Genomic DNA, 57492 nt, shown 5'->3' with positions numbered 1-57492 from the left:
AGTATTGCGGTTGGATGCGGTAACCAATCGAAGATCGTGGCCGGATGGACCGCTGGCGGTGGTGTGGAGTATGCCTTCGCAGGCAGCTGGTCGGCCAAGCTCGAATATCTTCACAATGATTTCGGTTCGCAACACTTCGAACGAACGCCGGTCGGAGCGGTCTCGTTCTTTGCGAAGGACGTCACCCTTACCAATGACATTGTCAGGGTCGGTGTGAACTACAAATTCGGTTGGAGCGGCCCAGTCGTCGCGAAGTACTGAGCGTTCCCAACGGTCTCTCGCAATCCCGAGCCCGGAAGTCAGCGGTTGACAAAGAGGCCGCCAATTGAGGCGGCGTTTTTGTCATATCGATTACGCTGTCTTGTCGACCGCGCCCTTTGCGGGGGCAGCAACTGCGGGCGCGGCAGCCGGTTTGGCCTTTGGCGGGTGAGTATGGGCGTGGTGAGCGGGAGGCGAATGTGCGGTGCCGGCGGCAGGTGAAACGCTCATTCAAATGATCCCTTTTTGTTTACCCAGGATCGAATGTTACTCCCCGGAAAAGAATCGTCCGTTAAGTGAAGCCCGCACTTTTGCCAGATCTGGCTACCCCCCCCGGCGGGTCCCACGGCCTAACTCACGAGAGCCTTCGCGATTGCCGGCTCGTTCCATTCAATGCCGAGCCCGGGACCACGGGCGGTGACCGCGCCGTCGACGATCTCGGCGGGCTTTGCCAGGATCACGCCGGCGAAGTCGAGAAATTCGAGCCAGTGCGCGGTCGGCGTCACCGCCAGCAGATGCGCGCTGACCTCGGCGAACAGATGGCTCGACATCGGGATCGATGCTGCGTCGGCCTGGCCCGCGACCTGCATCCAGCCCGTGACGCCGCCGACCTTCATCACGTCGGGCATGATGAAGTCGCTGGCTCCAGCCGCGATCGCCTCGGCAAAGCCGCGCGGAAACCACCAGTTCTCGCCGGCCTGGATCGGCGTCGGCGATAGATCGCGGACCTCTGCGTGGCCGGAGAGGTTTTCCTGCGGCACCGGCTCCTCGATCCAGTGCAAATCATAGGGTTCAAGTCGAGCGATGCGGCGCGTCGCTTCCGCCGGATCGAGCGACTGGTTGAAGTCGATCATCAGCGCGATCTCGGGACCGAGCAGGGCGCGCACGCCTTTCACGACGCGTTCGTCATTGGCGGCATCACCGTCACCGCCCTTGATCTTGATGCCCTTAAAGCCCTGGTCGAGCGAACGGCGCAGCGCGCGCTCGTCCGCGGTGGGATCGACCACACCGTAGCTGTCATAGGCCTTGATCGGTTTTTGCGATCCGCCGAGCAGCTCGGCCAATGGCCGACCGGCCAATTGCCCGAGCACGTCCCAATAGGCCATGTCGAGGCCCGACACCGCCATGCCGACCAGGCCCTGCCAGCCGAGCAGCCGGAATTTGGCGTCCATCGCCTTCATGAGATCGAACGGCGCGACCGGCTTACCGACGAGGTCGCGGCCGATCTCCTCGATCAGATGCACAAGAGGTTTAAGCGTCAGCCTGCTGTAGGCGAAGATGTAGGCGCGGCCGGTAACGCCCTGATCGGTCTCGACATCGATCAGCACCAGCGGGCCGGAATCGATCAGGGCAAAGGCGGTCTTCACAGGGCGCTTGAGCGGCACCACGACGCTTCGCGCGCGGACGTCGCGGATCGCTGCAACTGTCTGGCTCATGAGCGTTTCCTCTTGTTCTTATGCGACACTGTACCATCGCACGAGCCGCGGCGCCGCCCAGTCAGTCGCGACCGACTCGATCAAATAGCGGCCGGGATATTCGGCGAGGAAGGCGATGCGCTGGGTCAGGCCCGGCTCGATCGCAAGCGTATCGAGCCAGTAAGGCTTCCAGCCGTCGTCGAGCCGGTCGAGCAGGCGGAAGTGATGGCCATGCAGGTGGAAGACGGTCGGGAGTGCACCAGGATTGGTCAGGGCCAGTACGACGGTACGACCCGCGCGAAATGCGAGCGGGTCTTTTGTTGCGAATTCTGTTGGCGCGACCCAGTCGCTCCGTAGGCCGTTGAGCGGGAGATCGAATCTGGCCGCCGCCTTGAGATCGAGTTGGGCAGGCAGGTCGTTGCCGGCAAGCGGCGGAGCGGGCGGAAACGGCGCGGAGCGGATCGGCGACTCAGCCGAGATCGTCAGCTTGCCGATCGGACGGGCCTGCGTGCCGTCGTGCAGCAGGATCGGGAAGCTGGTTCCTGCGAGACCGACCGCATCAATAAAGACGTCGGTACGCCCCCCCGGCGCGAGCACCAGGGCGCCGTTGCGAGCCGGGAACGGCTCGGCCGGTTGGCCGTCGATCGCCATCACCCGGACGTCGATGTTTTCCAGTTTGACCGCAAGCACATTGCGCGGGCTGCTATTGATGAAGCGGAGTCTGAGGCGGGCATTGGCCGGGGCCGAGATATCAAATGAGGTTTTGCCATTAAGAGTATGAATCGGCGTGGTATCTTTCGGATCGATTCCGGGCGCGATCGCGCTCCCATCTGCGCGCAGGCGCCACTCCTCGATCAGCAGGACCTCGTCCCGGTCAACGGCGATCGGCGAGGTGCCCGTCACCACAATGGCGCGCGGCCGCGCCGGCCGGTCGCGGCCATCGCCGAGCAGGCTCGCCTCGCAAAGCAAGGTTCCGGCATGCCGAAGCGGGAGCTGGAAGCTATCCCTGGTCCCCGCGGCGATCGGGGTCCGCGAGATCAGCGGCTCCGCCGCTGGCACACCGTCGAGGCCCCGGAAACTGAGCGCGGCCGGCACTGGGAGTTCGCTGCCGAAGGTCACATCGAGGGTTTCGCCGCGCTTGAAGCGGAGGTCGGCGCTGCCAAGCGACCAAACCGGCGTCTCAGAACCGCCGGCACGCAGCGAAACACGGTCCGCCTTGGCCTGAAACGTGACGGCTGTGCGGCCCTGCGCAGCCCCAATGGACGGGAGTGCCGGGCAAAGCGCGGCGGCGCCCAAGCTGGCACCTAAGCCGGCCATCAGCTCGCGTCGATTGAGGGGACATTTCTGGCTTGCCATCAGGCCGATGCGGACCATTTTCAGCTCAGTCTGTCCAGCCGCGATGGGTCGCAGGCCGGTATGCAAAACCGGCCATTTTTTTGCTGCGAACCGGTGGGCCCATGTTATAAGCCCGCCGCCCGCGGCACCGCGGCCGGATTGGATGCTTTTCTCGCGGGCGTGGCGGAACTGGTAGACGCGCTGGATTTAGGTTCCAGTGACGAAAGTTGTGGGGGTTCGAGTCCCTCCGCCCGCACCAAGCGCATACCGCGTTTGCATGACGATTCCTTAGGTAAACCTTGAAGCCCGGATGGGCCGCGGGTTCGCCGAACCACCGGCGTCAGGCCCTTGGCCGCGCGTCGACTTGATTGAACACTGCCACGGCCGTGGGGCCGCCGGCGTAAGCGGAAGAGATTGATATGCAGGTCACCGAGACCCTCAACGAGGGATTGAAGCACGAGTTCAAGATCAACGTTCCCGCATCCGATCTCGATGCCAAGGCGGGCGCCAAGCTGGTCGACATGAAGGACAAGGTCCGTCTCAACGGCTTCCGTCCCGGCAAGGTCCCGGTGGCGCATCTGAAGAAGATCTATGGCCGTTCGGTGATGGCCGAGACCATCGACCAGACCATCCGCGATACCAACTCGCAGATCTTCACCGATCGCGGCTTCCGCCTCGCCGGCGAGCCGAAGATCACGATGCCGACCGAAGAGAAGGAGGTCGAGGAGCTGCTGTCAGGCAAGACCGACCTGACCTACACCGTCGCTATCGAGATCGTGCCGCAGATCCAGCTCGCCGACTTCAAGAGTTTCTCGGTCGAGAAGCCGGTGGTCGACGTCTCCGACACCGACGTTGACGAGGCCATCAAGCGCATCGCCGAGGGCAGCCGTCCGTACAGTGCCAAGGCGGAGGGCGCCAAGGCGGAGAAGGGCGACCGCGTCACCATCAGCTTCAAGGGCAGCATCAATGGTGAGCCCTTCGAGGGCGGCGCCGGCGAGAACATCCAGGTCGTGATCGGCACCGGCCAGTTCATCCCGGGCTTCGAGGACGAGCTGATCGGTATTGGCACAGGTGAGACGAAGACCCTGAAGGTCGGCTTCCCGAAGAACTATCTCAACGAGAAGCTCGCCGGCCAGCCGGCCGAGTTCGAGACCACTGCGACCCTGATCGAGGTGCCCGGTGAGGCCACGATTGACGACGACTTCGCCAAGTCGCTTGGCCTGGAATCGCTCGACAAGCTGAAGGAGGCCGCGCGCGAGCGCCTGTCGGCCGAATTCACCGGAGCCAGCCGCCAGCGCGTCAAGCGCGCGTTGCTCGACAAGCTCGACGAGAGCCACAAGTTCGAGGCCCCGCCGTCGCTGGTCGCCGAAGAGTTCACCCTGATGTGGAACTCGATCAAGGCCGAGATGGACTCCTCCAACAAGACCTTCGCCGACGAGAACACCACCGAAGAGGCGGCCAAGGAAGAGTACCAGAAGATTGCCGACCGCAGGGTCCGCCTCGGCCTCGTGCTGTCGGAGATCGGCGAGAAGAACAAGATCACCGTGACCGAGGACGAGGTCGGCCGCGCCGTGATCGAGCGCGCCCGCCAGATGCCGGGCCGCGAGAAGGAAGTCTGGGATTATTACCGCAGCAACGCCCAGGCCCTGGCCCAGCTTCGCGCCCCGATCTACGAGGACAAGGTGGTCGACTTCATCCTGGAGCTCGCCACTGTGACCGAGAAGAAGGTCACCAAGGACGAGCTTTTCAAGGATGAAGACGCAGAGAAAACTGCCGCTTAATTGCGGCACCTCGCGTTAATGATGAACCGTGAAAGCGCGTCTGGCGACGGCCCCCGTCGCTAGGCGCGCAGTTGCGAATCAGCTTGAACTTCGACCTGAGTTTCGACCTGCCCAGATGGCTAGTGCCGGCCTTGTCGCCGGAAAATTGACCTATATCTGGGTTGAGCCTAAGCCAGTTCTGCATCACCCCCTAACCCCAGGGCTTTTCCATGCGCGATCCCGTTGAAACCTACATGAATCTCGTGCCGATGGTCGTCGAACAGACCAATCGCGGCGAACGCGCCTACGACATTTTCTCGCGCCTGCTGAAAGAGCGCATCATCTTCGTCACCGGTCCGGTGGAAGACGGCATGTCGACGCTGACCGTGGCGCAGCTGCTGTTCCTCGAGGCCGAGAATCCGAAGAAGGAAATCTCGATGTACATCAACTCGCCGGGTGGCGTGGTGACCTCGGGCCTTGCGATCTACGACACGATGCAGTTCATCCGTCCGCCGGTGTCGACGCTGTGCACGGGGCAGGCGGCCTCGATGGGCTCGCTGCTGCTGGCGGCCGGCGCAAAGGACATGCGCTTCTCGCTGCCGAATTCCCGCATCATGGTGCACCAGCCGTCCGGCGGCTTTCAGGGCCAGGCCACCGACATCATGCTGCACGCGCAGGAGATCCAGAATCTCAAGAAGCGCCTCAACGAGATCTATGTGAAGCACACCGGCCAGACCTACAAGGCGATCGAGGATGCGCTCGAGCGCGACAAGTTCCTCACCGCCGAGGACGCGAAGACATTCGGCCTCGTCGACAAGGTCATCGATAGGCGTCCGGAAGACCCGTCGGCGGTGAAAGCCGCGTAGTCGACGGGTGCGTCCCTTGACGCATTCCTTGGCGTCGGTGTGATCTCCACATTGACGCCTCACATAACCGGCAAGCCGGGCTTAGGCGGCGTCCGCCTATGCCCGCGCGCGGGCGGAAAGTTCCTCTTTCGTGCTCACCGGGTGGAGTGGTAATCCCGCAACGATTCGTGGATTTCGACGCGTATTCCACGTGCCAATGCTGGAAATCACGGTATTGTCACGGTCTTGAGCAGGCCGCCCGATTAGCGAATTCTTGATAGTCGGGTGCCAGCATGGTTGGCTGTAACGCATCGGCTATGATCGCGGGAGATTCGAAACCACCGTGATTCGCACGGTGAGTATTGCGCAGGGTCTTTTTTGGTACGGAATTTGCTCTATCTACCCTTTAGCCCGGTCTGGTGCCGGAATGGGGCGATCTGGCAAATGAGATCGAACGGCGGACGGAGATAATGAATGAGTAAGGTCGGCACGAGCGACTCCAAGAACACGCTGTATTGCTCGTTCTGCGGCAAGAGCCAGCATGAAGTCCGCAAGCTGATTGCAGGACCGACCGTCTTCATCTGCGACGAATGCGTTGAACTCTGCATGGACATCATCCGCGAGGAGAACAAGTCCTCGCTGGTGAAGTCGCGCGACGGCATCCCGACGCCGAAGGAAATCTGCAAGGTGCTGGACGATTACGTGATCGGTCAGAGCCATGCCAAGAAGGTGCTGTCGGTCGCTGTCCACAATCACTACAAGCGGCTCAACCACCAGACCAAGCACAACGACGTCGAGCTGGCGAAGTCCAACATCCTGCTGATCGGTCCGACCGGTTCGGGCAAGACGTTGCTCGCGCAGACGCTGGCCCGCATCCTTGACGTGCCGTTTACCATGGCCGATGCGACGACGCTGACGGAAGCCGGCTACGTCGGCGAGGACGTCGAGAACATCATCCTGAAGCTGCTGCAGTCCGCCGACTACAATGTCGAGCGCGCCCAGCGCGGCATCGTCTATATCGACGAAATCGACAAGATCAGCCGCAAGTCGGACAATCCCTCGATCACCCGCGACGTGTCAGGCGAGGGCGTCCAGCAGGCGCTGCTCAAGATCATGGAAGGCACCGTGGCGTCGGTCCCGCCGCAGGGCGGCCGCAAGCATCCGCAGCAGGAGTTCCTGCAGGTGGATACCACCAACATCCTGTTCATCTGCGGCGGCGCCTTCTCAGGGTTGGAGAAGATCATCTCCGCGCGGGGACGTTCGACCTCGATCGGCTTCGCCGCGCAGGTGCTCGCACCGGAGGATCGCCGCACCGGCGAAATCTTCCGTCACGTCGAGCCCGAGGATCTGCTGAAGTACGGCCTGATCCCGGAATTCGTCGGCCGTCTGCCCGTCGTGGCAACGCTGGAAGACCTCGACGAGGCCTCGCTGAAGAAGATCCTGACCGATCCGAAGAACGCGCTGGTGAAGCAGTACCAGCGGCTGTTCGAGATGGAGAATATCGAGCTGACCTTCGCCGACGAGGCGCTTGGCGCGGTCGCCCGCAGGGCGATCGAGCGCAAGACCGGCGCGCGGGGCTTGCGCTCGATCCTTGAGAGCATCCTGCTCGAGACCATGTTCGACCTTCCGGGCCTGGAAGGCGTCGAGGAAGTCGTGATCTCGCGCGAAGTGGTCGAGGGAACGGCACGCCCGCTCTACATCTACGCGGATCGTTCCGACCGCGCCGTCGAGAGCAGCGCGAGCGCGTAAACCGCGCTCGTCTCGATCTGCTAAAAATGCACGGCTGCCGTTCGTTCCGGCGGCCGCTGTGGCACAGCAGCAACCGCCTGTTTAGCCTGAGTTTACCGGCACTTCTCCGTACTTGACACCCCCATGGCCGATAGCCACCTAATGCTGTCGGCGACTGATCTCATGCGTTGAGATTCGTCGCTTCACGATGCGGGAAAAGCGGCTGCCGACGGCACTCTGATTCCGGATCATCAAGGCACCTTGTGCGGTTGCGCAAACATGCGGACTGCGTGCGAGGGGGCACAACAAAAGGAATAGGCCATGACGACTTCAAAACCCCGGCCAACCATCGTTCACGGCGAGAGCCACTCCTATCCGGTGCTGCCGCTCCGCGACATCGTCGTCTTCCCGCACATGATCGTGCCGCTGTTCGTCGGCCGCGAGAAATCGATCCGCGCGCTCGAAGAGGTGATGAAGAACGACGCGCTGATCATGCTCGCGACGCAGAAGAACGCGTCCGATGATGATCCGGCACCCGACTCGATTTACGAGACCGGTACGCTAGCGAGCGTGTTGCAGCTCTTGAAGCTCCCCGACGGCACCGTGAAGGTGCTGGTCGAAGGGCTCGAGCGCGCGCGCGTCGAGAAGTATTCCGATCGCGCCGAATATTACGAGGCGACCGCGGTCGCGCTCACCGACACCGACGCCACCTCGGTCGAGGCCGAGGCGCTGTCACGTTCGGTGGTGTCCGATTTCGAAAGCTATGTGAAACTGAACAAGAAGATCTCCGCCGAAGTCGTCGGCGTGGTTCAGGCGATCACCGATTTCGCCAAGCTCGGCGATACCGTTGCCTCGCATCTCGCGGTGAAGATCGCGGATCGGCAAGCGATCCTGGAGACGTTGTCCGTCACGCAGCGCCTGGAGAAGGTGCTCGGCCTGATGGAGAGCGAGATCTCGGTGCTGCAGGTCGAGAAGCGCATCCGCTCGCGCGTCAAGCGCCAGATGGAGAAGACCCAGCGCGAGTATTACCTGAACGAGCAGATGAAGGCGATCCAGAAGGAGCTCGGCGACGACGAAGGTCGCGACGAGCTGGCCGATCTGGAGGAGAAGATCTCCAAGACCAAGCTGTCCAAGGAAGCACGCGAGAAGGCGCAGCACGAATTGAAGAAGCTGCGCCAGATGTCGCCGATGTCCGCGGAAGCGACCGTCGTGCGCAACTATCTGGATTGGCTGCTGTCGATTCCGTGGGGCAAGAAGTCCAAGGTCAAGAAGGACCTGGAGGCTGCGCAAGCAGTGCTGGACTCCGATCACTACGGGCTCGAGAAGGTCAAGGACCGTATCGTCGAGTATCTCGCGGTGCAGACGCGCGCCAACAAGCTGACCGGACCAATCCTGTGCCTGGTCGGGCCTCCCGGCGTCGGCAAGACCTCGCTCGGCAAGTCGATCGCGAAGGCGACGGGCCGCGAGTTCGTGCGCGTGTCGCTAGGCGGCGTGCGTGACGAGGCCGAGATCCGCGGTCACCGCCGCACCTATATTGGCTCGATGCCCGGCAAGATCATCCAGTCGATGCGCAAGGCAAAGACCTCGAATCCGCTGTTCCTGCTCGACGAGATCGACAAGATGGGCGCCGATTTCCGCGGCGATCCGTCGTCGGCGCTGCTTGAGGTTTTGGACCCCGAGCAGAACTCGACCTTCAACGACCACTATCTGGAAGTCGACTACGACCTGTCCAACGTGATGTTCATCACGACCGCGAATACGCTGAATATTCCGGGCCCGCTGATGGACCGCATGGAGATCATCCGGATCGCCGGCTACACCGAGAACGAGAAGGTCGAGATCGCGCGCAAGCATCTGATCCCGAGCGCGATCGGCAAGCACGGCCTGGACTCCAAGGAATGGTCGATCGACGACGATGCGTTGCTGTTGATGATCCGCCGCTACACCCGCGAAGCGGGCGTGCGTAACCTGGAGCGTGAGCTCTCCACACTGGCCCGCAAGGCGGTGAAGGAGCTGATGATCTCCAAGAAGAAGTCGGTCAAGGTCACCGAGAAGAACATCGAGGAGTTCCTCGGCGTTCCGAAGTATCGCTACGGTGAGATCGACGAGGAGGACCAGATCGGCATCGTCACGGGCCTGGCCTGGACCGATGTCGGCGGCGAGTTGCTGACGATCGAAGGCGTCATGATGCCCGGCAAGGGCAAGATGACGGTCACGGGCAATCTGCGCGACGTGATGAAGGAGTCGATTTCGGCGGCGGCGTCCTACGTCCGCTCGCGCGCGATCGTCTACGGCATCGAACCGCCGCTGTTCGATCGCCGCGACATCCACGTCCACGTGCCTGAAGGCGCGACCCCGAAGGACGGTCCGTCGGCTGGCGTCGCGATGGCCACCGCGATCATCTCGGTCATGACCGGCATTCCGGTCCGCCATGATGTCGCGATGACCGGCGAGATCACGCTGCGTGGTCGCGTGCTGCCGATCGGCGGCCTCAAGGAGAAGCTGTTGGCTGCCGCGCGTGGCGGCATCAAGACGGTGCTAATCCCCGAGGACAACGCCAAGGATCTCACGGAGATTTCCGATGCGATCAAGGGCGGCATGGAGATCATCCCGGTCTCGCGTCTGGACGCGGTCGTCGCGCGGGCGCTGGTTCGCCCGCCGGTGCCGATTGTCTGGGAAGAGGACACCAAGGTCGCCGTCAAACCCGACGCTTCGGATGAAGCGGCGGGTGGTCTGACGGCGCACTGAGCGAACTCCAGTTGAAAACAAAAAACGGCGCCTTCGGGCGCCGTTTCTATTTTCGCGTTTCGCGGCGCCGGTGTTGCTCAGTCTGCCGCAGCAAAATGCGCCATCTGGTCTGCGTATGCCTTCTCGAAGCACGGGCGCGCCGTGGCGCGCGCGACATAAGCATGACAGGCGGGATGGTCCGAGAGCCCGCCGAACCGATCGACAAGGCGCAACACATCCGCCATCAGGATGTCGGCGACGGAGAAGGTCCCGGCCAACCATTCGCCTGCTTCCAGGACCGTTTCCATGTGCTTGAGCCGGGCCTCAAGGAAGGAGTCAAAAAACTTTCGCATTGGCGTTTCGCCGGTGTCACCCGAGAACATGAAGAAGGACCAGGGCTGGCTGGCGGCCTCGACTGAAGCGAGTGCTGCGAACAGCCATTCCGTAGCGTCGCTGCGGCCGCGCCGATCCGCGGGCATCAGCTTGTCGCTCAGCTCGCCGAGATGAAGCAGGATCGCGCCGCTCTCGAAAATCGAGATGTCGCCATCGGTCAGCCAGGGCACCTGGCCGAACGGCTGGTGCGCGAAGTGCTCGGCATTGCGATCGCGAAACGGCACGCTCTTGACGCGATAGGGCAAGGCGGCCTCTTCCAGGGCCCAGCGCACGCGCAGGTCACGCACATAGCCCCGCGGCATCTCGGGAACCCAATCGAAGGTGGTGAGGGTCAGGTCGGCCATCCGCTATCTCCATGTCCTGCTTCATAACAAAGGACGGACGAACGGCATGGGTTCCGACACCGCTGATGTGTTTTTCGTCACCGCGGAACGAGGAGCGCCGGCAGGAACTACTCTTTCTTTTCGACGATGAAATTGCCGATCGCCCCGAGCGCCATCAGCACGCTCGTGCCAAGGAAGACCGCGCGCATGCCGATATGGCCGCCGATGAATCCGCCGGCGAGCGGGCCGATCACTTGCCCCGCATATTGCGCCGAGACTGAATAGCCGAGCATGCTGCCAGTGACGGTGTCAGGCACGTTGTGTCTGATCACGCTTGCGATGCACGGCAGCAGGCCGCCGAGCGCCAGCCCCATCAGGAAGCGGAGCACGATGAGTTGCCAGCTGCTCGTCACGAAGGCCTGCGGGATCAACAGCAGTGCCGAGACGGCAAGGCACACAATGATGATGCGCCAGTGGCCGACGCGATCGGCGAGCTTGCCGAGGTGAGACGAGGACAGCAGGCTGCCGAAGGCCGCCGCCGACATCACGAGGCCGGCAACGAACGTTACCTGCGGTGCTTCGACCAACTGGGCGACATAGACCGTGATGATCGGCTCGATCGACATGTTGGCGATCATCAACAGCAATCCCGTCACCCACATCGCGGCGACCGGGCGCTTGTCCGGCAACAGCGACCAGCCGCCGCGCGATTTGCTGCCGCGCGCCGTCTGCGGCCGGGCTCCCTCGCGGATCAGGAACGTCGTGCCGAGGAAGGTGATGAAGATGATGCCGCCGGACAGGAAGAAGGTCGCGCGGATGCCGATCAGGGGCGGCAGGATGCCGCCGATCAAGGGGCCAACCAGGCTGCCGGCCATGATGCCGGCGGACAGCACGCCGATCGCCCAGCCGGAACGGGCCTTCGGGGTCTGGGAGGCGACGAGCACGGTCGAGCCCGAGGCGTAACCGCCGAGCAGGCCGGTCAGCAGTCGGAGCCCCACCAGTTCATAGACATTGTGGGCCAAGCCGATCAGCGACATCGCGACGGCCATGCCGAGGCTGGCCCGGATCAGCATCAGCTTGCGGCCGTAGCGGTCGGCGAGGCGCCCCCACAGCGGCGCGGTCAATGCGGCGGTGAAGAAGGTCGCGCCATAGGCTATGCCTGACCACTGCACGATGGCGGCATGATCGGTCACGCCAAGCTGCTCGACGTAGAGCGGCAGGAACGGCAGCAGCAGCGTCATTCCCACGATCGTGGTGAAGGAGCCGAACACGCATACGATCAGGTTGCGCTTCCAGGGCCCTTCGTCGAGGGCTGCGTCGCGATCGATCTCCGTATCCATCTCAGCGCAGACCGATAACGGCGAAGCCGCGCGCCCTTAAGCCCCGGCGATCCTCGTTGAGCGAGCGGAGCAGGCGGTCGCGGGTATCGCTGATGTGGTCGGCCGCCTCGCGCGCGGCGGCATCCGGATCGTTGCTCCGGATGAATCCGAGAATGCGCCGGTGCTCGCGCCAGGCCTGCTCGCGCGACGGCTCGGTCCACACCTCCAGCCAACGCGCCCGCGACAGCCGGGTCATCGCGCCCTCGAGCGCCTTGACGATGAACGGATTGCCGGAGAGGCGCGCGATCTCGACATGAAAATCGGTGCCGACGCGGTGCCATTCCTCGCGGGGCGCACCTGACTGGCAGGCATCCAACATCGCTTCAATGCCGGCGAGATCGGCCTCGCTTGCCCGCGCGCAGGCGAGCCGCACGGCAGTCGTCTCCAGCGGTACGCGGAACTCGGCGAGCGCCGCCAGCTCACTGAGATCGATCGGCGCGACGATCCAGTTGCGGCCGTCCCGCCGCACCAGTTCTTCGCCTTCGAGCCGTATCAGCGCAGCACGGATCGGCGTGCGCGAGCCCTCGAAGCGGCTCTCCAGCCATCGCTCGGTCAGCCGCTCGCCGGGGCCGAGGTCGAGCGAGAGGATCATCTCCCGGAGTTGGTCGTGGATCTGAAGCATCTGCGACATGGCGGCACCGGCGGTGAGGTGGAATTGTCGCCAGAGCGGATATCCCGTATTGGTATCCCAGACAAGGGTGTTTCGGGATACCAAACGGCATGGCAGGTAGGCCGACGGAGCGTGCATCCGATTGACGGCGCAGCGCACATCTCGTGCCGCTCGGCGATGCCGTGGGTCAACAAGCGTCTGATGGATTGAGGCCGGCGAGCTTGCGCCGCGGGGGCCGGCGAGGCTAAAGAAGCGCGGCAGGTGAGGGCGGCTAGCTCAGCTGGTTAGAGCATCTCGTTTACACCGAGAGGGTCGGCGGTTCGAATCCGTCGCCGCCTACCACAATTTCCCACATAGCGGATCAATTTCGTATTGCCGCGTCGCTCTGGCGAACATCCTCGACCGCTACACGCGAGGCAGCAGTGTCTCGGGGGCGTCCTTCGGAGATGGTCAGGGAAAATCCGAACACGCTAACCAGACGCACAAGATGTAGTACACGGCCACTTCACGCTCGGCACCAATTTGGTCCTACTTCAGGCGGAGCCGTTTTGGGCTGCGGACCTTCATTGCGGGGTGGCAAGCTTCAGATAACTCCGACTCTGATTGGAAATGGAAGCTCGGCTGGGCCGGCACAGGCGGCAGTGTCGCTTGCGTTTTCGTTTTTTTCGATTGGAATGATATGCCCCAATGTGATTGGACGCTGGAGAGCATTTGCTCGTGGACGGCTGAAGTGTCGTCCCGCCATCAGCGATGACGGAAGCAGTTGACCAGCACCCGACGACGGCTGATCCGGGCCTGACCGCCCTCGTGATGCTGTTGCAGTTCCATGGCATCGGGGCGGACCGCAGCAGATCCGTCATCAGTTCGCGACCGCGACCATCGGCATTCCGGAGATGCTGCGCTGCGCCAAGGATCTTGGCTTGAGGGCGCGGGTCCGGACCACGAACTGGACGCGGCTTGCTCAAACGCCGCTCCCCGGCATCGCGGCCCTGTGTGACGGCAGTTTCCTCCTGATCGGCAAGGTCAGTGACGAGAAGGGTACTGGTGCAGGCTCCGCGATCGCCGCGACCGGTCTTGATGAGCCGCGCCGAATTCGAGGCGGCCTGGGACGGCCGCATCGTCCTGATGACGCGACGCGCCGGATTGATCGATCTCTCTCGCCGCTTCGACATCACCTGGCTTCTCGGCGCCACCCACAGATATCGGCGGTTGCTCGGCGAAGTGCTGGTGGCCTCGCTCTTCCTGCAGGTCTTCGCGCTGGTCTCGCCGCTCTTCTTCCAGATGGTCATCGACAAGGTGCTGGTGCATCGCAGCCTCGCGACGCTCGATGTGCTGGTGATCGGCCTTGTCGCGGTGTCGATTTTCGAGACGATACTGGGTATCCTGCGGACCTATCTGTTCTCCCACACGACAAACCGGATCGACGTCGAGCGCGGAGCGCGGCTGTTCCGCCACCTGCTCGCATTGCCGATCGCATATTTCCAGGCGCGGCGCGTCGGCGATTCCGCGGCACGGGTCCGCGAGCTCGAGAATATCAGAAATTTCCTGACCGGCTCGGCGCTGACCCTCGTCATCGACGTCTCGTTCACCGTCGTGTTTCTGGGCGTGATGTTTCTCTATTCCCCGATGCTGACCGCAATCGTGCTGGCGGCATTTCCGGCCTACATCGCGATCTCCGCCGGCGCGACGCCGCTGTTCCGAAGGCTGATCAACGAGAAGTTCAAGCGTGGCGCCGAGAACCAGGCTTTCCTTGTCGAGAGCGTTGCTGGCATGGAGACGCTCAAGGCGATGGCGGTCGAACCGCAGATGCAGCGGAGTTGGGAAGAGCAGCTTGCCGGTTACGTCGCGGCGAGTTTTCGCGTGACGCGGCTGGGCAACACGGCGAGCCAGACCGTGCCACTCATCAGCAAGCTGGTCACGGCTCGCCACATTCCAGATGGAGCCCGGCGAGAATTGTCGGTCGGATTTTGTCGGCGCCTATCGAGCCAGTGCGGACCCGACCGGCATAACGCCTCCGACATTTCTGGTCTCGCTGTTTACCGAAGCGGCCGCTCTCGGCTGGCACGTCGCCGTCGAGACCAACGATCATTCGAGGGCGGCGTTTTACATGCAGGTCGTGCGGCGGGGCATCGATTGCATGTTTCGACTGCAGATATCCGAAGACCAACATTTCATGTTCGTGGATCCCCAACTCGCGGTCGGCGGATTGCGCCGGGATCTGGCTTCGTTTCAACTGCGTTGCGATTATGCCGCCCATGCCCTGACGTGTTTGACCGCGGCGGTCGAGCTGGGGCTGTTATAACGGCTACTGCTCCTCGGTGCCCACTGATGCTTTCAAATACGTGGCGAAGTGCTTTCTTCGCTACGGCAATGAAACGCCATCGTGCGGCATTGCCTTTGTCCTTCGAGAATGCGTCTCCGACGCTCGATTAAAGCCGCCGCCGACGCCTCACATGAGCCAGCAGTCGGGCAGGAGGCCGTACAGGTGTGCGCTTGTTCGCTGGGACATCATGCCACTGGACTGTGTGGGCTGGTTCACACGTCTTGCGTGGCGGTGTCGTGGTAGAATTCTAGATTGACACAATCTATGAGGGAGTAACGCCATGAAGTCCGTTTCCCGCATTTTGGTCCATGCGTCATTGGTCGCCGTGCTCGTTGGGTCTTCTTCGATTGCCGCTCTGGCGGCCAAAGGGAAGGACTTCCCTGGGACCACATGCACCTGCCAGGGATGTGCCTCCGGAGGAGGAGACACGACAGGTGACTGCGCCAGCGTATGCTCGGACAAGACAGTGTACTCAAAGGGGTCGGAACCCCACGATTACTGCAAGGCGAAAGCGTTGACGGTGAATGGAAGCAACTTGCGCGCAGCGATGGGCCTCATTGGCCTTACCGGCGCCGCTCTCGCCCGCTCGTCCAATGTCAGCCCGGCAACCATCAACCGCTTTCAGGCCACGGGTCGGAAGGCTTTGCGAGCCGAACCCGCGACCATCGAAAAGGTAACCAAGGGGCTTGAGGCGAACGGAGTTCAGATCACCGAGGATGGTGTCAGTCTGATCCAGAAGCCGCTTCCATGAAGTAGGCCGAAGCGTGTCGTTCAGCAGACCGCTATTGCCAGCGGCGGGTTATTTCGGACCGGCCGCCGCTGCTATCACACGACAGGCGTCTGTTCTTAATGAAGCGCAAAAGTCCCGCGTCACGCCGTCCTGGTGAACATCGTCAGGATGCCGTCGGCGATGTTGATGGCAACGACTTCCGACGATGTCAGGCCCTTGGCCTTGAGTGCAGACGTGCCCCGTCAATGGACTTCCGCGGTGACTGCTTATCCTGGTCGCGGGTCTTCGCGACGATTTCATCGACCTTTGCCGGGGACCCGGACAATTTGGCGGGCCGGGCGGCGGCGGATTGGCGTCGATGCCGGCCCGGTGATATGTTGACCGCACAACCGGGAACTCGATCCATGCGCAAAATTGCTGCCGCTCTCTTCACTACCCTGATTGTAGGGTCTGCCTTGACCGTCTGGCCTGCCCTCGCGCAGGACCATATGCAGAAGTACCGCGAAGAGCCCGCGGAGAAGACGCCGGCGCAGCTGGAAGCCGACAAGCAGGCCGCGCGCGCCTACCAGCGTTCGCTCAACGCCGTGCCGGACCAGAAGCAGAGCGATCCGTGGGGGATCGCCCGCGGCGATGACGCGGCGAAGAAGCCTGCGGCAGCAGCCAAGCCTGCGATGAAATCGTCCAAGGCCAAGACTGGCACCACAAGCTCCGGCGGCACCACAAACCAGTAGCCGGAGAGTTTCGATGGACGCCTCCCAGGCCCACGAGCGAAACGCCGACCAGATTGCTTATTGGAACGGACCCGGCGGCCAGCGCTGGGCGAACCGTCAGGCGGTGCAGGACATCCTGCTGGCGCCGGTGCTCGATATCCTGCTGGATCACGCGAGGCCAAAGGCGGGCGAGCGGGTCCTCGATGTCGGCTGCGGCAGCGGCGCGTCCACGATCGCGTTCGCGAACAAGGTCGGGCCGTCCGGTCACGTGTTCGGCGTCGATGTGTCCGGCCCGATGCTGGAGCGGGCGGGGCAGAGTACGCCCAAGAGCGCGCCGGTCGATTATGCGCTGGCGGATGCCACCGTCTATCCGTTCGATCCGGCAAGCTTCGATCTGCTCGCCTCGCGCTTCGGCGTGATGTTCTTTGCCGAGCCGTCGGTGTCGTTCGCCAATCTGCGCAAGGCGCTCAAGCCATCGGGACGGCTCGCCTTCGCCTGCTGGAAGGAGCCGCGCGAAAATCCCTTCTTCATGGCGCCGCTGCAGGCGGTCTACAAGCACGTGCCGAAGCTGCCGCCGCAGGGTCCGGAGGATCCGGGTCCGTTTGCGTTCGCGTCCGAGCAGCGCGTGACGCGGATCCTGGGCGAGGCCGGGTTCTCCGGAATTGCCATGGAGCCGCACCGGCTCGAGCTCGACGTCGCGATCGGGCGCGGCATGGACGCCGCGATCCAGGGCACGTTTGAGATCGGCCCGGCGAGCCGCGCGCTGGAAGGCCAGCCGGCGGATGTGCGTGCTGCCGCAGTCCAGTCGATGCGCGAGACATTGGCGCAGTATGCGAAGGGCGATTCCGTGCTGCTGCCGGCCGCGATCTGGATCGTGACGGCGCGGGCCTGAGGTCCGGCAGCAGCTTTCACCACCATCATTGCGAGGAGCGTCAGCGACGAAGCAATCCATCGTTCCGCGCGTACGGACAGATGGATTGCTTCGCTTCGCTCGCAATGACGGGGAGAGTGCGCCGCGTCTCTTACGCCCGCTCCTCCCAGATCATCGCCAGGTGCACGATCGTCTGCACCGCCTTTTCCATGTCCTGCCGGCTGACCCATTCGAGCCGCGAATGGAAGGCGTGCTCGCCCGCAAAAATGTTGGGGCAGGGCAGGCCCATGAACGACAGCCGCGAGCCGTCGGTGCCGCCTCGGATCGAGCCCGTCACCGGCACCAGACCGGCGCGCTTGATGGCCTCGATCGCGTAAGCGACGATCTCGGGGTGGCGGCCGATCACCTGCTTCATGTTGCGGTATTGCTGCTTGACGTCCATGCGCCAGGTCGAGCGCGGATACGCCATCATGACATCCTTCACGGTGGCCTCTAACAGGGCTTCCTTCTGCTTCAACCCGTCCACGGTGAAGTCGCGCACGATGAACTCGATCCGCGCCGTCTCCAGCGCGCCCGAGATCGCGACAGGATGCAGAAAGCCGTCGCGGCCGTCGGTGGTCTCGGGCGAGCAGCTGTCTTTCGGAAGGCGGTCGACGATCGCGGCGGCGATCTTGATCGCGTGCTCCATCTTGCCCTTGGCAAAGCCCGGATGGGTGGCGACTCCAGTGATGATTATGCTAGCGCCGTCGGCGGAGAAGGTCTCGTCCTCGATGTGGCCGGCGCTCTCGCCGTCCATGGTGTAGCCGAAATCGGCACCAAGTTTCTTGATATCGACCTTGTCGACGCCGCGGCCGATCTCCTCGTCCGGCGTGAACAGGATCTTGATGGTGCCGTGCTTCACCTGCGGGTTGTTCATCAGGAAATGCGCGGCGTCCATGATCTCGGCGAGGCCGGCCTTGTTGTCGGCCCCCAACAGCGTGGTGCCGTCCGATGTGATGATGTCGTTGCCGATCTGGTCGGCCAGCGCTTCATGTTCGGCAGCGCGGATGACCTGCGAGGGATCGGCCGGCAGCACGATATCGCCGCCGCGATAATTGGTCACGATCTGCGGCTTGACGTCCTTGCCGGTGCAGTCGGGCGAGGTGTCCATGTGCGAGCAGAAACAGATCACCGGCACTTTCGTGTCGGTGTTGCCCGGGATCGTCGCGTAGACATAGCCGTGGGCGTCGAGATGGGCATCGGAGACCCCCATCGCTAGCAGCTCGGCGACCAAGAGGCGGCCGAGGTTCTTCTGCTTTTCGGTGGAGGGGCAGGTCGGCGATTCCGGATCGGACTGGGTGTCGATCACGACATAGCGCAGAAAACGCTCGGTGACGGTGTGCTTGAAGTCGAGAACCGGTGCCAGCATGAAGACCGCGCAATCAAAACGAGAAGCTTGAGGCTCTATAACAGAAAAGCGCCACTCCGGGGCCGCGCCGCGAGCCGGATTGGCGCTTCAATCGGAGAAGGGAAGGCGACTCAGACCGCTTCCTTGAGTTCCTTGGAGGCGCGGAAGGCGACCTTCTTGCTCGCCTTGATGTGGATCTGCTCGCCGGTGGCGGGGTTGCGGCCCATGCGGGCGGCGCGCTTGCGGACCTGGAGGATGCCGAGGCCGACGATCCTGATACGCTCGCCCTTTTTCAGGTGCTTGGTGATCCGACCGACCATGCCGGTCAGGATCGCCTCGGCCTGCTTCTTGGACAGCTCCTGTTCCTCGGCAATGGCCGCCGCCAGGTGCTTCAGTGTGATCGTCGCCGGGGTCGCTGCTTTCTTCGCCATGTAGCCCTCCTCGTTGAATGGCTGGATTGGTGCTTCGCGCGAATGGCAAGGCGTTCGCGTCGGGAAAAATGCGTCCGGGCAAGTCCTGAAACCACCGGTTTTGATAGGGTCAGCGCCGGTCCGGCGTCAGGAAACCGAGACGTATCAGGGCTTATTCGATTCGGGGCTTTGCTGACTACGCTGTTTGGACTGAAAACAGGGCACGATTCGCATCGCGGCCGCAGAAATGCCCGCCCTGTGCGGACATTTGCAACTGCCTTGACTAACCGGATGCGGGCCTTTATGCCCTCGGTTCTGCGCGGATCAACCCTGTGATCGGCATCCGCGGGAGTAGCTCAGTTGGTTAGAGCGCCGCCCTGTCACGGCGGAGGCCGCGGGTTCGAGTCCCGTCTCTCGCGCCAGTCATTTCAAGCACTTAGCTGACCTGATGGCGCTGCCCCGGCGGCTTGCGCGAGTCTTTACGCAAAAAATGCCGCGATCGCGTCGAGGTCGGATTGGCCCGGAGTTCCGCCGCGCAAATTGGCGTCGATGACGCGGCGGCAGGCGTCGACGGTCGAGGTGTCACCCAATTCATTGGCGGCCTCGAGGATCGACCAGATCGTATCCGTCGGGATGTCGCTGAGCATGGCGGCTTTCGGGTCTGACAGCATTGGCGGAATGGGGGCTAGAATTCGTAGAGGTCGCAGCCACGCCGCGCCAGCACATGCAGGTCGGCCACGGTGCCGCGCGCCGCGCTGCATCGGCGACATTCGATGATGGTGTCGTCGGAGGCATGCACCGGGTCGGTCGCCTTGATCGACAGGCTGCCGCAATCGGTGCAGACGATCTTGAAGCCGCTCGAAACGGTTTGCTGCTGCAAATTCATTGTGGCCAACGCCTTTGTTGAGGCCGACCTTAGGGAACAATTTTTAAAACTGGAGCCGCGGAGTGAATCGCAATCGAGCGGCCGCTTTAGGGTATTCTTAAAGATATCAGATCCGGGGGCGGCCCGGCAAATGCAGCATCGGCTTTCGCAAGCCCTGCGCCGCGTTACGCACAGTTTCGCTCGCATTGACGGTCACGATGCCGGCAGCGTGCGCCCAGACCGTGAGATCGGATTTGCTGTCGCCGGCATAGATGAAGCCGCCCGGAAAACTCCGCCGCAACAGGTTGGCCTTGTTCGAACCCTTGAGATTGTGCTCGCCGTCAGAGGCGAACACCTGGTCGATAAAGGGCAACAACGCTGCGAGCTGGCCGGCGAGCACGGCGTCGGCCGCGGTCGCCAGCACGACGCGGCGGCCGGCGGCGTTCTCGCGCCGGGCCAGCGCCACGACGTCGTGGTGGAATGCGATGCGGTCCCAATCGATCCGGTGGCGCAGCGCGAGCTGGCGCTTCAGCGCGGCACGGCCGCGCAACAACCAGCCGGCGCAGGACAGCGCGATCAGCGGATTGCCTGGCAGGATCGAGAAGAAGCTCATGTAGAGTAGGTCGCCCTTGATCAGCGTGCCGTCGAGGTCGAGCACCAGCGGCATTGATAGGGGCAGGCTGAACACGACGTCCGGTTTGCCGGCGTCCGGCCGGCGCTGCAAATGCTTGTGGGTAGGCGCGGGTTCAAGGAAGAGGTCAGTCATGCGCGGCGCTCAGTTGAGTGGAGACCTTGCAGACGTTGATCTCGCGGGCCCCGGTGTCGGTGGTTCGGCAATCGCCGTAGCCGAACCGGCTAGCGAACGCCGTGCCGTCGTCATCGGAGGCCGAGACGATCAGCACCTGCGGGGCGCCGCGATTGCCGGCCCGATATTTCGCGACCGAGGCGGCGTCGGGCGCGTCCTGCCAGTCCGGCGTGGCGCGCATGAAGTCGCGGGCCTCGACATATTGCAGCGGGAAATAACCGAAGTAGCGCGTCGACGGCAGCGGTGACGACAGGCCGACGCCGTGGCCCGCGAGCGCTGCGGTCTGCGCGGCATGCAGGGTCGGCCGGATCCGCCAGGCGAACAAACGGCTGTCGCGCTGCGCGACCAAATCGGCATTGGCAAAGGTCTGGCCGGGATTGTCATGGCCTGCGGCGAGTTCGCTCTCCAGCACCGGCGCCCAGCTCTTGTAGGCGATGGCGCGCACTGCCGTCTGTCCGACCAGGCCGGACAGCGCCGCCAGGCAGAGCGTACGCACCAGTGCCTGGGCCGGCTGCCGGCTTGCGATCGTCAGCACGATGGCGAGCCCGGTAAAGGGGGCAAGCCGTTCCGAGAGCAGGGCTGCTCCGAGCTTGAGATTGAGCAGCGAGAGTCCGGCCACGAGGACGAAGAAGACCGGCCACAGCAGATCGCCCGAACGGAAACGTCGCAGCGCGGCAAAGCCTGCGACCGCAAGCGCGCCGAACACCGGCACGAGTGCCACCACCTCCCACCAGCTGAAGGTGAAAAGATAGGTCGCAGCCACGATGCGGCGGATGATCTGGGTGATGCCGCCTTCCGCGCTGGCGGTCTCGCCGGGAATGTTCTGATAGGCGAGCAGGAAACTTGCGATCAGCAGCAGGACCGGCAGCGCTGCTGCCGCGGCCCAGGCGCCGTCGATCAGCAGCCGCCGTGTCGCGGCCTTTGCGCTCGCCCGCTCGAACGTATCGACAGCGCGCGCGATGCCGTCGGCGGCGAGCAGCAGGCACGCCGCGACCACCGCGGTAATGTGGGTCAGATAGAGCGCGGCCAGGAACAGCGCGGTCGCGACGAAGGCCAGCGTGTCGCGGCGTCCATTCAGGCTGCGCCAGAAGCCGGCGAACAGCAGGAACAGCGGCACGCCGAGCGCGAAATTATAGAAGCCCCAATGGATGAACACGCCGAAGGCGATCGGCAGCAACAGCAGCATCGGCAGCAGCGGCCGGTCGGTCTCGGCGCGGCTGGCAGTGAAGGCAGCCGCGATCCAGAGCAGACCGTAGAGGCTGAGGAACAGGCTGTTGGCGACAAGCGCATCGCCGGTGAGCCGGATCAGCCCGGCAAGCAGCAGATAGATCGCCGAGTTCGGCTCGATCCGCGGATTCCACTGATAGAACGACGCGGCCGGCTCCTGCAGCGCGCCGCCCCAGCCGAAGCGGGCGATCAGATCGGCCTGCGCCAGATGCACCGGGCCGTCCTGGGTCGGCACCATCTTCACCAGCCAGATCGGTCCGTCCAGCAAGACGAGCAGCCCAGCGAACAGCAGGACTGCGGTGAGGATGCCGAGATTGGCTCTCGGGGTCTCGAAGGGTGCTGCGATCGACATCCCTAGTGGATCCCGCCGAGACGGATCAGGTCCGAACTGGTCAGGCCGTTCAGCCAGGGCAAATCGACGAAGGTCAGCACGCCGAACAGCGCCATGGTGACGGCGGCGGCGACCAGCATCGCCGGCTGCCGCATCAATTCCTCCGGCCGCGCCGCGGCGGAGTCGGGCGTCAGCGCAAGCCGCATGTAGGAGGCGAACAGCACGATCAGCAGCGGAATGACGACGAGATATTCGATGCGGTACTTCAACAGGAAGATCGCCATCATGAAGGCGAAGCCCTGGGCGTAGACCAGGCAGCTCGTGACCAGGCTCGAATGGGTATAGACGGCGAAGGAGGGGCGGTACGCCGCGAGGTTGGCGGTGCCGCCGGCCTCGACGATGGCGCGATGCTCGGAGACCCGCTTGGCGGCCATCAGGAAGGCGCCGCCGAACCAGTAGGCGAGCAGGATCGAGATCGGCGGCGCGATGCTCGGTACCACGGCGAACCAGCCGAACAGGAAGCGCAGGGGATTGTTGAGGGACTCGACGACGACGTCGATGAAGGCACGGTCCTTGGCGCGGATCGGGCGCACATTGTAGATCACGCCGAACACCGCGAACACGGTCGCGGTGATGGCGAAGGCGTAGCCGAGCCGGTTGGCGGCCAGGATGCCGAGCGCGGTCAGCAGGATATATTGGGCAAAGACGATGGTCGGCGACATCGCGGTCTGCACCGCCGGCCGCGACCGCTTGGTCGGATGCATGGCGTCGAAGGGGGCATCGAGCCATTCGTTGATGGTGTAGTTGGCCGATGACAGCGCCATCGCCACGAACAGGCAGGTGACGAGCCGTTCGGCGAGCGTGGCGACATCGATCGGCCCGGTCTGCGACATGATCATCGCAAAGGCGACGCCGGGGATGATCAGGACGTGCTTGATCCAGTGGTCGGGCCTGGCGATCGCGACGTAGTCGGCGATACCGGCGGTCGGCTGCGCGTGATTGGTGATCGACATTGCGATGCTCCAAATTCCACCTGTGCCGCATCGGGGCGCGTGCGGCGAAAGATGCTTTGGAAGGGCAGCGATCGTGCCGCCGCGGAGTATCGGCCGTCGGTCGGGGCGGAAGGCATGCAACGCAGTTAATGCCGGTAGCGGAGGCGGGGATTGGGTGCGGTTGCCAATCTCGCCTGGCAGGCGATCCGCGTCATCGGCCTGCGCGCGCCCTGGCGTTCCGGCGGATGGCCTCCCGCGGGATGCGCCGGAATGGGACAGATGTTTCATTTCGGTTGACGGCCGAGAGCGGAGCTCCAGGCAACAAAAAAAGCCGCCAGAAGGCGGCCATTTTGTCTGCGGAAGCTGGAAAGTCCTAGCGGACGGTCGAGGTCTCCGAGGACGTGATCGCGACCGGCTTGCCGGCCTTGATGATGTGGGTGGCTTGGGCGGTCTCGGTGAACTCCGTATTGGTCCGGGCCGAAATGCCGAAAGCCGCAACCGCGATGCCAGCCACGAGGGCGACAACCACGATCTTGAGATGGGTCGAACGGTCCGCTGAGTGGATCGAGTGGTTCATGGTCGCCTCCGGGCGTCTATGCGCCGTCTGTTGACGATAGTCGTAAGCCCGATCTGTTTCCGGATCGTTTCGCGGGTTCCCCAAAATGGTTTCATCCCACCGGCGGATCGGTTTCGCGGCGTCTTGCGCGCTACCGCGGCAGGACCGAAACTGGCGCCCAAGCGCGGGACGGCACTCGGGAGAAAAACAATAATGAAAACAATGAAGATGACCCGCAGAACGCTGCTCGGCGTGGGGTCCGGCGCGGTCGCGGCCACGATGTTTGGCAAACAAGCCCTTGCCGCCGCCGAGTTCGATTTCAAGCTCGGCGTTGACACTCCGGAAACCCACCCGCTGACGATCCGCCTCATGGAGGCCGCCAAGGCGGTGGCTGCGCAGTCGTCCGGCCGGGTCAACATCACGGTGTTTCCCAACAGCCAGCTCGGCGGCGACCCCGAAATGCTGTCGCAGGTGCGGGCCGGTGGCATCGAGTTGATGGCGGCGCCGAGCCTGACGCTGTCGATCCTGGTGCCGCTATCGGGCCTGCCGAGCATCGGCTTTGCCTTTCAGTCCTACGACCAGGTCTGGGCCGCGATGGATGGCGGCGTCGGCGATGTCGTGCGCGAGGCGATCGGCAAGACCGGCGTCGTGCCGCTGAAGAAGGTCTGGGACAACGGCTTTCGTCAGATCACCTCGTCGTCGAGCCGGCAGCTCAACAGCGTCGACGATTTCAAGGGTTTTAAAATTCGTGTGCCGGTCACGGCGTTGCTAACCTCGCTGTTCTCCGGCCTCGGCGCGCTGCCGTCGAGCATCAGCTACAACGAGCTCTATTCGGCGCTGCAGACCCACATCGTCGAGGGGCAGGAGAATCCGCTCGCGCAAGTGTCGACCGGCAAGCTCTACGAGGTGCAGAAGTACTGCGCGCTGTCGAACCATTGCTGGAGTGGCTACTGGATCCTCGGCAACCGCCGCGCGATGGCGAGCCTGCCGCCCGATCTGCTCGAACTCATCAATGCGAGCTTTGATGCCGCGGCGCTGAAGGAGCGCGCCGATCTGGTGGAGATGGATCGCTCATTGCAGGCCGAACTGACGGCGAAGGGCATGACCTTCAACACGCCGGACCCCGTGCAGTTTCGCGCGGCGCTGGTGAGGGCCGGCTTCTACACGCAATGGCAAAAGACTTATGGCGCGGATGCGTGGGCGACGCTGGAGAAATATACGGGGAAGCTGACGTGATCGGGTCATGTGGGCACGATATCTGTTGCGCGAAAAACACATTGCCGGGCTTTCGAGTTCATTTTTGCTTTTTGTCATGCGGCAGAGTGTCTCAGAAGCTAAATTGACTTCGCACTGAGGCGTTTGGTCCCGCGCTACGCGCGGCTTGAAATTTGATTGCAATGGGCGTGTACGCTGCGAAACGCTACGAGTACCCAGTGACGGCTTGCCCTAACCCTCGCGCTGGTCGTCACGCTCGGGACCGCCGCGCACGCGCAAACTGGCGGTAAGGGCGGCAGCAACCAGCTCAATAACGTCGATTGCGGCGGTGCCGGTGGTGCGAGTAGCGCGACGACTGTTGGTGGTGCCGGCGGCATTGGCGGGACCGGTTGTAGCAACATCGTCGACGCCGGAGGTGGTGGCGGCGGCGCGGGCACGACCGGTGGTCGCGGCGGCGCAAGTTATGACGGTTCGGCCGGTGGCGCTGGAGGCGTCTTGGGGGTCGATGGCGGCAACGGCGTCGCCGGCGCAAGTGGCGATCAGGGCGGCGGCGGCGGCGCGCATGGTCTCGTGGTCACGACCAATTCGACGCTAACGACAAGCGTCGCAGGCGGCAATGGCGGTGCTGGCGGCAACGGGTTAGGCGATGCCGGCGGCGGTGGCGGCGCCGGCGGTTACGGCGTTGTTGTTAATGGCGCCAATGCCACGGTCAACGCCGCGATGACGGGGGGCAAGGGCGGAGCCGGAGGCACGTCACAAAATCCGTTTGGCGCCAATGGCGGTGATGGCGGTTTTGGGATCGCCGGCGTAGGCCTGTCGACGATCACCAACAACTCTACCATTACCGGCGGCAATGGCGGCGCCGGCGGTACCAACGTTGGCTGTTGCCCGGCACTCGGCGGCAATGGCGCGGCCGGTGTCTCGGTTACCTTCGGCAGCACGCTGGTGAATTCAGCGACGATCATCGGCGGCAATGGTGGCGCCGGCGGCAATACCACCGACATCAATAATACTGCGCCTGGAGGAAATGGCGGCAATGGTGGGGCTGGCGTTACCGGGGCCAATGCGACGATCAGGAATAGCGGGGCGATAACGGGCGGCACGGGCGGTGCGGCGGGGACCGGGATCACCAACGGCTCCGCCGGAACCTCCGGCGTCGGGATTAGCGGAAGCGATCTCACGATCACCAACAGCGGATCGATTTCCGGTACGTCCGGGGCCAACGCCATCACCTTCACCGGCGGCGCCAATTTCCTCAATCTGCAAGGCGGATGGAGCCTCACCGGCAATATCGCGGTCGATGGCAGCAGTAGCCTGTCATTCACGCAAACCGCTTCGGTCGCGTTGTCGAATGTGATCACTGGCACGGGTGGCATCGCCCAGATCGGCACCGGAACGCTGACGCTGTCAGCGAGCAACACCTATAGCGGCGGCACCATCGTCAATGCGGGAACGCTGCAACTGTCTGGCCCCGGCACGCTGGGCGCGACCAGTGGAACGACGACCGTCAATACCGGCGGTACGCTCGACCTCGGCGGCACGACGCAGACGCAGGCGGCGCTGAACCTGGCCGGCGGCACGTTGCAGAACGGTTCACTCAATGCGCCGATTACATCGACCGGCGGCATCATCAGCGGCATCAGCGGTACCGCAAGCCTCAACGTGACCGGTGGCACGACCCTCGTCAGCGGTATCGACACCTTTACCGGCGGCACGACGGTGACGAATGCGACACTGACAGTGAACGGCTCGCTCAGCGATCCGACCATCGGCGCCGGCGGCCTCCTCAATGGCACCGGCTCGGTCGGCGCCACCACGATCCAGAGCGGCGGCACATTCGCGCCGGGCTCCGGCGCTCCCGGCACGTCGATGACGGTGAATGGCAATCTGGCGCTTCAGTCCGGCTCGACCTATCAGGTCGCCGTCAATCCCTCGACAGCCTCTTTTGTGAATGTCACGGGCAAGGCGACGCTCAGCGGCGCCACCGTCAATGCGGCGTTCGCCAGCGGCAGTTATATCTCGAAGCAATATACGATCCTGACCGCCGGCAGCGTCAGCGGCAGCTTCGGCACGCTCACCAACGCCAACCTGCCGTCAAACTTCACCGACACGCTGAGCTACGACAAGACCCACGCCTATCTCAATCTGATGCTGAATTTCACTCCGCCTTCGGGCCCGACGGCGCCGAGCTTTGGCGGAGGTCTGAACCTCAACCAGCAGGCCGTCGCGAACACGCTGGTCAATTTCTTCAACACGACCGGCGGCATCCCGATGGCCTTCGGCGCGCTCACCCCGGCGGGCCTGACACAGGCCTCGGGCGAGTTGGCGACCGGCTCGCAGCAGACTACCTTCGATGCCATGAACCTGTTCATGGGGCTTCTGACCGATCCGTTCATGAACCGCATCGGCGGAGTTGATGCGATGCCGGGTGCATCAAGCTTTGCGGAGGAGGGCGATGCAAGCGCGTATGCCGCAACCAAGAAGACCGACGCGTTCGCGATGTTCACCAAGGCGCCGCCGGCGCCGTTCGTGCAACGCTGGAGCGTCTGGGCGGCGGGCTTTGGCGGCTCGCAGTCGACCAGTGGCAATGCCATTGTCGGATCGAACGACACAACAAGCAGCGTTTACGGCACCGCTGTTGGAGCCGACTTGCTGTTCTCGCCTGATACCATCGCGGGCTTCGCACTGGCCGGCGGCGGCACCAGCTTCTCCGTCGCGGGCAGCGGTAGCGGTCGTTCCGATCTGTTCCAGGCCGGCGTCCATATCCGCCACACCGAAGGACCGGCCTATATCTCCGCCTCGCTCGCCTATGGTTGGCAGGACATCACCACCAACCGCACCGTCACGGCCGCCGGCATCGACCAGCTCCGCGCCGAGTTCAATGCCAACGCGTATTCGGGCCGGGTTGAAGGCGGCTATCGTTTTGTCGCGCCGTGGACCGGCGTCGGCATCACGCCTTACGCTGCGGGCCAGTTCACGACCTTCGATCTGCCTGGTTATGCCGAACAGGTGGTTTCAGGCTTGCCGACCTTTGCGCTTGGCTATGCCGGCAAGAGCGTGACCGACGCGCGCAGCGAGCTCGGCGTCCGCACCGACAAGTCCTTCCTCGTACAGGACGGCATCCTGACGCTGCGAACGCGCTTCGCCTGGGCGCACGACTATGATCCCAACCGCTCGATTGCCGCGACCTTCCAGGCGCTGCCCGGCGCAAGTTTTGTTGTCAACGGCGCTGCGCAGGCTAGCGACTCCGCGCTGACCACGGCGTCGATCGAGATGAAATGGCGGAGCGGCTGGTCGGCGGCGGCGACGTTCGAGGGCGAGTTCTCCGCCGTCACCTCAAGCTACGCCGGCAAAGGCGTGGTGCGGTATCAGTGGTGAAACCACTCCGTCACGCATCGTGCGCGTGATTACCTGACGCGTAATCGCGCGCACGATCTCCCTTTGCGATGATCGAATTGTCGGCAGCGACGACGTTGCCGATCGATCCGCAAGGGAGATCTGAAATGAATCGTCGAACAGTCCTCGAAGCTACTCTGGCTGGCACCGCCTTGGCGGCAGCTTCGGTCGCGAGCGCGCAACCGGCGACGGCGCAACAGACGGGACGGCCGCTCTATGCGACCGCCAAGGACGGCACAAAACTCTTTGTGCAGGATTGGGGCTCCGGTCGGCCGGTGCTCTTCCTCGCCGCCTGGACCTTCAATTCCAGCGCCTGGGGCAGCCATATCGTCGCGCTCAACGCGAAGGGTTATCGCTGCGTCGCGCCCGACCGGCGCGGACACGGCCGATCCGACATGCCGGCGACCGGATACGATCTCGATACGCTGACCGCGGATGTGGCTGCCGTGATCGAACAGCGCGATTTGCGCGATGTCACGCTGGTGGCGCACTCGATGGGCTCGATCGAGGCGGTGAACTATCTCGCGCGTCACGGATCGGACCGCATCGCGCGGCTGGTGCTGGTGGCGCCGACGACGCCGTTCCTGGTCCAGACCGAGGACAATCCGGACGCGGTTCCGAAGCCGATGATCGACGCTCAGAACGCGGCCATCGCCCAGGACTTTCCAAAATGGATGGCCGCGAACGAAGCACCGTTCTTCATGCCTGACACGCCTGACATCACGCGGTCCTGGATCAGGGAGATGATGCTGAGCGTGCCGCTGCCGGTGGCGCTGGCCTGCCGCAAGACGATCTCCTTCGCCGATCTACGGGCAGCCGCCGCCGGGATCGATCGTACGACCTTGATCGTCCACGGCGACAAGGACGCCAGCGCGCCGTTGCCGCTCACGGGAGCCAAAACGGCCAAGCTGATCAAGGGCAGCAAACTGAACGTCTATGAGGGCGCGCCACATGCGCTTCCGCTGACGCACAGCGAGCGTCTTGTGTCCGATATTCTGGCCTTCATGACGAGTTAAGGCCGCTACCGACTTGCGCGTTGGATATCCGATCGGATCCAGCGCGCCGCCCAGACGAACAGGAGCGCGCCGAGCGTGGTCGTGACCGCGGCTGACAGCAGCGAGTAACGCACCGCATCGGCGCCGTAGGCGCCCTTCAGCGCGTCGTTGATCATGCCGACGGCGAGTGGGCCGACACCCTGGCCGAAGCAGGTTGCCGTGAGCAGCACGATCGCCGAGGCCAGCGCGCGCATGCTGGGCTTTGCCACCGTCTGGGCGATCGCGAAGATCGGGCCGAGATGGAAGCCGACCAGGAACGAGGTCAGTGCCAGCATCGCGACCATCAGCGTGAAGCTTTGCGTCAGCATGCACAGCGCAAACACCGGACCGGCGAGGCCCGACATGATCGCGGGCGCCCATAATTTCCAGCGGTCGTCGCGGCGGCTGATCTGCGCCACCACGAGGCCGCCGACCAGCGTGCCCGCCATGCCGGCGAGGCCCTTGAAGGTGCCGGCATAGCTGCCGATCTCGGCGCTCGAGAGATGATGGATGCGCGCCAGGAACGGCGGGATCCAAACTGCTGTCGCGTAATTCGTATAGGTCGTCAGGCAGAAGCCGATCAGCACGATGACGAAGCTCGGCTGGAGGCTAAGGAAGCGCAGCGTCGGCCCGATCGGCTCGGGCTTGAAGGTCTCGGCCATCGCGCCGCGCTTCGGCTCGGAGATCGTCAGCCACAGCACCGCGGCGAGCGCGAGGCCGGGGAGGCCTGCGGCGAAGAACGCCGTGCGCCAGCCATAGTGCTGGTTGACATAGCCGCCGATGAAATAGCCGAGGAAGACGCCGAGATAGGTGCCGATCGCGTAGATGCCGAGCGCGCGCGGACGTTCGTTCTTGTCGAAGAGATCGGCGATAATCGATTGCGACGCCGGCGTTCCCGCTGATTCCCCGATGCCGACACCGATCCGCGCCAGCGCCAGCGTGGTGACGCTGGAGGCCATGCCGCAGAAATATGTCATCGCACTCCAGAACGCGAAAGCGCATGCGACGATGTTGCGCCGGTTGAGGCGGTCGGCCATCCGCGCGATGGGAATGCCGAGCAGCGAATAGAACAGCACGAAGCCGAAGCCCGCGAGAAGGCCCATCGTGGTGTCGCTGAGCGTGAATTCCTTTTTGATCGGCTCGATCAGGACGTTGAAGATGGTGCGGTCGAGGAAGTTGAGGGCGTAGATGATCGTGAGCAGGGCCAGCACGTAATAGCGCCGGGTCGAAGGCCCTGCGTCGGCTTGCGATGGCACGGCTGCTTGCGGCGCGAGATCGACCATGGTTTTCCCCCGACGTTTTCTTTTCTTTGATCGAGCGCGGGCTTTACGCCTCGCGGATATAATTCCCCGCCTCGAATTCGACCGGCTTCGCGTCAGCCTCGAACGAGATACCGATCGGGTCGCCGCCGCCGGCGAGCACCTCCAGCTGATCGCTGAGCATGCGGCGGACCATCAGGATGCCGCGGTCGCTCTGGCCGAAATGCTCTTCAGAATGAACCGTCACCGCGCCCTGGCCGACCTGCGCCTCGTAGTCGCCGGGGAATTGCTGGTGCTCGGTCTCCGTCATGTCCCACCAGAACTTGCCGTTGAATTTCGAGCGCATCCGGCCGATGTCGCCGGTATTCTTGACGCGGCCAGCGACATAGATGCGGAACGAGGTGTCGTCGATCGGCAGGGTCCAGCCGATCGATTCCACGCGCGCGAACTGGGCGACGCGCGGGTTCGGCACCACGCGGAGCGTGGGGAGGGCGGCCTCGGTGACCCGGTAAAACACCTTGCCGTCGTCCTGCTTGCGGATCGAGCGCACTGCGACGCCGCGCGGCGACATCTCGAATTTCACCTCGGGCATCGAGGCCATCATGTTGGTGAACTGGGGCCCGGAGAACGAGCCGTGCAGCACCGGCACGTGGTAGGGATCGGCCACGTTCTCGAAATGCTGCAGCCAGTTGCAGGGGATCACGGCGGGTCCGCCGCCACCGATCGAGGAATCGTCGGCCTCGACGAATTCGCCGTCATCCATCGTCTCGAGGCATTCGTAGCGCGGCAGCACCGGCTTTTTTCCGGCCGGCCCCATATAGGCGAAGATCAGGCCGTAGCGCTCCTGCACCGGATACCAGGGCTGGCGGACCTTGTCCTTGAACAGGCCGCCCTCGCGCTCGCAGGGCTGCTCGAGGCAGTGGCCCTCGGTGTCGAATTTCCAGCCGTGATAGCAGCAGCGGATGCCGTCTTCCTCGACCTTGCCATAATAGAGCGTGGTGCCGCGGTGGCAGCAGCGGGCATGCAGCAGGCCGATGCGGCCATGCCGGTCGCGAAACAAAATCAGGTCCTCGCCGAGCGCGCGCACTTTCCTGGGGATATCGGTGGCGTCGCTTGAGAGACCGATCGGGTGCCAGTAGCGGCGCAGCAGCTCGCCCATCGGCGTGCCCCTGATAACCGAGGTCAGTTCGGTCCGGGTGGCGGATGGCTTCATGGCATAGGCGGTGCCGAGATCGCGATCCCGTTGCGTGACGGTCATGTTTGTTTCCTCCCGCCGCGGCCTGTGGCCTGCGGTCGTCTTGTATCGACCAAGTCAACGATAGATCGATGACAATGTCAACGATCTCGGATAGCTTGGCAGCACGCTGGTTTGTTGGCAGAGATTGGCTGATGACCGAGAAGCTGAAGACCACGCGGGTCGTGTCGCCGGAGACCGTCGATGCCGAGCTGGCGCCGATCACCGCGATGATGTCCTCGCGCCTGATGGTGCTGGCGAACCTGCTCAAGCGCGGCGCGATCCTCCGCTACAAGCGCCTGGCTGGCTTGTCGTCGGTCGAGTTCGGGCTGGTCGCCTCGCTCGGCCGGCGACCGCCGATGAGCGTGGTGCGGCTGGCGGAAGCCGTCGGCATGGACAAGGGCCAGATCAGCCGGGCGCTCGCCGAACTGGTGGCGCGCAGACTGGTGGCCAAGGCGGTCAACCCGCTGGACAACCGGGAAACGCTGGTCTCTCTGACCAGGGCCGGGCTCGCCGCACATGACGCTATTGTGGCGGGGGCGCAGGATCGCAACCGTCGTCTGCTGGAACAGTTGAACCCGCATGACATGGAGCTGCTGCTCGGCCATATCGACCGCCTGACTGCGACCGCCGCCGAGATGCTCGCCGCCGAAAGGGATCTGTCCTGATCGTTCGCCCGGAAACCGGGTGCCTAACGACTGTCGCCGTGTCGCGCGATGGAGGCTGGCATCTCCTGCCGTGGGGGCAGATTTTGACAAGACGGAGCCTTGCAGAGCGTCAAAATAGCTTGTCTTGCGCGCTCTGTTGCGCTGCGCTAAGCCTCAAGAACAATTCCAATCAACGAATCTGCGGCGGCTCCGAAACCGCAACAAGAAGGCCTCGCCGATGCCCGGCATCCTGCAGAATTACCTCCCACTTGTGGTTTTTATCGGGGTCGCGGGCCTGATCGGTCTGGCGCTCCTGATCGCGCCGTTCCTGGTCGCGTTCCAGTCGCCGGACCCGGAAAAGATGTCCGCCTATGAATGCGGATTCAACGCTTTCGACGACGCCCGCATGAAGTTCGACGTCCGCTTCTATCTGGTCGCGATCCTCTTCATCATCTTCGACCTCGAAGTGGCGTTCCTGTTTCCCTGGGCCGTGGCGTTCGGAAAGCTTGGTGCGACCGGGTTCTGGTCGATGATGGTGTTCCTGGCCGTGCTGACGGTCGGGTTTGCTTATGAATGGAAGAAAGGCGCGCTCGAATGGGATTGAGCCCCACCGTCGCATCCCCGCAGCCGGCGATAGCGCAGGCGCCGAAAGGCATCCTCGATCCGTCGACCGGTAAGCCGGTTGGCGCCAACGATCCTTATTTCCTCGAGGTCAATCACGAGCTGTCCGACAAGGGCTTCTTCGTCGCCGCGGCCGACGATCTCATCAACTGGGCCCGCACCGGCTCGCTGATGTGGATGACCTTCGGTCTCGCCTGCTGCGCGGTCGAGATGATGCAGGTGTCGATGCCGCGCTACGACGTCGAGCGCTTCGGTTTCGCGCCGCGAGCCTCGCCGCGGCAGTCCGACGTGATGATCGTCGCGGGCACGCTGACCAACAAGATGGCGCCGGCGCTGCGCAAGGTCTACGACCAGATGCCCGAGCCACGCTACGTCATCTCGATGGGCTCCTGCGCCAATGGCGGCGGCTACTATCACTACTCCTACGCAGTGGTGCGTGGCTGCGACCGCATCGTGCCGGTCGACATCTATGTGCCGGGCTGCCCGCCCACGGCGGAAGCGCTGCTCTACGGCGTGCTGCTGCTGCAGAAGAAGATCCGCCGCATCGGCACCATCGAACGCTAAGGTTTCTACGTCATGGACGACGGCAAGCTCGACGCCCTTGGGCAGACGATCGTGAGCGCGCTTCCGGGTGCCGCCACCGCGCATTCGGTCGCCTTCAACCAACTCATTGTCGACGTCGAGGTCGGCAAGATTGTGGAGATCGTCACCTTCCTGCGTGACGACCCGAACTGCCGCTTCATCAACATCACCGACGTCACCGCAGTCGACTATCCCGGCCGCGATAAGCGCTTCGACGTCGTCTATCATTTCATGTCGCCGGTGCTGAACACGCGGATTCGGCTGCGCGCCGTGGCCGACGAGACCACCCAGGTGCCGTCGATCATCGGCGTTTTCCCGGGCGCCGACTGGTTCGAGCGCGAGACCTACGACCTCTACGGCGTCATCTTCATCGGCCATCCGGACATGCGGCGGCTGCTGACCGATTACGGCTTCGACGGCCACCCGCTGCGCAAGGATTTCCCGCTCACCGGCTTCGTCGAGGTCCGCTACGACGACCAGGAGAAGCGGGTGCTGTACGAGCCTGTCAGGCTCAACCAGGAATTCCGCAAGTTCGATTTCCTCTCGCCCTGGGAGGGAGCTGATTATCCGCTCCCTGGCGATGAGAAGGCGAAGGCAGAGCCGAAGGCCTGATCATGAACGAGCAACCGCAAAATCTTCGTAACTTCACGATCAACTTTGGACCGCAGCATCCGGCCGCGCACGGTGTGTTGCGTCTCGTGCTGGAGCTGGACGGCGAAGTCGTTGAGCGCGTCGATCCTCACATTGGGCTCTTGCACCGCGGCACCGAGAAGCTGATCGAGCACAAGACCTATCTGCAGGCGATTCCGTATTTCGACCGGCTCGACTATGTCGCACCGATGAACCAGGAGCATGCGTTCTGCCTCGCCGCGGAAAAGCTGCTCGGCATCACGGTGCCGCGCCGCGGCCAGTTGATCCGCGTGCTGTATTGCGAGATCGGCCGCATCCTCTCGCATCTGCTCAACGTCACCACGCAGGCGATGGACGTCGGCGCGCTGACCCCGCCGCTGTGGGGTTTTGAAGAGCGCGAGAAGCTGATGGTGTTCTACGAGCGCGCGTCCGGCTCGCGGATGCACGCAGCGTTCTTCCGCGTCGGCGGCGTGCATCAGGATCTGCCGCCGAAGCTGATCGACGACATCGCGGCGTGGTGCGATCCGTTCCTGCAGGTCGTCAAAGACCTCGACACGCTGCTCACCGGCAACCGCATCTTCAAGCAGCGCAACGTCGACATCGGCGTGGTGCCGCTGAAGGAAGCCTGGGCGTGGGGTTTCTCCGGCGTGATGGTGCGAGGTTCGGGCGCGGCCTGGGACCTGCGCAAGTCGCAGCCCTATGAATGCTATGACGAGATGGAGTTCGACGTTCCGATCGGCAAGAACGGCGACTGTTACGACCGCTATCTGATCCGGATGGAAGAAATGCGCCAGTCGGTGCGCATCATGAAGCAGTGCATCCAGAAACTGAAGGCAGCAGACGGGCAGGGGCCGGTCGTGGTCGAGGATGCCAAGGTAGCGCCGCCGCGCCGCGGCGACATGAAGCGCTCGATGGAAGCACTGATCCATCACTTCAAGCTCTACACCGAAGGCGTGCACGTGCCGGCCGGCGAGGTCTATGCCGCGGTCGAGGCGCCGAAGGGCGAGTTCGGCGTCTATCTCGTCGCCGACGGCACCAACAAGCCCTATAAGTGCAAGATCCGCGCGCCGGGCTTTGCCCATCTGCAGGCGATGGATCACATCTGCAAGGGCCATCTGCTCGCCGACGTCTCGGCTATTCTCGGCTCGCTCGACATCGTGTTCGGAGAGGTCGACCGCTGATGGCGCAGCCGCCGATCCAGTTTGACCGTGCCTCGGGGGCCCTGGAAGGGGCCAACGCCTGGGAGCGGACGGCTGCGTTGGCGTTGTCGACAGGCGCGAAGATATCCTCGCACTTTTCGCACAAGGGGTACATCGCCTGCGCCAATTTGCTGCGCAAGGCGCTGCCGGAGCGCGACATCGCGGTGAAGCTCAACGAAGATGCCGTGTTCGAGTTTCCCTATGGCGACGGCTACTGGAGCAAGCTGCTCGATCTCGGTTACACCTATGAGGACGAGCTCGAGCTGCTGTTCGAGGACTCCGCCGGCGTCGACTACACGCTGCTCGATTGCGGCGCCAATTACGGCTACTGGTCGGTGCTGGCTTCGAGCAAGCCGTTCGGCGCGCACAAGGCGATCGCGATCGAGCCGTCGGGGCAGAACTATCCGAAGCTCGCCAACAATGCCCGCGTCAACGGCAACCGCTTCGAGACCATGAAGTGCGCGATCGGTGCCAGCAGGGGCACCGCGCGGCTGTCGGGCACCAAGCACGAGGCCTTCAGCATCGCCGGCGACCAGACCAGCGGTGAGGAAGTGCCTGTCGTCGCGCTCGACAATCTGATCGAGGACGGCAAGGTCGCGGCGTCAGGCAAATACCTGGTCAAGCTCGACGTCGAAGGCGTCGAGATCGAGGCCATGAAGGGCGGCCGGCGGCTGATGGAGGCCGACAGCGTGCTGCTTTGCGAGGAGCATGGCAACGATCGCGCGCACACCGTGTCGCGCTACATCCTCGAACAGACGCCCCTGAAGCTGATCGTCTACGATCCCAGTACCAATCGCCTTGAGACCGTGAACGAGCTCTCGACGCTCGATCGCATCAAGGTTTCCAGCAATATCGGCTACAACGTGTTCGGCACCGCAAGCGCCTTCTGGCAAGACCGGATCGATGCGTTGAATGCGAAAGCCGCACGCCGCGTGCAATGAGAGACTGAACGATGTCCGTCCGCCGCCTAGCCCCGAAGGAATTGCAGCCCGCGAGCTTCACGTTCACGGACGAGAATCTTGCCTGGGCCAAGAAAGAGATCACGAAATATCCGCCGGGACGTCAGGCCTCGGCCGCGATCGCGATCCTGTGGCGTGTGCAGGAGCAGCATGAGGGCTGGGTGTCGGAAGCGGCGATCCGCGCCGTCGGCGATCTGCTCGATATGCCGCATATCCGCATGCTGGAGATCGCGACCTTCTACACGATGTTCCAGCTCTCGCCGGTCGGCAAGAAGGCGCATGTGCAGGTCTGCGGCACCACGCCGTGCCGGCTGCGCGGCGCCGCCGATCTGATCGAGGTGTGCCAGCACCGCATCCATCACGATCCCTTCGAGTTGTCGAAGGACGGCAATTTCTCCTGGGAAGAGGTCGAGTGCCTCGGCTCCTGCGTGAACGCGCCGATGGTGCTGATCTGGAAGGACACCTATGAGGACCTGACCAAGGAGAGCTTCGGCAAGGTGCTCGATGGCTTCGCCGCCGGCAATCCACCGAAGCCCGGCCCGCAGAATGACCGTCAGTTTTCGGCGCCGCTGGGCGGCCCGACCACGCTGAAGGAAACCACCTGATGCGCGGCTTTCAGCGACAGGCGAGCGGAATGGGGAGGGCGGTGCCGATGAAGAACTGGCGCTACATCGCCCTGCACACTGCGGCCGCGGCCTGCTTCATCTTCCTGCTGCAGCGCTACGGGTTGAACGCCTCGCTGGAGACCAGCCTGTTGTGGGCCATCGTGTTCGGCGGCTGTGCCGCCGGGCTCGCTTACTCCCAAGCCAACCGTTGATGTTCGGAAAGTTTTGAGCATGCTCGCCGACAAGGACCGCATCTTCAAGAACCTCTACGGCCTCCATGATTGGGGCCTCGAGGGCGCGCGCAGCCGCGGTGCCTGGGACGGCACCAAGGGGATCATCGACAAGGGCCGCGACTGGATCATCAATGAGATGAAGGCGTCCGGCCTGCGCGGCCGCGGCGGGGCGGGCTTCCCGACCGGCATGAAATGGTCCTTCATGCCCAAGGAATCCAAGGACGGCCGTCCGAGCTACCTCGTCGTCAATGCGGACGAATCCGAGCCCGGCACGTGCAAGGACCGCGAGATCATGCGGCACGATCCGCATCTGCTCGTCGAGGGCTGCCTGCTCGCGAGCTTCGCGATGAACGCGAATGCCTGCTACATCTATGTCCGCGGTGAGTTCATCCGCGAGCGTGAGCATCTGCAGGCCGCGATCGACCAGGCCTATGACGCGAATCTTGTCGGCAAGGACAACATCAACGGCTGGCCGTTCGACATCTACGTTGCCCACGGCGCCGGCGCCTATATCTGCGGCGAGGAGACCGCGCTGCTCGAGAGCCTTGAGGGCAAGAAGGGCCAGCCGCGGCTGAAGCCGCCATTCCCGGCCAATGTCGGTCTCTATGGCTGCCCGACCACGGTGAACAACGTCGAGTCGATCGCGGTTGCGCCCGACATCCTGCGCCGCGGCGCCTCCTGGTTCGCCAGCATCGGCCGGCCCAACAATGTCGGCACCAAACTGTTCTGCATCTCCGGCCATGTCGAGCGCCCCTGCAACGTCGAAGAGGCGATGGGGATTCCGTTCAAGGAACTGATCGACAAGCATTGCGGCGGCATCCGCGGTGGCTGGGACAATCTAAAGGCGGTGATCCCCGGCGGTTCGTCGGTCCGCATGGTGCCGGCCGAGCAGATCATCGATACGCCGATGGACTTTGACAGCCTGAGCAAGCTGCGCTCCGGCCTCGGTACCGCGGCCGTGATCGTGATGGACAAGTCGACCGATTTGATCCGCGCGATCGCCCGGATATCCTATTTCTACAAGCACGAGAGCTGCGGCCAGTGCACGCCGTGCCGCGAGGGCACCGGGTGGATGTGGCGCGTGCTGACCCGGATGGCCGAGGGCCGCGCCCACAAGCGCGAGATCGACATGCTGCTGGAAGTCACCAAACAGATCGAAGGGCACACGATCTGCGCGCTTGGTGACGCGGCGGCCTGGCCGATCCAGGGCCTGATCGCGCATTTCCGTCACGAGATCGAAGAGCGCATCGACCAGTATTCGCACAAGGCCGATCTCGACGATCAGGGCGTTCGTGATCCCGTGCACATGGTGGCTGCGGAGTAATGGTAGCGATGTCGCAACAGGCCGCATGGTGGCAGAAATACGGGACGCTTGCGCAGATGGCGCAGGCGACCGTTGCGCTGCTAGGCTTTGTTGCAATCCTGCTGCAGATCAACGAAATCCGCACCGCCAACCGCGCCTCCAGCGCGCGCACGGTGTTTCTGGGCTACACCGACCTCGCGTTCAAGAATCCGAAATTCGCCTATCCGGACTACGATGCGATCAAGACCGGTAGCCGCGACGATCGAACCCAGTATGAGAGTTTTGTCTCGTACTTCCTTTATGCCTGCGAGGAGACCATTGCCGCGTTTGCCGACAAGCGCGAATGGCAGGCGTCGTGTGACTACGACCTGAGGCCCCATTTGCCGTTCCTTTGCGAGAAGAGCCGGGCGCAGCCCGCCTATCTCGCGACCTACGGCGCCGACACCCAGCAATGGGTGAAGACATCACTGCAAACCGCCAGCGTCGCACCACCCGACTGCAAGCTCGGAAAGACCTGAGACAGACATGACCAAGATCATCATCGATGGCAAAGAGATCGATGTGCCGCCGGACTACACGCTGCTGCAGGCGTGTGAGGCGGCCGGCGCCGAGATACCGCGCTTCTGCTATCACGAGCGGCTGTCGATCGCCGGCAATTGCCGGATGTGCCTCGTCGAGGTGAAGGGCGGCCCGAAGCCGGTCGCAAGCTGCGCCTGGGGCGTGCGTGACTGCCGTCCGGGCCCGAAGGGCGAGCCGCCGGAAATCTCGACCCGTTCGCCGATGGTGAAGAAGGCGCGCGAAGGCGTGATGGAGTTCCTGCTGATCAACCATCCGCTGGACTGCCCGATCTGCGATCAGGGCGGCGAGTGCGATCTGCAGGACCAGGCGATGGGCTACGGCGTCGACACCAGCCGCTTCGCCGAGAACAAGCGCGCGGTCGAGGACAAATATCTCGGCGCGCTGGTCAAGACCTCGATGAACCGCTGCATCCAGTGCACGCGCTGCGTCCGCTTCTCCGCCGAAGTCTGCGGGGCGCCCGAGATGGGCGCGACCGGCCGCGGCGAGGACATGGAGATCACCACCTATCTCGAATCGGCGCTGAGCTCGGAGCTGCAGGGCAACCTAGTCGACATCTGCCCGGTCGGCGCGCTGACCTCGAAACCCTACGCGTTCGCGGCGCGGCCATGGGAGCTCGGCAAGACGCAGTCGGTCGACGTCATGGACGGCGTCGGCTCGGCGATCCGGGTCGATACCCGCGGTCGTGAGGTGATGCGGATCCTGCCGCGCATCAATGAGGCCGTGAACGAGGAGTGGATCTCCGACAAGACCCGTCACGTCGTCGACGGCCTGCGCACGCAGCGGCTCGACCGCCCCTACATCAGAGAGAACGGCCAGCTCAGGCCGGCGTCGTGGCAGGAAGCCTTCGCGGCTGTTGCAGCCAAGGTCGGCCGTGGTGACGGCAAGCGGATCGGCGCCATTGCCGGCGATCTTGCTGCCGTCGAGGAAATGTTCGCGCTGAAGGAGCTGCTGGCGAAGTTCGGCTCGGCCAACCTCGCAGTGCAGGGCGGCGACGCGTTCGATGCCAAGGCCGGCCGCGGCTCCTACATCTTCAACCCGACCATTGCCGGGATCGACCAGGCGGATGCAGTCCTGATCATCGGTTCGCACCCGCGCAAGGAGGCCGCCGTGCTGAACGCGCGAATTCGTAAGCGCTGGCGCGCCGCCAACATCAAGGTCGGCCTGATCGGCACCAAGGCCGATTTCACCTATCCCCACGATTATCTCGGCGCAGGTACCGACACGCTCGCCGATCTCGTCGCCGGCAAACATTCCTTTGCCGACGTGCTGAAGAACGCCAAGAACCCGATCATCCTGGTCGGCGCCGGCGCCTATACAAGGCATGACGGCGCCGCGGTGCTGGCGCAGGCCGCGAAGCTCGCCATCGATGTCGGCGCGCTGAAGGACGGCTGGAACGGCTTTGCGGTGCTGCAGGACACGGCGTCGCGCGCCGGCGCGCTCGATATCGGCTTCTCGCCTTCGGCCGGCAGCCTGACCACGGCGCAGATGACGACCTTCGGCACGCTCGACGTGCTGTTCCTGCTCGGCGCCGACGAGATCAAGGCGCCGGACGGCACCTTCGTCGTCTATATCGGCACCCATGGCGACCGTGGCGCGCATCGCGCCGACGTCATCCTGCCGGGCGCGGCCTATACCGAGAAGGCCGGCATCTACGTCAACACCGAGGGCCGGGCGCAGCTGGCCAATCGCGCTGCGTTCCCGCCGGGCGAGGCCCGTGAGGACTGGGCGATCATCCGGGCGCTGTCGGATGTGGTCGGCAAGAAGCTGCCGTTCGATTCCATGCCGGCGCTGCGCCAGGCGATGTTCAAGACCACTCCGCATCTAATGCGACTCGACCAGATCGAAGCGGGCGCAGCCTCCGACGTCCAGGCGCTGGCGGCCAAGGGCGGCAGCGTCGACAAGGCGGCGTTCAAGCCGACCGTCGAGGATTTCTACCTGACCAACCCGATCGCGCGGGCCTCTGCCGTGATGGCGGAATGTTCGCGGCTGGCGTCGGGCCGAATGCTGACGGCGGCGGAGTGAGCGTGACCTGATGACCGAATTCTTCGCAAGCGCGTTCTGGACCGGCTTCCTCTGGCCGCTGATCATCATGGTCGCGGAAAGCCTGCTGCTGCTGGTCGTGCTGCTGATCGCCATCGCCTACATCCTGCTCGCCGACCGCAAGATCTGGGCGGCGGTGCAGATCCGCCGCGGCCCCAACGTCGTCGGCCCGTTCGGCCTGCTGCAATCCTTCGCCGACCTGCTGAAGTTCGTGCTCAAGGAGCCGGTTATTCCCGCCGGCTCCAACAAGGGCGTGTTCCTGCTGGCACCATTGGTCTCCTGCGTCCTCGCGCTCGCCGCCTGGGCGGTGATCCCGATGAATCTCGGTTGGGTGATCTCCGACATCAATGTTGGCGTGCTCTACATCTTCGCGATCTCGTCGCTGTCGATCTACGGCGTCATCATGGCCGGCTGGTCGTCGAACTCGAAATATCCGTTCCTGGCCGCGCTGCGCTCGGCGGCGCAGATGGTGTCCTACGAGGTCTCGATCGGCTTCGTGATCATCACCGTGCTGCTCTGCGTTGGTTCACTGAACCTGTCGGCGGTGGTGGAGGCGCAGAACACCCGCGGGCTCGCCAGCCTGATCGGCCTGCCACAGCTGACCATCCTGAACTGGTATGTCTGGCCGCTGTTCCCGATGTTCGTGGTGTTCTACGTCTCCGCGCTGGCCGAAACCAACCGTCCGCCGTTCGATCTCGTGGAAGCCGAATCCGAGCTGGTTGCGGGCTTCATGACCGAATATGGCTCGACGCCGTATCTGCTGTTCATGCTCGGCGAGTATGTTGCGATCACCACGATGTGCGCGCTGGCGACGATCATGTTCCTCGGCGGCTGGCTGCCGCCGGTGAACCTGCCGCCGTTCAACTGGATCCCGGGGATCATCTGGTTCGCGCTGAAAGTGTTCTTCATGTTCTTCATGTTCGCGATGGCGAAGGCGATCGTGCCGCGCTACCGCTACGATCAATTGATGCGGCTCGGCTGGAAGGTGTTCCTGCCGCTGTCGCTGGCAATGGTGGTGATCGTGGCCGGTGTGCTGCAGTTCACCGGCATCGCGCCAAAGTGAGGCCGTCATGAGTGTCAACATCAACGCAACAGCCCGCTCGCTTCTGCTGTCGGAATTCGTATCGGCGTTCATCCTCGCCATGCGCTATTTCTTTAAGCCGAAGCCGACGCTGAACTATCCCTTCGAGAAGGGCCCGATCTCGCCGCGGTTCCGCGGCGAGCACGCGCTGCGCCGCTATCCCAATGGGGAAGAGCGCTGCATCGCCTGCAAGCTGTGCGAGGCGATCTGCCCGGCGCAGGCGATCACGATCGAGGCCGGCCCGCGCCGCAACGACGGCACCCGCCGCACGGTGCGTTACGACATTGACATGGTGAAGTGCATCTATTGCGGCCTGTGCCAGGAGGCCTGCCCGGTGGATGCCATCGTCGAGGGACCGAATTTCGAATTCGCGACCGAGACCCGCGAGGAACTGTTCTATGACAAGGCGAAACTGCTCGCCAATGGCGACCGCTGGGAGCGCGACATTGCAAAGTCGATCGAACTCGACGCGCCGTACCGGTGAGGTGAGGGCATGATCGTTCCCAGCCACATTCCGTCATTCCGGGGCACGCGCAGCGTGAACCCGGAATCTCGCGCCGTAACCTCTAGATTCCGGGTTCGCGGACTGCGTCCGCGCCCCGGAATGACGGGGAAAAACCGATGATTGTTCCGGCGCTGTTCTTCTATCTGTTTGCTGCCGCCTGCGTGGCGTCGGCGGTCATGGTGATTGTCTCGCGTAATCCCGTGCACTCGGTGCTGTACCTGATCCTGGCGTTCGTCAACGCCTCGGGCCTGTTCGTGCTGATGGGCGCGGAATTCCTCGGCATGATGCTGATCGTGGTCTATGTCGGCGCGGTCGCCGTCCTGTTCCTGTTCGTGATCATGATGCTCGACGTCGACTTCGTCGAGCTGCGCGAAGGCTTCATCCAGTATTTGCCGGTCGGCATCGTGATCGGCGGCATCTTCATGTTCGAGCTGCTGCTCGTGGTCGGCGCCTGGGTGATCAACCCGTCGGTGACCAAGTCGATCACGGCTGCGATCCCGACCAATGTCAGCAACACCGAGGCGCTCGGCCTCGTGCTCTACACCAAGTACATTCACTACTTCCAGCTCGCCGGCATGGTGCTGCTGGTTGCCATGATCGGCGCCATCGTGCTGACGCTGCGTCACAAGGTGAACGTCAAGCGGCAGAACATCAACGTGCAGAACGCGCGCACGCCCGAGATCGCGATGGCATTGCGCAAGGTGGCGTCGGGGCAGGGACTGCAGGATGCCGATGCGGCGGAGTGGGTGAAATGACGATCGGGCTCGGGCACTATCTTGCGGTCGGCGCGATCCTGTTCACGCTCGGGATCCTCGGCATATTCCTCAACCGCAAGAACATCATCGTCATTCTGATGTCGATCGAGCTGATCCTGCTCTCGGTCAACATCAATCTGGTGGCGTTCTCGACCTTCCTCGGCGACATCGTCGGCCAGGTGTTTGCGCTGCTGGTGCTGACGGTGGCGGCGGCCGAGGCCGCGATCGGTCTTGCCGTGCTGGTCGTGTATTTCCGCAACCGCGGTTCGATCGCGGTTGAAGACGTCAATCTGATGAAGGGCTAGGCGCAGCTATGGTTCAGGCAATCGTATTCCTGCCGCTGCTCGGCGCCATCCTTGCGGGGATCATCTCGCTGGTCGGTGCGCATGCGCGCAACCCGAGCGGCGACACCGTCGAGCATCACGATGACGCGCATGGCGACGCCCATGCGTCCGCGGCTCATGACGATCATGGTGACGACCACGGCCACGACGACCACCATGTCTCCGAGCCGCCGGCTTCCGGCTCCCGGCTGGCCGAGCTGATCACCACCGGCCTGCTGTTCGTGTCGGCCGCGCTGTCGTGGATCACGCTGGTCGATGTCGGCTTCATGCACAATGACGCCCGCGTCGTGCTGCTGCCCTGGATCAATTCGGGCGATCTGCAAGTGGCCTGGACGCTGCGGGTCGACACGCTGACCGCGGTCATGCTGGTCGTGGTCAACACGGTGTCCGCGCTCGTCCATCTCTATTCCATCGGCTACATGGATGAGGATCCGAACCGGCCGCGCTTCTTCGGCTATCTCAGCCTGTTCACCTTCGCGATGCTGATGCTGGTGACGTCTGACAACCTCGTGCAGATGTTCTTCGGCTGGGAGGGCGTCGGTCTGGCAAGCTACCTCCTGATCGGATTCTGGTACCAGAAGCCGTCGGCGAATGCGGCGGCGATCAAGGCCTTCGTGGTCAACCGCGTCGGCGATTTCGGCTTCGCGCTCGGCATCTTCTCGATCTTCGCGCTGGTCGGCTCGACCGATTTCGACACCATCTTCCACGCCGCGCCGGGCTTGACCGGCAAGACCATCGACTTCTTTGGCTGGCATCCCGACGCGCTGACCTTGACCTGCCTCTTGCTGTTCATGGGCGCGATGGGCAAGTCGGCGCAGTTCCTGCTGCACACCTGGTTGCCGGACGCGATGGAAGGCCCGACGCCGGTGTCGGCGCTGATCCACGCCGCGACCATGGTCACCGCCGGCGTCTTCATGGTGGCGCGGCTGTCGCCGCTGTTCGAGCTGTCGCCGACCGCGCAGGCGGTGGTGATGTTCTTCGGCGCGACCACGGCGTTCTTCGCCGCCACGATCGGCCTGGTGCAGAACGACATCAAGCGCATCGTCGCCTACTCGACCTGTTCGCAGCTCGGCTACATGTTCGTGGCGATGGGAGCGGGGGCCTATTCGGTCGGCATGTTCCATCTGTTCACGCACGCCTTCTTCAAGGCGCTGTTGTTTTTGGGTTCCGGTTCGGTGATCTACGCGATGCATCACGAGCAGGACATCCGCAACATGGGCGGCTTGTGGCGCAAGATCCCGTACACCTTCACGGTGATGTGCATCGGCACGCTGGCGCTGACCGGCTTCCCGCTGTTCGCCGGCTACTTCTCCAAGGACGCGATCATCGAGGCGGCCTATGCCTCGCACAACCCGTTCGGGGTCTATGCCTATCTGCTGACGATCGCGGCCGCCGGCCTGACCTCGTTCTATTCCTGGCGCCTGATCTTCAAGACCTTCTTCGGCGAGCCGCACGACCAGAAGCACTACGATGCGGCGCATGAGAGCCCGATATGGATGCTGGTCCCGATCGGCGTGCTCGCCGCGGGCTCGATCCTGGCCGGCCTGCCGTTCAAGGAGCTGTTCGCTAGCCCGCATGGTGTCGAGGAGTTCTTCCGCGAGTCCGTCAAGATGAACCCGCATATCCTCGAGGACATGGAGAATATGCCGAGCTGGCTCGCGCCGCTGCCCACCGTCATGATGCTGCTCGGCCTGTTCGTCTCCTACATGTTCTACATCCGCAGGCCGTATTTGCCGGTCGAGCTCGCGAACCAGCAGCCGATGCTGTACCAGTTCCTGCTCAACAAATGGTACTTCGACGAGCTGTACGATTTCATCTTCGTGCGCCCGGCCAAGTGGCTCGGCTACCAGCTCTGGAAGAAGGGCGACGGCTTCGTGATCGACGGCTTCGGCCCCGACGGCGTCTCGGCCCGCGTGCTCGACATCACCCGCAACGTCGTCAAGCTGCAGACCGGCTACCTCTATCACTACGCGTTCGCGATGCTGATCGGGGCTGCCGGATTGATCACCTGGTTCATGTTCGGCTTGGGAGGCCAGTAATGACAACCTGGCCCATCCTTTCGGTCCTCACGTTCCTGCCGGCCCTCGGCGCGGCTCTCGTTTACCTGCTGGCAAGGGGCGGCGACGAGGCGGCCAACCGCACGGCGCGCTGGATCTCGCTGTGGACGACGCTGATCACCTTCGTGGTCTCGCTGATCGTGGTTGCGCGCTTCGATCCGGCGCAGGCCGACTTCCAGTTCGTCGAGAAGGCGAACTGGCTCGCCACCGGCATCACCTACCACATGGGCGTCGACGGCATTTCGCTGCCGCTGATCATCCTGACGACAGCGATCATGCCGTTCTGCATCGTCGCGAGCTGGAAGGCGATCACGACCCGCGTCAGCGAATACATGATGGCGTTCCTGATCCTGGAAACGCTGATGATCGGCACCTTCTCGGCGCTCGACCTCGTGTTGTTCTATCTGTTCTTCGAGGGCGGCCTGATCCCGATGTTCCTGATCATCGGCGTCTGGGGCGGTCCGCGCCGGGTCTACGCGTCCTTCAAGTTCTTCCTCTACACCTTCCTCGGCTCGGTCCTGATGCTGCTCGCCATCATGGCGCTGTACTGGACCGCCGGGACGACCGACATCCCGACGCTGATGCACACCGCGGTGCCGCGGTCGTTGCAGACCTGGGCGTGGCTGGCCTTCTTCGCTTCGTTCGCGGTGAAGATGCCGATGTGGCCGGTGCACACCTGGTTGCCGGACGCGCACGTCGAAGCGCCGACCGCGGGCTCGGTGATCCTGGCCGCGATCCTGCTGAAGATGGGCGGCTACGGCTTCCTGCGCTTCTCGCTGCCGATGTTCCCGCTGGCCTCGCACGACTTCGCGCCGTTCGTGTTCGCGCTCTCGGTTATCGCCATCATCTACACCTCGCTGGTGGCGCTGATGCAGGAGGACATGAAGAAGTTGATCGCGTACTCTTCGGTCGCGCATATGGGCTTCGTCACCATGGGCATCTTCGCGGTGACGACGCAGGGCGTCGCCGGCGGTATGTTCCAGATGATCTCGCACGGCATCGTCTCCGGCGCGCTGTTCCTCTGCGTCGGCATCGTCTACGACCGCATGCACACCCGCGAAATCGCCGCCTATGGCGGGCTGGTGAACCGGATGCCGCTCTATGCGCTGGTGTTCATGGTCTTCACCATGGCCAATGTCGGTCTGCCCGGCACCAGCGGATTCGTCGGCGAATTCATGACGCTGCTCGGCACCTTCAAGGTGTCGCTGCCGACGGTGTTCTTCGCCACCACGGGCGTGATCCTGTCGGCGTGCTATGCGCTGTGGCTCTACCGCAAGGTGGTGTTCGGTGCGCTGGTCAAGCCGTCGCTGATGTCGATGAAGGATCTCACCTTCCGCGAAGGCCTGACGCTATTCCCGCTGGTTGCCCTGACCATCCTGTTCGGCGTCTATCCGAAGCCGGTGCTCGACATGTCGGCGGCCTCGGTCCAGCAGCTCGTCAATAATTACAATACTGCCGTGACTGCCGTGAAGGCAGCCGCGCTGGTCCAATAAGGCCTTAGCCCATGAGCTTTTCCAGTGCAGGTTATCAGTTGCAGCCGGTGCTGCCGGAGCTGGTGCTCGCGGTCGGCGCCATGGTGCTGTTGATGATCGGAGCCTATCGCGGGCAGGGGACGGCGCGGCTCGTCACCACGCTTGCGGTGCTGCTGCTGGTCGTGACCGGCGTGCTGGAGCTGACGCTGCCGGCCGGCAAGCTCGTCACCTTCGGCGGCAGCTTCATCGTCGACGATTTCGCCCGTTTCCTGAAGCTCCTCGCTTTGATCGGCTCGGGCGTGACCCTGATCCTGGCGACCGAGTTCCTGTCCAATCCGTCGCAGCGGATCTTCGAATTTTCGATCCTGGTGCTGCTGTCGACGCTCGGTATGCTGGTGCTGATCTCGGCCGGCGACCTGATCACACTCTATCTCGGTCTCGAGCTGATGAGCCTCGCGCTCTATGTCGTCGCCGCGAGCGCGCGCGACAACGCCAAGTCCAGCGAGGCCGGCCTGAAGTATTTCGTGCTCGGCGCGCTGTCGTCGGGCATGCTGCTCTATGGCGCATCGCTGATCTACGGCTTCACCGGCACGGTCAACTTCGCCGGCATCGCCGCGGCTGCGACGTCGGGCAGCATCGGCATCGTCTTCGGCCTGGTTTTCCTGCTCGCCGGCCTCTGCTTCAAGGTCTCGGCGGTGCCGTTCCACATGTGGACGCCCGACGTCTATGAGGGCGCTCCGACCCCGGTGACGGCGTTCTTTGCCTCAGCGCCAAAGGTCGCGGCGCTTGCCGTGTTCACCCGGGTGACGCTGACCGCGTTCCCGGGGATCGTCACCCAGTGGCAGCAGATTCTGGTGTTCGTGGCGATCGCCTCGATGGCGCTGGGCTCGTTCGCCGCGATCGGCCAGACCAACATCAAGCGCCTGATGGCCTATTCGTCGATCGGCCACATGGGTTTTGCCCTGGTCGGCCTTGCCGCCGGCACGGTCGAGGGCGCGCAGGGTGTGCTGGTCTATATCGCGATCTATGTCGCGATGACGCTCGGCACCTTCTCGATCATCCTCGCCATGAAGCGCAACGGCCATGCAGTCGAGCAGATCAGCGATTTCGCCGGTCTGTCCCGCACCAATCCGCTGCTCGCCTTTGTCTTCGCGATGTTCCTATTCTCGCTCGCCGGCGTGCCGCCGCTCGCCGGATTCTTCGGCAAATGGTACGTCTTCGTCGCGGCGATCAAGGCCAACCTGTTCACGCTCGCCGTCATCGGCGTGCTGACCAGCGTGGTCGGCGCGTTCTACTATCTGTCGATCGTCAAGGTGATGTATTTCGATCAGCCGCTTGCCAAGCTCGATCCGATGCGCCTCGAGCTGCGCACCGTGCTGGCGGTTGCGGGCATCTTCAACATCTTCTTCTTCGCCTATCCGGGGCCGCTGGTCAGCATGGCCTCGGCGGCGGCGAAGTCACTATTCTAGATGGTATTTACTCTCGGATCCCGAGCCACAACGGCGGGCTACAAGCTCGCAGCCTTCGACCAGATCGGCTCGACCAATGCCGAGGCAATGCTGCGTGCGCGCGAGGGCGAGCGCGGGCCGATGTGGTTCGTGACGCCGGAGCAAACCGCGGGACGAGGCCGGCGGCAGCGGGCGTGGATGGCGCCGCGCGGCAATCTCGCCAGCAGCGTTCTTGAGGTGATGGACGTTCAGCCCGCGGTGGCGGCAACGCTCGGCTTTGCGGCCGGGCTGTCGCTGGAGGCCGCGTTGCAGAGGGTTAGTATCGAGGCCGCACTGCGGCTTGGGCCGGGCAGCCCGAAATATATGTTGAAGTGGCCAAACGATGTGCTGGCCGACGGCAAGAAGCTCTCGGGCATCCTGCTCGAGGCCGAGACGATCGGCGACCGGCTGGCCGTGGTCGTCGGCATCGGCACCAATGTCGTCGCCGCGCCCGAGGGGACGCCGACGCCGGCCGTGTCGCTGGCGGCGCTCGGCGTCCAGATCGGGGCGGAGGAGCTGTTTGGGGCGCTGTCGAACGCCTGGGTCGAATTCCGTGGTATCTGGGACAATGGCCGCGGCTTCGCGGACATCCGTCGTCTCTGGCTGGAGCGCGCCGCGGGCCTCGGCGACAAGGTCGCGATCCTGACCGGCAATGCGGCGCTGGAAGGCACGTTCGACACGATTGACGACACTGGCTGCCTGATCGTCCGCACCGCGGACGGCCGGCGGATGCCGGTGACGGCCGGCGAGGTCTATTTCGGCAGCGCAGCCTCGATGAGGACGACCTGATGGCGCGACCCGACGAATTGACCTTTGCGCCGCTCGGCGGCGTCGGCGAGATCGGCATGAACCTGTCGATCTACGGCCTTGGTAACCGCAACCAGCGGTCCTGGCTCGCGGTCGATCTCGGCGTCTCCTTTGGTGACGAGGAGCATCTGCCGGGCATCGACCTTATCATGCCGGATATCCGCTTCCTCGAGAAGGAGCGCAACAATCTGATGGGCCTGGTGCTAACGCACGCCCATGAGGATCACTTCGGCGCCATCATCGACCTCTGGCCGAAGCTGCGGTGCAAGATCTACGCGACCAAGTTCAGCGCGGCGCTGTTCGAGGCCAAATGCGCCTCCGAGCGCAATCCGCCGAAAATCCCTGTCACTGTGATCCCGTCCGGCGGCCGGGTCGATATCGGACCGTTCAACGTCGAGTTCATCCCGGTCGCGCATTCGATTCCGGAATCGCACGCGCTGGCGATCAGGACCGAGGTCGGCACGGTGCTGCACACCGGCGACTGGAAGATCGACCCGACCCCGATCATCGGCGTGCCGACCGACGAGCGGCGCTTACGCGAAATCGGCGACGAAGGCGTGCTGGCGCTGGTCGGCGATTCCACCAATGCGGTGCGCGACGGACGTTCGCCGTCGGAGACCGAGGTTGCCGCCACCATCAAGAAGCTGGTCGGCGCGGCCAAGGGCCGGGTCGCCGTCACCACCTTCGCCTCAAACGTCGCCCGCATGAGGGCGGTGGCGGATGCCGCCAACGCCGTCGGTCGCGAGGTGGTCGTGGTCGGCCGCGCCATGGAGCGCATGGTGCTGGTGGCCCGCGAGTGCGGCTATCTCGACGCCTCGCATAAGTTCCGCAGCACCGATCACTACGGGCATTTTCCCGCCGACAAGGTGCTGGCGCTTTGCACCGGCAGCCAGGGCGAGCCGCGCGCGGCGCTGGCCCGGATCGCCAATGACGACCATCCGCAGGTCACGCTCAACAAGGGCGATACCGTGATCTTCTCTTCGCGCACCATTCCCGGCAACGAGAAGGCGGTCGGCGGCATCATCAACGGGCTGGTGATGCAAGGCATCGAGATCATCACCGACCGCGATCACCTCGTGCATGTCTCCGGCCATCCGCGCCGCGACGAATTGCGCGACATGATCTCCTGGGTGCGGCCGCAGCTCCTGATCCCCGTGCATGGCGAGGCGCTGCATCTTGCCGAGCACGCCAAGCTTGCGCGCGCCGCCGGTGTGCCGAAGGTGCTGGTTTGCCGCAATGGCGATCTGGTCAAGCTCGGCCCCGGCGATCCCGGCATCATCGGCGAAGTGCCCTCCGGGCGGCTCTACAAGGATGGAACCATCCTGGAGGACTCCAAGTCGCGCGCCGTGGTGGAGCGGCGGCGGATGGGCTTTGCCGGCGTTGCCTTCATCGCCTTCGCCGTGACCGACAAGGGCGAGCTTGTTGACGATCCCGAGGTTGATCTCGTCGGCATGCCGGAGAAGAATAGCGAAGGCGAGCCGCTCGACGACATCGTGTTCGATGCTGTCGTGTCGACGATTGAGGGCCTGCCGAAGGCGCGGCGGCGCGATCCGGACGCGATGGCGGAATCGGTGCGTCGCACGGTGCGGTCGGTGCTGAACGAGCAATGGGGCAAGAAGCCGATCTGCCTCGTGCACGTTCTGACGGTCTGACGCGGGCTCAAAAAAGCTCGCGCAACGACACAAGGGAGAGAAGCATGATGGGCCGGCTCAATCATGTCGCGATTGCGGTCAAGGACGCCAGGAAGGCCGCGAAGATTTACGGCTCCGCGTTCAATGCCGAGATTTCCGACGCCGTGCCGCTGCCGGAACACGGCGTCGTCACCGTGTTCGTGACGCTGCCCAACACCAAGATCGAGTTCATCGAGCCGCTCGGCGAGGCCTCGCCGATCGCGAAGTTCGTCGAACGCAACGCCGACGGCGGCATCCACCATATCTGCTACGATGTCCCCGATATCATCGCCACCCGCGATCGGCTGATCGCCGACGGCGCGCGGGTGCTCGGCGACGGCCAGCCGAAGATCGGCGCCCACGGCAAGCCGGTGTTGTTCTTCCATCCCAAGGATTTTTCGGGCGCCTTGGTCGAGATCGAGCAGGCCTGAACCGCATGGTTTACCTGATCTCCACCGGGCTTGCGATCTACTTCGTGCTGTGGTGGCTCGTGCTGTTCCTGACGCTGCCGTTCGGCGTGCGCAGCCAGCATGAAGACGGCGTCGGAGCGCCCGGCACCGATCCCGGCGCGCCGATCCTGGCGCGGATGGGACCCAAGCTGATCTGGACCACGCTGATCTCGGCCGTGATCTTTGCGGTCGGGATGTGGGCCTATTACGCCGGCTATCTCTCGGTCGAACGTTTGTCGAAACTGATGGGGATGCCGTTTTAGAATCGACTTTAAGTATTCGGAGGAGATGAATGAATTTCCAGCGGATCGCGATCGTTCTCTTCGTGCTGCTTGCCGCCGGCCTGGCCGGATCGTTCTATTTCTCCTGGAAGACGCTGACGCGGCTGCGCACCGTGCAGGCCTTTGTCGAGAGCTCCGTCTTTGCCGACGCAGTCGCTGCCTGCGAGCGGGCGCCGAGCAGCACGCCGTTCAAATGGAGTGGCAATACCGCCGTGATCGGACTCAGCTCGGTCAAGCTCGACAAGAACATTGTCAGCGCGAGTTACACGCTGGTCGCCGACAGCGTTTATTGCGACTATGATCCGGTCGGGAAGCGGGCCTATATCGGCTCGAATTTCCTGGAACGGGAGTGAGGATCAACCTCGTCCCGTGAGTGTGGGGAGACGAAAAAGATGAACCTGCAGGCGCAACCAAGCTCCTCCGGGCAGGGCCAGTATCGAATCCTGCGGGAAGCCGATCTTCGCGATTATCTGGCGGGACTACCTCCCGTCGCCGCGCAACTCGGCGGCGTACCAGCTGGCTGGTCGATCAGCGAGGTCGGTGACGGCAACCTCAATCTCGTCTTTATCGTCAAGGGGACCAGCGGCGGCATCGCCGTCAAGCAGGCGCTGCCCTATGTGCGGCTGGTCGGCGAGAGCTGGCCGCTGCCGCTGTCGCGCGCCCATTACGAGCATCTGGCGCTGGTGCATCATGCACGCCTGACGCCGAAGCTGGTGCCGGCGATCCTGCATCATGATAACCCGCTCGCGCTGACCGCGATGGAGTTGCTCGAGCCGCACATCATCATGCGCAAGGGACTGATCGGCGGTATCGCTTATCCGCGCTTCGTCGAGGATATCTCGACCTTCATGGCGCAGACGCTGTTCTTCTCGTCCGATCTGGCGCTGTCGGCCGCCGAGAAGAAGGAGGGGATCGCCGATTTCGCCGGCAACCACGCGCTCTGCAAGATCACCGAGGATTTGATCTTCACCGACCCCTATCGCGTCGCCGAACAGAACCGATGGACCGCGCCCTGGCTCGACACGATTGCGGCCGCCTTCCGCGAGGACCTCGACCTGCATGTCGCGATCTCAAGGCTGAAGCTGAAATTCATGGCAAGCCCGGAGGCGCTGATCCATGGCGATTTGCATACCGGCTCGATCATGGTCACCGTAACAGAAACCAAGGTGATCGACCCCGAATTCGCGTTCTACGGCCCCATGGGGTTCGATATCGGCGCCGTCATCGGCAATCTCATCATGGCCTATCTGGCCTCCGCAGGGCACGAGCGCTCGCCCGGCGATCGTGCCGCGTTCGAGGCCTGGCTGCTGGAGACGATCGAGGGCGTTTGGACTGAGTTTTCCCGGAAATTCCTCGCGCTGTGGCGCAGCGAGGGGAAGGGCGACGCCTATCCAGTCTCGCTGTTCACGGGCGAGGCGGGCGCCGCGCGGCTGGAGACGGAGCGGCAGGCCTATATGGCGCGGCTGTTCCAGGACACGGTCGGGTTTGCCGCGGCAAAAACCATCCGGCGCATTCTCGGCCTCGCGCATAATCTCGATTTCGAGGCGATCGCCGACGAGAAGCAGCGCGCGATCTGCGAGGCGCGGAGTCTGAGGCTCGTGCGCACCATGATGCTCGACACGCCGTCATTCACGACCATCGGCGTGGTGACAAGAGCGGCGCGCGAGGTGCGCGATTGGCAGCCTGATTTCGCAAATCCATAGGATGGGTAGAGCGCAGCGAAACCCATCATTCTTCCCACGGCGAGATCGATGGGCTCTACTCATCCTGTGATTTATTCGCTTTTTCCGAAGTTACTCTTGACGTGCACCCCAACTCACCGGTTTAATGCCGCCGTCTCACCCGATTGAGGGGCGCTCGCGATCGTCACGGACGTTGCGGTGAGATGCGGTGGCCGCTGAATGCGCAACTGACGAGAGCGCGTGAGGCGGACGGTGAAGTCGTGTGGACTATATTTTGGTCTTCGGTGAAATACGCCGAAGCCAAGAAAACCCTTCAAAACAAGGATTTCTGCGCTAGCCTGATGCATGGTATTTCTGCGGGTTTCGCCATTTCCAGGGCCCGGCCCAAGGCCCGGTCCTAAACCCATTAGGACAGAAACCATGAGCGATATCACCACCGAGCCCGCCACCCAAGCGCATGCGCAATGGCAGCGTGATCCTCACCGATCGGCATTGCGAGAAGCGGGGCGATAGGCGGGTGAAGGTTTATGACCTCAAATGCCCGGGCCTTTACGTCAGCGTCATCCCGTCCGGCGTGGCAACCTTCAATTTCAAGTTCACCGACCGGACCACGGGCAAGCAGCGCACCAAATGGCTCGGCCTCTATAACCCCGAGTTCACGGTCGAGAATGCCCGCACCGCCGTCTATGCCCTGAAAAACCGGATCGGCAACGGCGAGAACGTTGCCGAGACGCTGCGCCAGCATAAGGCCCAGCGGGCAAGACAGGGCAAGACCGTCGACGAGATCATCGAGGAGCGGATCGAATGGATGAAAACGCCCGTTCGCAAGGCGGACGGCGAACTGCGCCCCCGGATCGAAAGCTGGGAAAATGTCGCGCGCCATTTGCGGAGCTTCCTCAGCCCCCGGCTGGGCAAGAAGCTCGCCAGCGAAGTCACCAAGCACGACATTGCAACGCTCTCGAACGACATCGTTGCCGGTAGGCACGGCGGGAAGGCCTTCGTGAGCAATGCCCGCCATATGCGCCGTGCCGCCTCTGGCCTATTCAATTGGGCGGCCGAAGCGGGCCGCGACTACGTCACCGCCAGCCCCTGCATTAATCTGCCGAAGCTTGACGAGGAGCATCCGCGCGACCGTGTCCTGACCGAGGACGAGATCAGGACGCTCTGGCACGGTCTCGACCGTGAGGACCCGCCGTGGGACCGCAAGACGCGGCTGGCGATCAAGTTCGCGCTGACGACCATGCTGCGTTCGGGCGAGATGCTGCCGATCCACCGCGACGAACTGAATGCCGAGAACGGCACCGTCGACGTCCCGGCGCGCCGGGTCAAGAAACGGCGCGTGATCAACCAGCCGTTATCTGATCTCGCGCTGGAGATCATCAAGGAGGCGATGGGGAATTACGAATATGCCTTCACGGGCCGGTTCGGAGACGCGCCGCTGTCGCGCCTCGCGATGTCAGGCGCGCTGAGGGGCACGATGATGACGAGGAACGGCAAACGGGTTACCCGCACACCGGGCATCTGCGAACTGCTCGGGCTCGCGCCGTTCACGCCGCACGACCTGCGGCGGACGGCGGCGACGATGTGCGGTGAGCTCGGCCTGTCGGAGGTTGGCATCTCGCTCTGCCTCGACCATCAGGCGAGCAAGGACGAGAACGGCAAGCCGCTCCCTTCGGTCACCCGAAGGTCTACAACCTCGCCACGCGCATCCGGGTAGCGAAGAAGCGCGAGGTCCTCGATGCGTGGGCTATCGAGCTTCGGCCGATCATCGGGGAGGCTGCGGCAACCGGACTGCCTCTAGCCGCTTGACGTTGCCACGCTCGCGAATTCGTCCAAGGTCACTGTACGTCGCTATAGGCCCCCGGTTCTGTCCGTATTCAGGGCAATTGTCCTAATTTGAATCCGGGAGCGTCCTAATTCGCTAACGACCACGTTGGTTTTTTTTGGCATGTGAGCTGTATTGACCAGTAGCTCCGGGAACAAGGCGAGCATGCTGGTTCCATCACCCGCCCGTCCTGGCGTTACCGGTGACTGAGAGTGTTGCGCTCTCGCCAGAGCTAAGGCGAGCATCGATGTCTCAAGCCCAATCGTCGCCGGTCTGCCCGCAGTGCCATGAGACAATGAGGCGTATGCTCGATAAGGAATCGGGCGCGCGCAAGCTACGCTGCATCGATTGCGATCAGCCTGATCCAATGCAAAGCGCAGATGCACAAGCTTGGCTCAACGGCGAACTCGGCTCTGCGAAGTAAGGCCGCCTCAACTGGCCGCCTCTTGGAACACGCCAGAATCAAAAAGGGCCGCATTGGCGCGACCCTACCGGTAAATCTGAAAAAGAGTTCTGATGAAATAAAACTAGCCCCGGCAACAGTTAGATTAAAGTTTTCCACAGCAATGTGGATTCCGGAATATTACCGTCCGTGGTGCTGACCCGTTCTGTGAGGCCCGGCTTCACTTCACGCTGACGAAGCCGAGGTCACTGATCCAGCAGGTGGCCCGACTTGGCGACCCGATGCTTAGCAAGTGGTATTCGTTCCGGCCGAAGAACAAACTGGTAGCCCCATTAGTATTTTATGGACTCATAAAAATTACTGATGTTTCCGGGCTGCCTTTTGGCGAGCGCGGCGCGGCGAAGATCAATCGCGACCTCGGTCCGACCGAGCGCCCTTCCTATCTCCCTTGGATGAATTTCGGCGGCCCCCATCATTAAAAGCCGCGCGTCGTCTCCGGGAGACCATCGCCTGAATCGTTGGCTTGCCAAGGATGCACCTCATCGATTGCGAGAAGCTTCGGGCGTTTCTCCAGTGGGGAACTTCTCGCCCGCACTAGGGCAGACCGGCCCCAGCGCCGGGGCTGGCGAGCACCGGGGCCGTGTGTGGGAATGCTGCTCGCGCCTAAGCAGCATCCATTTCCAGTTGATCACAGATAGCCATGCCCGGCCGGTCAATTTTGACCACCATCCCAATTTGCCAGAGCGAGTTTCCGAACAAGGACAGCACCGCTCGGGCCGAGGCCTAACGGGGTGATCAGTCCGGCTGCTCGGTGCGGATTGGCAACAACCTTGATAATCCAGCGCGTCGGGGTGCTCGACTCAACTTCCATGACCGAATGAACCAATCCCGCGACGAGCGATCCCTTTACGATCAAGGTTGCTTTTTGGCGGCGATGTTGATGATACCGATAGCGCCGCGCGAGTTTTCGATCAGATGTCTCGAACGTGTGCATATAGACCAAGCTGCACCACGCGAAACGGTTCCGCGATGACCCGCTGGGGAATACTATTCGTGAAGCTCCGACAATCAGCGCGCAACATTCGGCGGCTTAATTAACCTCCTTGGTCATCAGCTGGACCTCACCGGAACATCCGGCCGTCAGCGAAGGTTCGATAC

Annotated in this window: 52 protein-coding genes, 3 tRNA genes and 1 pseudogene (1 of these 56 only partly in view); 40 read left to right on the top strand and 16 right to left on the bottom strand. The window is 63.5% G+C overall.

The genetic code is table 11. The annotated features are described in order from the left end of the window. On the top strand, positions 1-261 hold the 3' portion of the coding sequence (locus tag UP10_RS19090) for an outer membrane protein (protein WP_283807660.1). 201 nt of this gene lie to the left of the window's left edge; only the last 261 of its 462 coding nucleotides appear in the window; its start codon lies off the left edge, out of view; its stop codon occupies positions 259-261. Positions 262-608: 347 nt separating this feature from the next. On the opposite strand, the gene UP10_RS19085 is transcribed toward UP10_RS19090, so the two are convergent. Both UP10_RS19085 and UP10_RS19080 read right to left on the bottom strand, forming a co-directional pair. Next, positions 609-1694 carry an enolase C-terminal domain-like protein gene (locus tag UP10_RS19085; RefSeq protein ID WP_044588839.1) on the bottom strand — a complete coding sequence of 362 codons (1086 nt, stop codon included), beginning with the start codon at positions 1692-1694 and terminating at the stop codon, positions 609-611. An 18-nt stretch (positions 1695-1712) separates the two neighbouring features. After that, a complete protein-coding gene (locus tag UP10_RS19080; RefSeq protein WP_082077179.1) occupies positions 1713-3047 on the bottom strand; it encodes a multicopper oxidase family protein in 1335 nt (444 codons plus the stop codon). 135 nt (positions 3048-3182) lie between these two features. Between UP10_RS19080 and UP10_RS19075 the strand changes: the two genes are divergently transcribed. The 5 genes from UP10_RS19075 (at position 3183) to lon (ending at position 10089) form a co-directional block, all read left to right on the top strand. Then, positions 3183-3267 (top strand) — tRNA-Leu (locus tag UP10_RS19075). Between the two features lie 160 nt (positions 3268-3427). Then, entirely contained in the window at positions 3428-4789 is a 1362-nt protein-coding gene (tig, locus tag UP10_RS19070; RefSeq protein WP_044588838.1) for a trigger factor, read from the top strand. A gap of 209 nt (positions 4790-4998) precedes the next feature. After that, positions 4999-5634 (top strand): ATP-dependent Clp protease proteolytic subunit, encoded by a 636-nt coding sequence (locus UP10_RS19065; protein ID WP_044542439.1) that lies wholly within the window; start codon positions 4999-5001, stop codon positions 5632-5634. A 453-nt stretch (positions 5635-6087) separates the two neighbouring features. After that, entirely contained in the window at positions 6088-7362 is a 1275-nt protein-coding gene (gene clpX / locus UP10_RS19060; protein WP_044542438.1) for an ATP-dependent Clp protease ATP-binding subunit ClpX, read from the top strand. A 300-nt stretch (positions 7363-7662) separates the two neighbouring features. Next, positions 7663-10089, top strand: a complete 2427-nt coding sequence (gene lon / locus UP10_RS19055) for an endopeptidase La (protein WP_044588837.1) — start codon at positions 7663-7665, stop codon at positions 10087-10089. Positions 10090-10166: 77 nt separating this feature from the next. Here the strand turns inward: lon and UP10_RS19050 are convergent, their stop codons facing one another. From UP10_RS19050 to UP10_RS19040, 3 genes are all read right to left on the bottom strand, one after another. Beyond that, positions 10167-10805 carry a glutathione S-transferase family protein gene (locus UP10_RS19050; protein ID WP_044588836.1) on the bottom strand — a complete coding sequence of 213 codons (639 nt, stop codon included), beginning with the start codon at positions 10803-10805 and terminating at the stop codon, positions 10167-10169. 107 nt (positions 10806-10912) lie between these two features. Beyond that, positions 10913-12124: an MFS transporter gene (locus tag UP10_RS19045; protein WP_044588835.1), complete on the bottom strand. Its 1212-nt coding sequence runs from the start codon at positions 12122-12124 to the stop codon at positions 10913-10915. A 1-nt stretch (position 12125) separates the two neighbouring features. Continuing rightward, a complete protein-coding gene (locus tag UP10_RS19040; protein WP_044588834.1) occupies positions 12126-12794 on the bottom strand; it encodes a GntR family transcriptional regulator in 669 nt (222 codons plus the stop codon). A gap of 244 nt (positions 12795-13038) precedes the next feature. Here UP10_RS19040 and UP10_RS19035 point away from each other — a divergent pair. From UP10_RS19035 to UP10_RS19015, 5 genes and pseudogenes are all read left to right on the top strand, one after another. Beyond that, a tRNA-Val gene (locus UP10_RS19035) sits at positions 13039-13115 on the top strand. A 408-nt stretch (positions 13116-13523) separates the two neighbouring features. After that, positions 13524-14720, top strand: a pseudogene (locus UP10_RS19030) (ABC transporter transmembrane domain-containing protein); the annotation flags it as partial. Between the two features lie 656 nt (positions 14721-15376). Next, the gene (locus UP10_RS42140) at positions 15377-15847 is read left to right on the top strand and encodes a helix-turn-helix domain-containing protein (RefSeq protein WP_050043737.1); all 471 of its coding nucleotides are present in this window, start codon (positions 15377-15379) and stop codon (positions 15845-15847) included. Between the two features lie 434 nt (positions 15848-16281). Continuing rightward, positions 16282-16557 (top strand): hypothetical protein, encoded by a 276-nt coding sequence (locus UP10_RS19020; RefSeq protein WP_245321788.1) that lies wholly within the window; start codon positions 16282-16284, stop codon positions 16555-16557. A gap of 13 nt (positions 16558-16570) precedes the next feature. Beyond that, on the top strand, positions 16571-17428 hold the full coding sequence (locus tag UP10_RS19015) for a class I SAM-dependent methyltransferase (RefSeq protein ID WP_044588832.1): 858 nt from the start codon (positions 16571-16573) through the stop codon (positions 17426-17428). 130 nt (positions 17429-17558) lie between these two features. Here UP10_RS19015 and pepT read toward each other — a convergent pair whose 3' ends face one another. Both pepT and UP10_RS19005 read right to left on the bottom strand, forming a co-directional pair. Beyond that, on the bottom strand, positions 17559-18815 hold the full coding sequence (pepT, locus tag UP10_RS19010; protein ID WP_044588831.1) for a peptidase T: 1257 nt from the start codon (positions 18813-18815) through the stop codon (positions 17559-17561). A 110-nt stretch (positions 18816-18925) separates the two neighbouring features. Continuing rightward, a complete protein-coding gene (locus UP10_RS19005) occupies positions 18926-19225 on the bottom strand; it encodes an HU family DNA-binding protein (protein WP_044588830.1) in 300 nt (99 codons plus the stop codon). A 324-nt stretch (positions 19226-19549) separates the two neighbouring features. On the opposite strand from UP10_RS19005, the gene UP10_RS19000 reads away from it, so the two are divergent. Then, positions 19550-19626 (top strand) — tRNA-Asp (locus UP10_RS19000). 57 nt (positions 19627-19683) lie between these two features. On the opposite strand, the gene UP10_RS18995 is transcribed toward UP10_RS19000, so the two are convergent. The 6 genes from UP10_RS18995 to UP10_RS18970 all read right to left on the bottom strand — a co-directional run bounded on the left by UP10_RS18995 (position 19684) and on the right by UP10_RS18970 (position 24001). After that, entirely contained in the window at positions 19684-19851 is a 168-nt protein-coding gene (locus UP10_RS18995) for a hypothetical protein (RefSeq protein WP_245321787.1), read from the bottom strand. 38 nt (positions 19852-19889) lie between these two features. Further along, entirely contained in the window at positions 19890-20090 is a 201-nt protein-coding gene (locus UP10_RS18990; RefSeq protein ID WP_044542420.1) for a hypothetical protein, read from the bottom strand. A gap of 106 nt (positions 20091-20196) precedes the next feature. Next, a complete protein-coding gene (locus UP10_RS18985) occupies positions 20197-20835 on the bottom strand; it encodes a haloacid dehalogenase-like hydrolase (RefSeq protein ID WP_156180149.1) in 639 nt (212 codons plus the stop codon). Beyond that, entirely contained in the window at positions 20828-22453 is a 1626-nt protein-coding gene (locus UP10_RS18980) for a hypothetical protein (RefSeq protein WP_044588828.1), read from the bottom strand. Before UP10_RS18980 ends, UP10_RS18985 begins: the two co-directional genes overlap by 8 nt. A 2-nt stretch (positions 22454-22455) precedes the next feature. Continuing rightward, complete coding sequence (locus UP10_RS18975; RefSeq protein WP_044588827.1) at positions 22456-23445, bottom strand: UbiA family prenyltransferase; 990 nt, start codon at positions 23443-23445, stop codon at positions 22456-22458. A 352-nt stretch (positions 23446-23797) separates the two neighbouring features. Next, positions 23798-24001: a hypothetical protein gene (locus tag UP10_RS18970; RefSeq protein ID WP_044588826.1), complete on the bottom strand. Its 204-nt coding sequence runs from the start codon at positions 23999-24001 to the stop codon at positions 23798-23800. 201 nt (positions 24002-24202) lie between these two features. On the opposite strand from UP10_RS18970, the gene UP10_RS18965 reads away from it, so the two are divergent. The 3 genes from UP10_RS18965 (at position 24203) to UP10_RS18955 (ending at position 29607) form a co-directional block, all read left to right on the top strand. Continuing rightward, positions 24203-25216 carry a TRAP transporter substrate-binding protein gene (locus UP10_RS18965; protein ID WP_044588825.1) on the top strand — a complete coding sequence of 338 codons (1014 nt, stop codon included), beginning with the start codon at positions 24203-24205 and terminating at the stop codon, positions 25214-25216. A gap of 474 nt (positions 25217-25690) precedes the next feature. Next, complete coding sequence (locus UP10_RS18960; protein WP_245321786.1) at positions 25691-28573, top strand: autotransporter outer membrane beta-barrel domain-containing protein; 2883 nt, start codon at positions 25691-25693, stop codon at positions 28571-28573. Between the two features lie 125 nt (positions 28574-28698). Continuing rightward, positions 28699-29607, top strand: a complete 909-nt coding sequence (locus tag UP10_RS18955) for an alpha/beta fold hydrolase (RefSeq protein ID WP_082077181.1) — start codon at positions 28699-28701, stop codon at positions 29605-29607. 5 nt (positions 29608-29612) lie between these two features. Here UP10_RS18955 and UP10_RS18950 read toward each other — a convergent pair whose 3' ends face one another. Beyond that, the gene (locus tag UP10_RS18950; protein ID WP_044588823.1) at positions 29613-30908 is read right to left on the bottom strand and encodes a spinster family MFS transporter; all 1296 of its coding nucleotides are present in this window, start codon (positions 30906-30908) and stop codon (positions 29613-29615) included. A 43-nt stretch (positions 30909-30951) separates the two neighbouring features. After that, positions 30952-32142 (bottom strand): aromatic ring-hydroxylating dioxygenase subunit alpha, encoded by a 1191-nt coding sequence (locus UP10_RS18945; RefSeq protein ID WP_044588822.1) that lies wholly within the window; start codon positions 32140-32142, stop codon positions 30952-30954. 131 nt (positions 32143-32273) lie between these two features. Here UP10_RS18945 and UP10_RS18940 point away from each other — a divergent pair, with 131 nt between their 5' ends. From UP10_RS18940 to UP10_RS18815, 25 genes are all read left to right on the top strand, one after another. Further along, complete coding sequence (locus UP10_RS18940) at positions 32274-32786, top strand: MarR family winged helix-turn-helix transcriptional regulator (RefSeq protein ID WP_044588821.1); 513 nt, start codon at positions 32274-32276, stop codon at positions 32784-32786. A 217-nt stretch (positions 32787-33003) separates the two neighbouring features. Then, positions 33004-33369 (top strand): NADH-quinone oxidoreductase subunit A, encoded by a 366-nt coding sequence (locus UP10_RS18935; protein ID WP_044542412.1) that lies wholly within the window; start codon positions 33004-33006, stop codon positions 33367-33369. Continuing rightward, positions 33360-33950, top strand: coding sequence for a NuoB/complex I 20 kDa subunit family protein (locus tag UP10_RS18930; RefSeq protein ID WP_044588820.1), 591 nt, complete (start codon positions 33360-33362; stop codon positions 33948-33950). Before UP10_RS18935 ends, UP10_RS18930 begins: the two co-directional genes overlap by 10 nt. 12 nt (positions 33951-33962) lie before the next feature. Continuing rightward, the gene (locus UP10_RS18925) at positions 33963-34580 is read left to right on the top strand and encodes an NADH-quinone oxidoreductase subunit C (protein ID WP_044588819.1); all 618 of its coding nucleotides are present in this window, start codon (positions 33963-33965) and stop codon (positions 34578-34580) included. A gap of 2 nt (positions 34581-34582) precedes the next feature. Further along, positions 34583-35779: an NADH-quinone oxidoreductase subunit D gene (locus UP10_RS18920; RefSeq protein WP_044588818.1), complete on the top strand. Its 1197-nt coding sequence runs from the start codon at positions 34583-34585 to the stop codon at positions 35777-35779. Next, the gene (locus tag UP10_RS18915) at positions 35779-36738 is read left to right on the top strand and encodes an FkbM family methyltransferase (RefSeq protein WP_044588817.1); all 960 of its coding nucleotides are present in this window, start codon (positions 35779-35781) and stop codon (positions 36736-36738) included. The genes UP10_RS18920 and UP10_RS18915 overlap by 1 nt, the downstream gene beginning before the upstream one ends. 11 nt (positions 36739-36749) lie before the next feature. Next, positions 36750-37361, top strand: a complete 612-nt coding sequence (gene nuoE, locus UP10_RS18910; RefSeq protein ID WP_044588816.1) for an NADH-quinone oxidoreductase subunit NuoE — start codon at positions 36750-36752, stop codon at positions 37359-37361. Beyond that, complete coding sequence (locus UP10_RS18905) at positions 37361-37573, top strand: hypothetical protein (RefSeq protein ID WP_044588815.1); 213 nt, start codon at positions 37361-37363, stop codon at positions 37571-37573. Before nuoE ends, UP10_RS18905 begins: the two co-directional genes overlap by 1 nt. Positions 37574-37592: 19 nt before the next feature. Continuing rightward, positions 37593-38918: an NADH-quinone oxidoreductase subunit NuoF gene (gene nuoF / locus UP10_RS18900; protein WP_044588814.1), complete on the top strand. Its 1326-nt coding sequence runs from the start codon at positions 37593-37595 to the stop codon at positions 38916-38918. 8 nt (positions 38919-38926) lie between these two features. Further along, positions 38927-39415: a hypothetical protein gene (locus UP10_RS18895; protein ID WP_156180147.1), complete on the top strand. Its 489-nt coding sequence runs from the start codon at positions 38927-38929 to the stop codon at positions 39413-39415. A 7-nt stretch (positions 39416-39422) separates the two neighbouring features. Beyond that, complete coding sequence (gene nuoG / locus UP10_RS18890) at positions 39423-41498, top strand: NADH-quinone oxidoreductase subunit NuoG (protein ID WP_044588812.1); 2076 nt, start codon at positions 39423-39425, stop codon at positions 41496-41498. Positions 41499-41508: 10 nt separating this feature from the next. Then, positions 41509-42579 carry an NADH-quinone oxidoreductase subunit NuoH gene (gene nuoH / locus UP10_RS18885; RefSeq protein WP_044588811.1) on the top strand — a complete coding sequence of 357 codons (1071 nt, stop codon included), beginning with the start codon at positions 41509-41511 and terminating at the stop codon, positions 42577-42579. Between the two features lie 7 nt (positions 42580-42586). Further along, on the top strand, positions 42587-43081 hold the full coding sequence (gene nuoI, locus UP10_RS18880; protein ID WP_044542400.1) for an NADH-quinone oxidoreductase subunit NuoI: 495 nt from the start codon (positions 42587-42589) through the stop codon (positions 43079-43081). 137 nt (positions 43082-43218) lie between these two features. Further along, positions 43219-43857, top strand: coding sequence for an NADH-quinone oxidoreductase subunit J (locus tag UP10_RS18875; protein ID WP_044588810.1), 639 nt, complete (start codon positions 43219-43221; stop codon positions 43855-43857). Then, complete coding sequence (nuoK, locus tag UP10_RS18870; RefSeq protein WP_027537255.1) at positions 43854-44162, top strand: NADH-quinone oxidoreductase subunit NuoK; 309 nt, start codon at positions 43854-43856, stop codon at positions 44160-44162. The genes UP10_RS18875 and nuoK overlap by 4 nt, the downstream gene beginning before the upstream one ends. A gap of 8 nt (positions 44163-44170) precedes the next feature. Continuing rightward, positions 44171-46240 carry an NADH-quinone oxidoreductase subunit L gene (gene nuoL, locus UP10_RS18865; protein WP_044588809.1) on the top strand — a complete coding sequence of 690 codons (2070 nt, stop codon included), beginning with the start codon at positions 44171-44173 and terminating at the stop codon, positions 46238-46240. Further along, entirely contained in the window at positions 46240-47751 is a 1512-nt protein-coding gene (locus UP10_RS18860) for an NADH-quinone oxidoreductase subunit M (protein WP_044588808.1), read from the top strand. The genes nuoL and UP10_RS18860 overlap by 1 nt, the downstream gene beginning before the upstream one ends. 11 nt (positions 47752-47762) lie before the next feature. Next, entirely contained in the window at positions 47763-49199 is a 1437-nt protein-coding gene (gene nuoN / locus UP10_RS18855; RefSeq protein ID WP_044588807.1) for an NADH-quinone oxidoreductase subunit NuoN, read from the top strand. After that, positions 49200-50006: a biotin--[acetyl-CoA-carboxylase] ligase gene (locus UP10_RS18850; RefSeq protein WP_044588806.1), complete on the top strand. Its 807-nt coding sequence runs from the start codon at positions 49200-49202 to the stop codon at positions 50004-50006. Beyond that, positions 50006-51676 (top strand): ribonuclease J, encoded by a 1671-nt coding sequence (locus tag UP10_RS18845; protein WP_044588805.1) that lies wholly within the window; start codon positions 50006-50008, stop codon positions 51674-51676. The genes UP10_RS18850 and UP10_RS18845 overlap by 1 nt, the downstream gene beginning before the upstream one ends. A gap of 44 nt (positions 51677-51720) precedes the next feature. After that, positions 51721-52125, top strand: a complete 405-nt coding sequence (mce, locus tag UP10_RS18840; RefSeq protein ID WP_044588804.1) for a methylmalonyl-CoA epimerase — start codon at positions 51721-51723, stop codon at positions 52123-52125. Between the two features lie 5 nt (positions 52126-52130). After that, positions 52131-52406 carry a DUF1467 family protein gene (locus tag UP10_RS18835; RefSeq protein ID WP_044588803.1) on the top strand — a complete coding sequence of 92 codons (276 nt, stop codon included), beginning with the start codon at positions 52131-52133 and terminating at the stop codon, positions 52404-52406. Between the two features lie 29 nt (positions 52407-52435). After that, complete coding sequence (locus tag UP10_RS18830) at positions 52436-52777, top strand: hypothetical protein (protein ID WP_044588802.1); 342 nt, start codon at positions 52436-52438, stop codon at positions 52775-52777. Between the two features lie 39 nt (positions 52778-52816). Further along, a complete protein-coding gene (mtnK, locus tag UP10_RS18825; RefSeq protein ID WP_044588801.1) occupies positions 52817-54127 on the top strand; it encodes an S-methyl-5-thioribose kinase in 1311 nt (436 codons plus the stop codon). A gap of 496 nt (positions 54128-54623) precedes the next feature. Next, on the top strand, positions 54624-55823 hold the full coding sequence (locus tag UP10_RS18815; protein ID WP_245321785.1) for a tyrosine-type recombinase/integrase: 1200 nt from the start codon (positions 54624-54626) through the stop codon (positions 55821-55823). Between the two features lie 1223 nt (positions 55824-57046). Here the strand turns inward: UP10_RS18815 and UP10_RS44430 are convergent. Beyond that, positions 57047-57328, bottom strand: coding sequence for a hypothetical protein (locus UP10_RS44430; RefSeq protein ID WP_197086842.1), 282 nt, complete (start codon positions 57326-57328; stop codon positions 57047-57049). Positions 57329-57492 lie beyond the last annotated feature (164 nt).

The sequence above is a fragment of the Bradyrhizobium sp. LTSPM299 genome (assembly GCF_000938235.1).
GTDB lineage: Bacteria > Pseudomonadota > Alphaproteobacteria > Rhizobiales > Xanthobacteraceae > Bradyrhizobium.
This window is presented reverse-complemented; position numbering and strand designations above follow the sequence as displayed.

Coding starts and splice junctions, on each gene's coding strand:
- UP10_RS19085 (WP_044588839.1), bottom strand. CDS start 1,694: ATGAGCCAGACAGTTGCAGCGATCCGCGACGTCCGCGCGCGAAGCGTC.
- UP10_RS19080 (WP_082077179.1), bottom strand. CDS start 3,047: ATGGTCCGCATCGGCCTGATGGCAAGCCAGAAATGTCCCCTCAATCGA.
- tig (WP_044588838.1), top strand. CDS start 3,428: ATGCAGGTCACCGAGACCCTCAACGAGGGATTGAAGCACGAGTTCAAG.
- UP10_RS19065 (WP_044542439.1), top strand. CDS start 4,999: ATGCGCGATCCCGTTGAAACCTACATGAATCTCGTGCCGATGGTCGTC.
- clpX (WP_044542438.1), top strand. CDS start 6,088: ATGAGTAAGGTCGGCACGAGCGACTCCAAGAACACGCTGTATTGCTCG.
- lon (WP_044588837.1), top strand. CDS start 7,663: ATGACGACTTCAAAACCCCGGCCAACCATCGTTCACGGCGAGAGCCAC.
- UP10_RS19050 (WP_044588836.1), bottom strand. CDS start 10,805: ATGGCCGACCTGACCCTCACCACCTTCGATTGGGTTCCCGAGATGCCG.
- UP10_RS19045 (WP_044588835.1), bottom strand. CDS start 12,124: ATGGATACGGAGATCGATCGCGACGCAGCCCTCGACGAAGGGCCCTGG.
- UP10_RS19040 (WP_044588834.1), bottom strand. CDS start 12,794: ATGTCGCAGATGCTTCAGATCCACGACCAACTCCGGGAGATGATCCTC.
- UP10_RS42140 (WP_050043737.1), top strand. CDS start 15,377: ATGAAGTCCGTTTCCCGCATTTTGGTCCATGCGTCATTGGTCGCCGTG.
- UP10_RS19015 (WP_044588832.1), top strand. CDS start 16,571: ATGGACGCCTCCCAGGCCCACGAGCGAAACGCCGACCAGATTGCTTAT.
- pepT (WP_044588831.1), bottom strand. CDS start 18,815: ATGCTGGCACCGGTTCTCGACTTCAAGCACACCGTCACCGAGCGTTTT.
- UP10_RS19005 (WP_044588830.1), bottom strand. CDS start 19,225: ATGGCGAAGAAAGCAGCGACCCCGGCGACGATCACACTGAAGCACCTG.
- UP10_RS18995 (WP_245321787.1), bottom strand. CDS start 19,851: ATGCTCAGCGACATCCCGACGGATACGATCTGGTCGATCCTCGAGGCC.
- UP10_RS18990 (WP_044542420.1), bottom strand. CDS start 20,090: ATGAATTTGCAGCAGCAAACCGTTTCGAGCGGCTTCAAGATCGTCTGC.
- UP10_RS18985 (WP_156180149.1), bottom strand. CDS start 20,835: ATGACTGACCTCTTCCTTGAACCCGCGCCTACCCACAAGCATTTGCAG.
- UP10_RS18980 (WP_044588828.1), bottom strand. CDS start 22,453: ATGTCGATCGCAGCACCCTTCGAGACCCCGAGAGCCAATCTCGGCATC.
- UP10_RS18975 (WP_044588827.1), bottom strand. CDS start 23,445: ATGTCGATCACCAATCACGCGCAGCCGACCGCCGGTATCGCCGACTAC.
- UP10_RS18970 (WP_044588826.1), bottom strand. CDS start 24,001: ATGAACCACTCGATCCACTCAGCGGACCGTTCGACCCATCTCAAGATC.
- UP10_RS18965 (WP_044588825.1), top strand. CDS start 24,203: ATGAAGATGACCCGCAGAACGCTGCTCGGCGTGGGGTCCGGCGCGGTC.
- UP10_RS18955 (WP_082077181.1), top strand. CDS start 28,699: ATGAATCGTCGAACAGTCCTCGAAGCTACTCTGGCTGGCACCGCCTTG.
- UP10_RS18950 (WP_044588823.1), bottom strand. CDS start 30,908: ATGGTCGATCTCGCGCCGCAAGCAGCCGTGCCATCGCAAGCCGACGCA.
- UP10_RS18945 (WP_044588822.1), bottom strand. CDS start 32,142: ATGACCGTCACGCAACGGGATCGCGATCTCGGCACCGCCTATGCCATG.
- UP10_RS18940 (WP_044588821.1), top strand. CDS start 32,274: ATGACCGAGAAGCTGAAGACCACGCGGGTCGTGTCGCCGGAGACCGTC.
- UP10_RS18935 (WP_044542412.1), top strand. CDS start 33,004: ATGCCCGGCATCCTGCAGAATTACCTCCCACTTGTGGTTTTTATCGGG.
- UP10_RS18930 (WP_044588820.1), top strand. CDS start 33,360: ATGGGATTGAGCCCCACCGTCGCATCCCCGCAGCCGGCGATAGCGCAG.
- UP10_RS18925 (WP_044588819.1), top strand. CDS start 33,963: ATGGACGACGGCAAGCTCGACGCCCTTGGGCAGACGATCGTGAGCGCG.
- UP10_RS18920 (WP_044588818.1), top strand. CDS start 34,583: ATGAACGAGCAACCGCAAAATCTTCGTAACTTCACGATCAACTTTGGA.
- UP10_RS18915 (WP_044588817.1), top strand. CDS start 35,779: ATGGCGCAGCCGCCGATCCAGTTTGACCGTGCCTCGGGGGCCCTGGAA.
- nuoE (WP_044588816.1), top strand. CDS start 36,750: ATGTCCGTCCGCCGCCTAGCCCCGAAGGAATTGCAGCCCGCGAGCTTC.
- UP10_RS18905 (WP_044588815.1), top strand. CDS start 37,361: ATGCGCGGCTTTCAGCGACAGGCGAGCGGAATGGGGAGGGCGGTGCCG.
- nuoF (WP_044588814.1), top strand. CDS start 37,593: ATGCTCGCCGACAAGGACCGCATCTTCAAGAACCTCTACGGCCTCCAT.
- UP10_RS18895 (WP_156180147.1), top strand. CDS start 38,927: ATGTCGCAACAGGCCGCATGGTGGCAGAAATACGGGACGCTTGCGCAG.
- nuoG (WP_044588812.1), top strand. CDS start 39,423: ATGACCAAGATCATCATCGATGGCAAAGAGATCGATGTGCCGCCGGAC.
- nuoH (WP_044588811.1), top strand. CDS start 41,509: ATGACCGAATTCTTCGCAAGCGCGTTCTGGACCGGCTTCCTCTGGCCG.
- nuoI (WP_044542400.1), top strand. CDS start 42,587: ATGAGTGTCAACATCAACGCAACAGCCCGCTCGCTTCTGCTGTCGGAA.
- UP10_RS18875 (WP_044588810.1), top strand. CDS start 43,219: ATGATTGTTCCGGCGCTGTTCTTCTATCTGTTTGCTGCCGCCTGCGTG.
- nuoK (WP_027537255.1), top strand. CDS start 43,854: ATGACGATCGGGCTCGGGCACTATCTTGCGGTCGGCGCGATCCTGTTC.
- nuoL (WP_044588809.1), top strand. CDS start 44,171: ATGGTTCAGGCAATCGTATTCCTGCCGCTGCTCGGCGCCATCCTTGCG.
- UP10_RS18860 (WP_044588808.1), top strand. CDS start 46,240: ATGACAACCTGGCCCATCCTTTCGGTCCTCACGTTCCTGCCGGCCCTC.
- nuoN (WP_044588807.1), top strand. CDS start 47,763: ATGAGCTTTTCCAGTGCAGGTTATCAGTTGCAGCCGGTGCTGCCGGAG.
- UP10_RS18850 (WP_044588806.1), top strand. CDS start 49,200: ATGGTATTTACTCTCGGATCCCGAGCCACAACGGCGGGCTACAAGCTC.
- UP10_RS18845 (WP_044588805.1), top strand. CDS start 50,006: ATGGCGCGACCCGACGAATTGACCTTTGCGCCGCTCGGCGGCGTCGGC.
- mce (WP_044588804.1), top strand. CDS start 51,721: ATGATGGGCCGGCTCAATCATGTCGCGATTGCGGTCAAGGACGCCAGG.
- UP10_RS18835 (WP_044588803.1), top strand. CDS start 52,131: ATGGTTTACCTGATCTCCACCGGGCTTGCGATCTACTTCGTGCTGTGG.
- UP10_RS18830 (WP_044588802.1), top strand. CDS start 52,436: ATGAATTTCCAGCGGATCGCGATCGTTCTCTTCGTGCTGCTTGCCGCC.
- mtnK (WP_044588801.1), top strand. CDS start 52,817: ATGAACCTGCAGGCGCAACCAAGCTCCTCCGGGCAGGGCCAGTATCGA.
- UP10_RS44430 (WP_197086842.1), bottom strand. CDS start 57,328: ATGCACACGTTCGAGACATCTGATCGAAAACTCGCGCGGCGCTATCGG.